The organism is Fusobacterium sp. IOR10 (assembly GCF_010367435.1).
In the GTDB taxonomy this organism is placed as follows: domain Bacteria; phylum Fusobacteriota; class Fusobacteriia; order Fusobacteriales; family Fusobacteriaceae; genus Fusobacterium_B.
Map to the genome: position 1 here is coordinate 57,672 of NZ_WJWY01000001.1, position 44,868 is coordinate 102,539.

Below are 44,868 nucleotides of genomic sequence, written 5' to 3' on the forward strand. Positions count from 1 at the left end.
TCCTCTCTAATAAAATTAGAAGTTTAATCCATTTTCTCTAGCTGATTCTGCAAGAGTGGATACTCTTCCTGTATAATTATATCCTGATCTATCAAATACAATATTTTTTATATCCTTTGATACAGCTCTTTCCGCAATTAACTTCCCTACTGCTTTGGCAGCTTCTATATTACCACCATGAGTAATTGTTTCTTTTATTTCTTTGTCAATAGTTGACGCTGAAACTAAAGTAACTCCGTTAATATCATCAATCAATTGAGCAAACATGTTTGCATTTGATCTATATAGTGAAAGTCTTGGTCTATCTGCTGTACCAGAAATTTTATTTCTGATTGATAAGTGCTTTCTAACTCTAACCGCTTGTCTATCTACTTTCTTAAACAACTCACTTACCTCCTTTTTTGCAATATCCTATGATTTTTTACCTTCTTTTCTTCTAATAACTTCATCTTCATACTTAACTCCTTTTCCTTTATAAGGTTCAGGAGCTCTTTTTGATCTGATATCTGCTGCAACTTGCCCAACCATATCTTTCTCAATTCCTTCAACTACAACTGTAGTATTTTTATCAACTGTAAATTTTATATTATTAACTGGGTCAATAATTACTGGATGAGAATATCCTAAAGATAATTCTAATCCATTTCCTTTTACAGCTGCTCTATATCCAACCCCAACTAATTTTAGAGTTTTCTTGAATCCATCACTTACACCTACAACCATATTGTGGATAAGTGCTCTTGTAGTCCCATGAAGAGCTCTTGTAAATCTCTCTTCATTTGGTCTTTCTACAACTATTTGATTATCTTCTATTTTTATTACCATTTCTTTATTAAATTCTTTTGTTAATGTACCTTTAGAACCTGTTACAGTAACTTCATTATTATCATTAACTGTTACAGTTACTCCAGCAGGTATCACTATAGGTTGTTTACCTATTCTAGACATTAATGGACACCTCCTAGTTTACCATACGAATGCAAGGACTTCTCCACCTACATTTTCTTGTCTTGCTACTTTATCAGTAACAATACCTTTCGAAGTAGATACTATTGCAATTCCTAATCCTGTAAGTACTCTAGGTAATTCATCTACCTGTGCGTATACTCTTCTTCCTGGTTTAGAAATTCTTTTCAATCCTTTGATTACTCTATCTTTTCCGTCATATTTTAAATATATTCTTATATTTTTTTTATTATCATCAGTTATAACTTTATAGTTAGTTACATATCCTTCTTCTTTTAATATTTCAGCTAATTTAAATTTCAAGTTAGAATAAGGAATATCAACTTTCTCATGCATTACTGCATTAGCATTTCTGATTCTTGTCAACATATCTGCGACTGGATCTGTTAAAAACATTTACTCTAATCCTCCTTTCATATTACTAATGGCATCTTTCTACCAAGATGATTTTGTTATTCCAGGAATTAATCCTGCCCCTGCTAGTTGTCTAAATTTGATTCTAGATATTCCAAACTCTCTCATGTATCCTCTTGGTCTTCCATCAATTTGACATCTATTTCTTTTTCTAACTGGTGAAGAATTAGCTGGAAGCTTGTTTAATTCAAACATAGCTTCAGAATCTCCTTCAAGTATTCTTTTTTTCAATTCAGCTCTTTTAGCTGCATATTTATCACAAAGTTCCGCTCTTTTAGCATCTCTAGCGATCATTGACTTTTTAGCCATTCTTTAAACCCTCCTTAACTAATTACTTTTTAAAAGGCATTCCAAAAGCCTTAAGTAAAGCTCTTCCTTCTTCATCAGTCTTAGCAGAAGATACTAATGTAATAGACATTCCTTGTAGTTTATCTACTTTATCGAAATCTATTTCAGGAAATACTAATTGATCTCTTAAACCGATTGAATAATTTCCTCTTCCATCAAATGCTTTTGCAGAAACTCCTTCGAAGTCTCTAACTCTTGGAAGAACTACATTTACTAATCTATCAAGAAAGTCATACATTCTTTCCTTTCTTAAAGTAACTTTTGCTCCGATTGCTTGATTTTCTCTTAATTTAAATCCAGCTTCTGATTTTTTAGCTTTTCTTTCTAGAGGTTTTTGTCCAGTAATAATAGCTAAATCTTTCATTGCTGCGTCCATTAATTTAGTGTTTTGAGTAGCTTCTCCAACTCCCATATTCACTATAATTTTTTCCATAGATGGACATTCCATTATATTTTTTAATTCTAATTCTTTCATTAAATTTTCTCTAATTACTTCATCAAATAATTTATGATATCTAGAAACATATTTAGACACTTATGTTATCCTCCCTTCTTATAGAACTTCACCAGATACTTTAGAGTATCTAACTTTCTTCCCGTCTTCTACTCTGTATCCAACTCTAGTTGCTTTACCAGCTTTTTCATCATAAAGCATTACTTTACATGAAAAAATTGCTGCTGGTTTAGTCACAACTCCACCTTGTGGGTTTGTTTGTGATGGTTTCAAATTTTTAGTAACCATGTTAATTCCTTCTACAACTATTTTCCCTTTTTTAGGAAAAACTTTTACTATTTTACCTGTTTTTCCTTTATCTTTACCAGACACAACACATACTGTATCTCCAGTTTTCACATGTAAAGAATTTGGCACAAATTTTACTTTAGGTTTAGCCACTTCGTCAGCCTCCTCTCTATATTACTTCTGGAGCAAGAGATACTATTTTCATAAAGCTTTTAGCTCTCAATTCTCTTGCAACAGGCCCAAAAATTCTTGTTCCTTTAGGCTCATTATTAGTAGTCATAATTACGCCAGCATTATCATCAAATTTTATATATGATCCGTCTTCTCTTCTTTTTTCTTTTCTAGTTCTAACAATGACAGCTTTAACGATGTCACCTTTTTTAACGTTACCACCAGGTATTGCTTCCTTTACTGAGGCTACAACTATGTCACCAATTCTTCCAAATCTTTTTTTAGTTCCGCCAAGTACTCTGATTACCATAATCTTTTTTGCACCTGAGTTGTCTGCAACATTAAGGACAGTTTGTTGTTGTACCATTACAATATCCTCCTTCCAAATTTTAATATTGGATTTTATTTAGCTCTTTCTAAAACCTCAACCAGTCTCCATCTTTTATCTTTAGATAAAGGTCTTGTTTCCATTATTCTTACTTTATCACCAATTTGAGCTACATTATTTTCATCATGAGCTTTTAATTTAGTAGTTTTTTTAACTCTTTTTTTATAAATTGGATGTAACGCCATAGTAGCTATTGTAACAACTATAGTTTTCTCCATTTTATTAGAAACAACCATTCCTTCTCTTACTTTTCTATCGTTTCTCAAGGTTTGACCTCCTATTCTTAAGAATCTTTTTATCTTAATTTCTATCTTTCGTTTAAAATTGTATTCATTCTTGCAATTTCTCTTCTAACTTCTCTAATTTTAGCAGTGTTAGTTAGTTGTCCTAATGAAAGTTGAAATTTTAGATTGAATAATTCTTCTTTAAGTTCTTTGCACTTAACAACTAAGTCTTCACTAGACATTTCTCTTATATCCTTAGCTTTCATTATTTATCACCGCCATTTTCTCTTTTAACTATTTTACATCTAATTGGCAACTTCATAGCTGCTTTTCTTAATGCTGCTTTTGCTAGTTCTTCAGTTACTTCAGAAACCTCAAACATTATTTTTCCAGGTTTAACAACTGAAACCCAACCGTCTACAGCCCCTTTACCTTTACCCATTCTAACACCAGCAGGTCTAGAAGTGATTGGTTTGTCAGGGAATATTCTTATAAATGTCTTTCCTGATCTTTGGAATGTTCTGTTGATTCCTACTCTACATGCTTCTATTTGTCTATTTGTTATCCAAGAAGGCTCTAAAGCTTGTAACCCGTAATCACCAAATGCTACAGTAGTTCCTCTATTAGCTGAACCTTTCATTCTTCCTCTAAACATTTTTTTATGTTTTGTTCTTTTAGGCATTAACATGATTATTTATCCCCTCCTTCCTTTTTAGTTGGAAGTACTTCACCGTTAAATATCCATACCTTAATTCCTAATGCTCCATAAGTAGTATGTGCTGTTGCTGTTGCATAATCTATATCTGCTCTTAATGTATGTAAAGGCACTTTCCCTTCAACCATCCATTCGCATCTAGCAATTTCAGCTCCGTTTAGTCTTCCAGAAATCATTACTTTGATTCCCTTTGCTCCTGATCTCATAGCTCTCATTATAGCTTGATTTGCAGCTCTTTTGTAAGCTACTCTTCTTTCAATTCCACCAGCTATATTTTCTGCTACTAGTACAGCATTTTTGTTGAAATTTTTAACTTCTAAAACTTTAACTAATGCTTTTTTACCAGTTAAAGCTTCTAATTTAGCCTTTATTGATTCTATTTCAGAACCTTTTCTACCTATTACTATTCCAGCTTTAGCCGCATTGATTATCACTACAACTTGTGAAGGTGATGTTCTTTCTATGCTTATTTTCGCTATCCCAGCATGGTAATAATTTTTCTTAATGAACTCTCTGATTTTTACATCTTCATGGAAGTACTTAATGTATTCCTTTTTGTCTGCATACCAGTTAGAGTCCCAAGTTCTTGTTATACCAAGTCTTAATCCTCTAGGGTCTACTTTTTGTCCCACAGTTTTAACCTCCTACTTTTCAGATACTCCAACTATAATATGAGCTGTTGGTTTTCTTATTATATCAGCTCTTCCCATTGCTCTTGGACTAATTCTTTTAAGAGCTGGTCCATCGTTTATTATCATTGTAGATATAATCAATTTTTCATCATCTAATTTTGCATTGTTTGTTGCATTCGCTATAGCTGATGTTAAAGTTTTCTTTATTATTCCAGCTGCTTTTTTGTTTGTATATTCTAATAAATCAAGTGCCTCTAGTGCTGATTTTCCTCTCACTAAGTCAGCTACTAATCTAGCTTTTCTTGGAGACATTCTCACGAATCTAGTACTTGCTTTTACTTCCACTAGTTTCTCCTCCTTTGTTTTATATTAATTTTGATTTCAACTATTACTTTCCTCCGACTCTTGTGTGTCCGTGGTAAGTTCTAGTAGGTGCAAATTCACCTAATTTATTTCCAACCATTTGTTCAGTTACGAAAACTGGTATATGTTTTTTCCCGTTATATACTCCAAATGTCAATCCTATGAAATTTGGGAATATTGTTGATCTTCTTGACCAAGTTTTTATAACAGTTTTTAAATTTCCATTTGCTTTTACTTCTTCAGCCTTTTTCATTAAGTGATGATCACAAAAAGGCCCTTTTCTAAGCGATCTTGCCATAGCCTATGTCCTCCTCTCTCGAAATTACTTGTCGTTTCTTCCTCTTACGATAAACTTATCAGATTTTTTTCTTCCTCTTGTTTTTGCACCAATTGCTGGTTTACCCCAAGGAGTTAATGGAGATTTTCTACCTACAGTAGCTTTACCTTCTCCTCCACCATGAGGGTGATCACAAGGGTTCATTGCAGATCCTCTTACATGAGGTCTTCTTCCCATAAGTCTATTTCTTCCTGCTTTTCCGATTGTTATTAGGCTGTGTTCAGAATTTCCCACTTCTCCAACAGTTGCCATACATTCACCATGAATTAATCTAAGTTCCCCTGATGGTAACTCTACATGACAATATGTTCCTTCTTTAGCAACTAATCTAGCAGCAGTTCCTGCAGATCTTACTAATTGTCCACCTCTACCAATTTGAAGTTCTATATTGTGAATTTGAGCTCCCACTGGCATGTCTTTCAATTTTAATGCATTTCCTGGTTTTATGTCTGCTTTGATTCCACTTAATACAACGTCCCCAACTTTTAATCCTTTAGGTGCTAATATATAAGCTTTTACTCCGTCAGCATAATGTAATAATGCAATGTTTGCAGTTCTGTTTGGGTCATATTCTATTGACGCAACAGTTGCAGGTACATCTAATTTTGTTCTTTTAAAATCAATTATTCTGTATAATCTTTTATGACCTTTTTGTCTATTTGTTCCTGTTCTGTGACCGTAGTTATCTCTACCATAAGAAGAGTTTAAAGGTACAGTTAAAGACTTTTCAGGTCTTGCTTTACTTAGTCCCTCTACAACAAGTCTTGACATATGTCTTGTTCCAGGACTTGTTGGTTTCATTACTTTTATAGCCATTTTCAATCCTCCGATATCTATTATAGACCTATAACTATCTTTAAATCTGTTATTACATTTCTTTAAAATATGAAATAGTTCCTGAAGTTAATTCCACAATTGCTTTTTTCTTAGCTTGAGTTTTATATAATTTCATACCATGTCTTTTTGTTACAGGTTTCACGTTTAATGTAGAAACATTTGCTACTTTTACATCAAATATTTCTTCCACTGCTTTTTTAATTTCTATTTTATTTGCTTTTTTGTTTACTTCAAAAGTATATTTATTATGCTCTCTTCTAAGAAGCTCAGTTTTTTCAGTAATTAGAGGCTTTCTTATAATTTCATAAGCTGTCATTATCCAAGCACCTCCTCAATTGTTGCTAATGCTTCTTTAGTTATGATTACTTTATTTTGTTTTAGTAACCAGTAAATACCTAATTCGCTTGGTTGAAATACTACTGCATTTTCTAGATTTCTTGCAGATAGGAATAGATTAAAATCATTCTGTTCTGTCAAGTCATCAACTACAAACATTTGTTTTGTTGTAGCTCCTAAAGCTTTTGTTAATTCAATTATTGTTTTTGTTTTTGGAGCTTCTATTGCACCATCTAAAACAACTACGTCACCAGCTGCACATTTAGCTGATAATGCTGATTTAAGTGCTAATACTCTAGCTTTTTTGTTTACTTTCTTTTCGTAGCTTCTAGGTGTTGGTCCAAAAACAACTCCCCCACCAACCATGTGTGGTGCTCTAATTGTTCCTTGTCTAGCTCTACCAGTTCCTTTTTGTTTAAAAGGTTTTCTTCCTCCACCTTTTACAGCGGATCTGTTCTTAGTGTTTGCACTTCCTTGTCTAGCTGCTGCTAATTCTGCTGTAAGAACTTCATGAAGAACTACTTTATTTGGTTCAATACCAAATATAGTATCATCAACTTCAACAGTTCCAGTTTGTGCTCCTGCTAAGTTATATATGCTTAAAACTGCCATTTCTTTCCTCCTTTCACTTCTACTAACCTATTTTTTTATAGCTGGTCTTACTACAACGTATCCATTTTTAGGTCCAGGTACTGCACCTTTTATTAAGATTACGTTATTTTCAACATCTAATTTAACTACTTTTAAGTTTTGAACTGTTACAGTAGTATTTCCATATTGTCCAGCCATTCTTAAACCTTTCAAAACTTTTCCAGGCCAAGAAGATTGTCCTATTGAACCTCCAAGTCTATGGTTTCTAGAAACACCATGAGTTGCTCTATTACCACTGAAGTTATGTCTCTTCATAACACCTGCAGTTCCTTTTCCTTTTGATGTTCCAGTTATGTCTATATATTCAACACCTGCTAAAACATCTGCTTTTATTTCTTGTCCAAGTTCATATCCTTCAACTGATTCAACCTTTAATTCTCTAACGAATCTTAATGGTTTAACACCAGCTTTATTGAATATTCCCATCATTGGTTTAGTAGAATTTTTTTCTTTTTTCTCATCAAAACCTAGTTGTAATGCTACATAACCTTCTGTCTCAACTTCTTTTTTTTGTAAAACATAGTTTGGACCAGCTTCTACTACAGTTACTGGAACAAATTTTCCGTCTTCAAAGATTTGAGTCATTCCAATTTTTTTTCCTAAAATTCCTGACATTTTTTTACCTCCATCAAATAATATATCGGTTGACAACTTGACCTCGTGGTTCCACGAGTTCGCTTTAAAAAAAGCGCCAACTTGTATTATTCTGTAAGGATAATTTGATTCAACCTATATTTACTTTCAAATTACCCGAGAATCAGCCATTATACTTTGCCTCAAATTACGCTTGTTTAATCTCGATTCCAACTCCAGCTGGTAAATTTACAGCTGTTAGTGATGATATAGTTTTTTGTGTAGAATTTTTAATTTCTACCATTCTTCTGTGAACTCTCATCTCAAATTGCTCTCTTGAATCTTTATTTACATGTACTGATCTTAATACAGTGTATTTTTTTATTCTTGTTGGTAGTGGCATTGGACCTGCTATTTCAGCTCCTGACTTTTGTGCTACCTCTGCTATTTTCTTAGCTGATTGATCCAATAACATATGATCATAAGCTTTTAAATAGATTCTTAATTTGTTAGACATCTATACACCTCCTTTAATTTTTTCATTTAAAAGAATTAATATCCTTTGTACACCTGAAAGATTATATCATATATTCTAATAATTTCAAAGTTTTTTTTATAATTTTTTGTGGGAAATTTTTATTATGAAAATTGATGCTAATAAGCATAGTCCTATTAGCATCAATTACTATCCTAAACTTTTAATTTTTTTTGATTTCTTCTTCTTTTTTAGGTGCTGGTTTTTTAGGAGCTGGTTTTTTTCTAACTCCATGACCACTTTCAAATCTTAAATTAACAATTGCATTAGTTGGACATTTTAACTCACACAATCCACAATTTATACATTTTTCAGGATCTATTTTAGCCAAATTGTTTTCAAGTACAATTGCATCTTTAGGACAAGCTTTTACACACATTCCACATCCGATACATGCTACTTTACAATTTTTCCTTGCATCTACACCCTTATCTTTAGATGAACATTTAACTGTTACTAATTTTTTTTGAGGTAACATTTCTATTACACCTTTAGGGCAAGTATTTTTACAAGCTCCACAAGATACACATGTTTCTTCATCTATACTAGCAATACCATCCTTAATTTTAATTGCATTTACAGGACAAACTTTTACACAATCTCCTAATCCTAAACAAGCATAAGAACAAGATTTCTCTCCACTTGCATATATATTAGCTGCTGCACAAGTTTTTATTTCTCCTCTAAAGTTATATTTAGTAGTTGCATTTCCTGTTGTTCCTTGGCAAAGAACCTTTGCTACAATTTTATCCCCTGTTGAAGGTTCTACTTTCATTCCCATTATTTCAGCTACTTCTTCTGATACTGATGGGCCCCCTGGAGCACACAAATTAGGTTTTGCCCCTTTATTTACAACTGCATCTGCATACCCTGCACAACCTGGGAATCCACAACCACCACAGTTTGCTCCTGGTAAACATTCAATTATTTTTGTAACTCTTTCATCAACTTTAACCTCAAACTTTTTAGAGGCAAAAGCTAAGAATAATCCCATTGCAAGTCCTGTAACACCAAGAATTACCATGGCTATTAAAATTTCACTACTCATTTCGACCTCCAAAAATTTATATTTTCATTCCACTAAATCCCATAAATGCAATAGCTAGAAAACTTGCTGCTAAAAATGCTATTGGAACACCTTTAAAAGGTGCTGGGATATCTGAATACTCCATTCTTTCTCTTATTCCTGCAAGTAAAACTAATGCTAGGGTAAATCCTATTGCTGCCCCTGCACCATTTACAACTGTTTCTATAAAATTATATCCTTCTTGTATATTTAATATTGCAACTCCTAGAACACAACAGTTTGTTGTTATTAAAGGTAAGTAAACCCCAAGAGCATTATATAAATTGGGGGATAATTTTTGAATCGCCATTTCTACAAACTGAACTAGTGAAGCTATTATCAATATGAACATTATTGTTTGTAAATATTCAAGATGAAAAGGTACTAGCATATATTGATATACAAGCCAAGTTAATGCAGAAGATAAAGAAATTACAAATACAATTGCCATTCCCATACCTATAGAAGATTCTACTTTTTTAGAAACACCCATGTAAGGGCAAATACCCAATACTCTACCAAAAACATAGTTTTGAATAAATATTGAAGTTATAATGATACTAAATAATTTTCCGAAATCCATTTAACTATGCCTCCTTCTTTAGTTTTAAATAGTTTTGAAATGCAATAACAAAAGCTATAGTCATAAATCCTCCAGGAGGTAATATGAATATTAACGCTGGTTCCCAGCTAGCAGGGAAAAGTGCTACATTAAATAATGACCCATTCCCTAATACTTCTCTTATTGATCCTAGAATTGTTAAAGCTATTGTGAACCCGATTCCTGATCCCAATCCATCTAAAACTGAGTCTAAAACTCCATTCTTAGAAGCAAAACTTTCAGCTCTTCCCAAAACTATACAGTTAACAACTATAAGAGGTATAAATAATCCTAGAATTTTATACATTCCAGGAGTATAAGCTTGCATTACCATTTGAACTACTGTAACCAAAGAAGCTATTACCATAATAAAAGCTGGAATTCTTACCTTATCTGGTATAAATCTCTTTACTAGAGAGATTAATAAATTCGAACATGTTAAAACAGCTGCTGTGGCAATTCCCATAGACATACCGTTAATTGCAGAAGTTGTTGTCCCTAAAGTTGGACATAATCCTAGCAATAAAACAAATACTGGATTTTCTTTTACTAATCCATTTAAAAGAATACTTAATCTATTTTTAGCCATTATTTATTCACCCCCGCATATGCTGATAAAGCTTTTTGGATTCCTGAATAAACACTACTTGGGGAAATTGTTGCTCCTGCAAAAGCATCTACTGTTTTATTAAATGTATAAGCCTTATCTTTTCCTATCCAATGATTTTCCCATTCAAGTCCTGCGATTTTAGCTCCTAATCCAGGAGTTTCTTGGTGATCCATTATTCTTAATCCTGTAATTTTTCCATCTAGATCAACTCCTAAAGAGAAATTAATATTTCCTCCATATCCACCTTGATCTACAACAACTACATAACCTACTTTATTTCCAGAAGCATCTAACCCTGGTATAAATTTCAATCCTTGATTTTCAATTGCTGATGAATCATTAAATTCTACAGCAGCTGGAAGAACATCCTTTCGAGCTGCATTAGCTGTTACTATTTTATTATTTGCAATTACTCCTTTAGTCATAGAGTTTACCCCAGCTAAACATCCTGCAGAGATAGCTGCTATAATTAATAAAACAGATCCAAAATGTACAAATCTATTTTCCACTAGCCTTCACCTCCCCAAATTTCTTAGGTGTTGTATATCTATTTATTAAAGGTGTTACTCCATTCATTATTAATATTGAAAAAGCTGTTCCTTCAGGATAACCACCCTTCATTCTAATTACTGAAATTAAAAATCCTATTCCCAAAGCAAAAACTAATTTTCCCTTTGAAGTTACTGGACTAGTTACCATATCTGTAGCCATAAAGAAAGCTCCTAATAACAATCCACCTGAAAGTATTTGTGCTAATGGATCTTCTGCTCCTAGTAAGTAAGTACATACAAATACTGTTGCAATGATTGTTGCTGGAAGTTTCCAGTCTATTTGTTTTTTATGAATTAAATACAAACCTCCAATTAGTATAGCTAAAGCTGATGTTTCACCTAAACATCCTCCCATCTTCCCTATTAGAGCTTGAGTATATATACTCCCTTTTCCTATAAGTGCGCTATCTAAAGGTAATCCTCTTTTCATTGCATCTAACATTGTTGGACCTGCTAGTCCATCTAAAGAAAATGTTGTTATAGCCACAGGCCAAGAAGCTTGTATAAAAGCTCTTCCTACTAAAGCTGGATTGAAAATATTTTGTCCCAATCCTCCAAATAACATTTTTCCAAAAGCAATTGATACTATTGATCCAATTATTACAAATTGAATTGGCATGTCCACTGGAATAACAAAAGCAAATAAAATTCCAGTTACAATGGCACTTCCATCGTGTAATGAAGAATCTTTATTTCTAATTTTATTAAATACTAATTCTGTTAACATACAAAATATTACAGATACAGCCGTTACTATTATAGCTTTTAATTTAAATACATAAATAGCCATTAAAAGAGCAGGAATTAATGCAATAATTACATCACGCATTACTTTGTCCACTGTTTCTGAAGTTCTTATGTGAGGTGATGGCCCCATATTATATACTTTTAACACTTTTTTCCCTCCTATTTACTAACTATTTTTTCATTGATCTTAGTTTTGATTTTCCTATTTTTATAGCTTCAGTTAATGGTCTATTTGCTGGACATATATATGCACAAGAACCACATTCTATACAATCCATTAAATTATATTGCCCCATATTTTCCCATTCTTCTTTAATTGCCAATCTTCCATACATAAATGGTACCAAACTCATAGGACATACATCTACACATTTTCCACAACTAATACATGCTTGAGGTTTACAGTAATTAGTTTCTTCTTTAGTTAAAGCTAAAAGTCCACCTGTCCCTTTAATAACAGGAACATCTTCTGTAAATTGTGCCATACCCATCATAGGTCCACCCATAACAAGTTTGTCCACTTTCTCCTTGTCAACTCCACATTTTTCTAATAAATCAGAAAAAGGAGTTCCTATTACAACTCTTAAATTTTTAGGTTCTTTTATTGCTTTTCCTGAAACAGTAACTATTTTTTCTATTAAAGGTTGCCCTAAAACTATACCTCTATAAATTGCTGCTGCTGTTCCTGTATTTTGAACAATTACTCCAGCATCTCCTGGAAGTTTCCCTGAAGGAACTTCTCTATTTAATACTGCTTTTATAAGTTGTTTCTCTCCCCCTTGAGGGTATTTTGTGTGAAGAGGCATTACTTCAATCCCTGTTCCTTCACAAGCTTTTTTCATATTAGCTATCGCTTCTGGTTTATTTTCTTCTATTCCAATAATTGCAGAAGTTATTCCTAATATTTTTTTGATAATTTTGATACCTTCCACTATTGCTTGTGGATCTTCTAACATAAGTCTATTATCTGAATTAAGATAAGGCTCACACTCTGCTCCATTTAACAATAATGTATCAACTACACACCCATTAGGTGGATTTAATTTGATATGAGTTGGAAAACTAGCTCCACCTATACCTACAATCCCTTTTTCTCTAATAAGGTTTAACAATGTTTCTCCTGTTGCTTTTTCCCAATTTTCAATTTTTTCAAGTTCGCACCATTCGTCTTTTCCATCATTTTCAATTATGATAGTGTTTGCTTTCCCCATTAAAGGAAAAACACGTCTCTCAATCTTTTTAACTATCCCACTTATTGGTGCATGAATAGTTGTTGATAAAAACGCTTTTGAGTCAGCTATTTTTTGACCTTTTAAAACTCTCTCTCCAACTTTCACAATTGGATCTAATGGAGCCCCTATATGTTGCTGCATCGGCACATATACCATTTTTGGTGATTCCATATCCTCTGTTACTAGTTTTGCTGTTTGAGCCTTATTATCAGGTGGATGAACTCCACCTTTGAATCCAAAGAACTTCATACAAATCTCCTTCCTTAAACTTATATAAAATTTATTAATTAATATAATAAATAATCCCCTTTAGAGTTTACCATACTTGTAATTTTTTAACAATATTTTTTTAAAGGTTTTGAGTGTTATTTAATTACTTTTTGTTGCTTTTCTGTAATACTACATCTTTTTTTTCACCTTTAACTAGTAATAAACTCATTTCTGAAACATTTTCTATTACATTCTCCAATTGATTTTCTTCTTCCTTAGAAAATCTTCCTATTACGTGAGATATGATTTTATCGTCACTAGCAGCTCCACCTATTCCTACTTTTATTCTAGTGAAGTTTTCTCCTAAATGGGATATAATTGATTTTATTCCATTATGTCCACCAGAGCTACCTTTATCTCTTATTCTTAATTTTCCAAAATTCATAGACATATCATCAAAAATTATTATTACATCTTTCTCTATGTTTAATTTATAAAAATTAACAACTTCAACTATAGATTCTCCACTTAAATTCATATATGTTTGTGGTTTTAACAACAATAATTTTTCGTTATTATAATTTCCTTCAATTAATAATCCTTTAAATTTTTCCTTAGAGTTATTAAAATTAAGTTTCTCTATGATTTTGTCAACAACCATAAAGCCTATATTATGTCTAGTTTTTTCATATTGTTTTCCTGGATTTCCTAATCCCACTATTAATTTCATTCTTTCTCCTAACCACTATCTTAGCAATGAGGGCAATAATATTTTGCCAATCCCCCTAAAGATGTCTCTCTATACTCTTTCTTCATATCTTTACCTGTTTCTTTCATTGTGATTACTACCTCATCAAAAGAAACTGAATGAATTCCATCAGTATATATTGAATAATTTGCTGTATCTAAAGCCCTTGCTGCTGCTGAAGCATTTCTCTCTATACATGGAATTTGAACATAACCTCCAACTGGATCACAAGTAAGACCTAAACTATGTTCTAAAGCCATCTCAGAAGCATACTCTATTTGTTCCTTTGTTCCACCCATTATAAAGGTAGCCATTCCCGCTGCCATAGCACATGCAGTTCCAACCTCAGCTTGACATCCTGCTTCAGCTCCTGATATGCTGGCGTTTTCTTTAACTATATTTCCAATTATTCCTGCTGTTGCCAAAGCTTTTATTATTTCATTTTCAGATAGATCGTAAGCTTCAACTAAAGTATATAGAGTTCCTGGTATTATTCCTGCCGCTCCGCAAGTTGGAGCTGTTACAACTTTTCCTCCAGCTGCATTTTCCTCTGAAACAGCTAAAGTGTAGGCAAATAGTTTTCCTCTAAAGGCCCTTACTTTTCCTTCTATTCTAGATTTTTTATAAAAAATAGCTGCTCTTCTTTTTAATCCAATACTTCCTGGAAGAACTCCTTCTTTTATAATTCCTCTTTCTACTGCATCTTCCATTGCCTTCCATATTTCTAGTAAATATTCCTTTATATCCTCTTGTTCGTATTGAAAAACATATTCCCATAATTCTTTTTTATTAGCATCACACCATTTTAATATGTCGTCCATTTTTTTTAAAGGATAGACAGTTGAAGTATTTCTGTCTTCTCCTTCTTCTACAATTGTTCCTCCTCCAACTGAAAAAACTAACCAATTTTTGATTTCACAACCTTCTTTGTCATAAGCAAAAAATCTCATTGCATTTGGATGAAAAGGATGAATATACTCAGGTTTCCAAACTATTGTAGTTTTATCTTTCCCTAAAGTTTTTTCAAGTATCCAATCTGTTAAATGGCCCTTTCCTGTAAGAGCTAATGAACCGTAGAGTTCCACCTTATATTTTTCTGCGTTTATAGTGTCTTTTTTAAACTTTCTTGCTGCTCTTTCTGGTCCCATAGTATGAGAACTAGAAGGCCCATTTCCAATTTTAAATAACTCTTTTAACGAATCCATTGCTCCCTCCTTAATTTAAATTTATTTTCTTATTTCTCCTCTGTACTTCTTTTCAATTAATTCTAGCACTTTTTCTTGTACTTTTAAAATTTCTTCTTCTGATAAAGTTCCTTCTTTATTTCTTAAAATTATTCCTATAGCTACAGATTTTTTACCCTTTGCTATGTGTTCTCCTTTGTATATATCAAACAAATTAACGCTTTCAATGTAATTAGAACTTTTTTCAATAGCCTTTATCATATCTCCAACTAAAATTTCTTCATCTAAGACTATAGCTAAATCTCTACTTACTTCTGGATATTTAACTACTCTCTCATACTTAATTTTATTTCTCATATAATTTTCCAATAGAGATAAATTAATTTCAGCTACATAAGCTCTTTCTTTATCTATTTCTATTTTTTCTGCTATTTTAGGATGAGCTTCCCCAAATGTACCTACAATAACTTTTCCTATTTTTATATCAGCTGCTCTTCCTGGATGAAAATTAGAATTTTCTGTTCTTTCTACTTTGTAATTTTTAATTCCAACTTGAGCCATAAATTCTTCAACATAACCTTTTAGTGTGTAAAAATCATAAGCTTCTGGTTTTGAATCCCAAAGACTTCTTTCTTCTCTTCCTGAAATTCCAATAGCCATATGAACTTCCTCTTTCGCCAATAAATTATCTGTCTTTTCAAAAACTTTAGAAACTTCAAATATTTTTATTGAATTTTGATTTCTATTTAAGTTCTCTTTAATGTTTGTAAGGATACTGTATGATAATATTGGTCTCATCATAGACATTGTTTCCACTATTGGATTTAATATCATTAATTCTTCTTTTTTTATGTGAAATATTTCTCTTACATTTTTAGGAATAAAGCTATAATTTATAACTTCTTGTAACCCTATTTTAGCTAATATTTCTTTAGCTTCATCCATTAGAGAAATTGTTGCATCTTTTTTCCCAGCAGTTATATCTTCAACTGGCATTTTGTTTTCAATATTTTCAAATCCATACATTCTTATAACTTCTTCGTATAAGTCAGCAGGTCTTGATAAATCTTTTCTATATAAAGGAGGAGCAACCACAACAGATCCATCACCTAAAGAATTTTTAACTTCTAATCCTAAATTTGTTAAAATTTTAATTCCATCTTGAGCATCTATTTGTTTTCCTACAAATTTATTTAATTTATTTATATCCAAAGGTATTTCTCTTTTTATTGCTTTTTCTAAATAACAGTCCTTTGCTTTTCCTATTATTTTTGCACCTGAAATTTGTTCTATTAAGTATGTTGCTCTTTCTAGAACTACTTCCACATTATCAATGTCTAAACCTCTTTCAAATCTATATGACGCATCTGTAAATATTCCTAATTTTTTAGAATTTTTTCTAATATTTTCTGGTTCAAAATAAGCAACTTCTAAAAATAAGTCCACTGTTTCACTTTGAATAGAACTATCTAATCCCCCGATAATTCCAGCTAGCCCAATTGGCTTCTTAGCATCAGCAATGACTAATTCTCCATTTAGCTCTATTTCTTCATTATTTAATGTTATTAATTTTTCTCCAACCTTACCGCTTCTTATAACTATATTATTTCCTTCTAACTTGTTTAAGTCATAGGCATGTATTGGTTGATTATATTCAAACATTACAAAATTAGTAATATCCACTATATTATTTACAGGATTTAATCCCATTGAAATAACTCTTTTCTTTAACCATTCTGGAGACTCTTCTATCTTCACTCCTCTAATAACTCTTCCTGAATATCTTTTACATCTTTCTTTATCTTCTATTTCTATTTTTATATTATTTTCAACATCTTCCAATGATTCAAATATTTCGTTGTGAGGATATTTAACTTTTCTTCCATAATAAGCTGCTATCTCCCTAGCTATACCAATATGAGATAAACAGTCTGGTCTATTTGGAGTTATTTCCAATTCAAATATTACATCATTTAAACCTGCATATTCTCTATATCCTTCTCCAATTGGAGCATCTTCAGGTAAAATTATTATTCCTGAAGATTCCTTACCAAGACCTAATTCTGAGCTAGAACAACACATTCCTTGAGATTCTATTCCTCTTATTTTACTTTTCTTTATTTTGAAATTTCCAGGTAAAATTGCTCCTATTTTAGCAACTACAACTTTATCTCCTAATTTATGATTTGGAGCTCCACAAATTATTTGAAGATTTTCCTCTTCCCCAATATCAATCTTTAAAAGTGATAATCTATCTGCTTCTGGATGCTTCCCGTATTCCACTATCTTTCCTATTACAACATTATCTAAATCTGCACCTTGTATATTTATAGCTTCAACTTCTTGTCCTATCATAGTTAAAGCATTTTCTAATTCACCTATATCTTCTTTTATATCTACATATTGTTTAAGCCATTCTAACGAAATTAACATTATTCATCCACTCTCCTACTTAAATTGTTTTAAAAATCTCATATCATTTTCAAAGAATGCTCTTAAATCATCTATTCCATGTCTAAGCATAGTTATTCTTTCTATACCCATTCCAAATGCAAACCCTGAAACCTCTTCTGGATTATATCCAACTCCTTCTAAAACTGAAGGATCTACCATTCCACAACCCATAATTTCTAACCAACCGCTACCTTTACAAACTCTACATCCTTTACCTTTACAAATAACACATTCCACATCCATTTCTGCACTTGGTTCTGTGAATGGGAAAAAATGAGGTCTAAATCTAACTTTTGTTTCTCCAAAAACTTTTTCCACAAATTCAGTTAAAATAGCTTTTAAATTAGCAAAAGAAATATCTTTTCCAACCATTAATCCCTCCATTTGATGGAACATTGGAGTATGAGATACATCGTAATCTGGTCTGTATACTTTTCCAACGCAAACCATTCTAAATGGTGGTTTTTTTTCTAACATATATCTTATTTGAACTGGAGACGTTTGAGTTCTTAATACTACATCCTTTGAAATGTAAAAAGTATCAGTTATGTCTCTAGATGGATGACTTTTAGGAATATTTAATGCATCAAAATTATAAGATACTAATTCAACTTCTGGTCCATCTGAAACATCGAATCCCATTTCCATAGATATTTTCTTTAAAAAATTAGCTGTTTCTGTTAGTGGATGTAAGCTTCCTGCTTGAACCTTTTTCCCAGACAAAGTTATATCAATTACTTCCTCTTTTAATTTCTTTTCTGTTACCAATTCCATAATTTCATTCTTTTTAACTTCAATCAATTTTGTTATTTCTTCTCTAACCTCATTTAATGCTTGCCCTATAACTGGTTTTTCTTCCTTTGTTAAATTTCTCATTTCTTTAGAAATTTCTGTTAATTGTCCTTTTTTACCTAAATATTTAACTCTGAACTCTTCTAATTCTTGAAGCTCCTTCAAAGCAAAAATTTCTTCTTTTGCTTTTTCACTAAGCAAAGATAATTTTTCTTTCATTCTTTCCTCCCGCATAAGATTAACCTAAATTTTTATGTTTAATTTTTATTTCCTTGTTATTTGTTATTTCAATTAATCCGTAGCTTCCTAAAATAAGAGCTCCAGGATTAAATAATGTCCCATCTTCTGTCTCTTTAATATATTGAGCATGAGTATGTCCAAAAAGAACAATATCTGCATTTTTTAATTTAGCAGATATTAATCTATAATTTCTTTTTACTTGATACATATGCCCATGAGTTAAAAATATTTTGAAATTTTCTAACACAATAATTTTTTCATCTTCAGTATTTAAATCATCGTAATCACAATTTCCTCTAACAATGTGAAATTCTATATTAGGAAATACATCTAATATTTCATATGCATCCTTTGTTAAATCTCCTAAAAATAAAACTACTTCAGGAGATTCCTTTTTACATATATGATAAAAATCTTTGAAATTACCATGACTATCTGACACTACTAATATTTTCATAATTATTCTATCCCTTAAGCTATAAATAAAGTTGTTTCTACAGATTCCATAATTTTAATTCCTATCTTTTTAGTTATTTTCTCAAATAGATAAGAACTACTTAAATTTCCCATTATTAATATATCTGATTTATTACATTCTTCCATAAATAAATCAATATCTTCTTTTTTAAATAATTTTGAATTTAATTTTAGATTTTTATTTAGAATAAAAGATTCTAAATAATTTTCTTCCTCTTCAGATGAATCTTCTGTTAATTTTAGTGAATCAATTTCCTTAATGTCATTAAATATATTTGAAAATCTTTGAAAACTTTTATTTACTTTAGTTCCATCATCATTTGCAATAGCTATTTTTTCTAATTTTAACGGTTTATCCCTAACAACTATAATTGGTTTGAAAAATTTCTTCATAAGAATTATTAAATCCTCTGTGAATTTTTCTTCTTTCTCTATAAGTAACATATCTGATTTTTTAAGCTCTTGTATTACTACTTCAGGAGTTATACCATACTTAATTTCCAACTCACTGTTAATTCCACGATCTTTTAATAATTTTTGAATTTTTATTATTTCTTCATCTTCATATTTTGTCCACTCTTTGTTTATATCTGCTATCATAGGTTCTAACATTATTCCATCAATAGCATTTGGTAAAAACTCTTTTTTTCTAACATCTCTTACATGAATAGGCCTTATTTCAAAATTCAAATTATCTCTTAAATATATTGCGCTTTCAATAAGATTTTCTCTATTATATCCATTCCCCAATACCAAAAGAACATTTTTTTTCATAAATTTCCCTCCATATATAGCTTTTATTTAATTAGTTTTCATCTTCTTCATTTTCAAATGTTTTAAATAAATCTTCTTCAACTGGAGTTTCTTTACTTTTTAAAGTTGAATTAGATATTCCCTTATCTTGCATTTCTTCTTCTAATAATTTTTCTTCGTCTTTTTCATTTTTAACCTTTGCAATAGCAACTAATTTTTCATTTTCTGAAGTCCTAATTATCTTCACTCCCATAGCTGTTCTTCCATATATAGAAACTGTTTCAACAGGAGTTCTCAATACAACACCTAAAGATGTTATTGCCATTAACTCTTCTTCTGGTCTAACTGGTTTTACTTCAACTATATTACCTGTTTTTTCATTACATTTTAGATTAATAACCCCTTTTCCAGCTCTCCCTTGAAGAGGATATTCATTAATTCTAGTTCTTTTACCGTATCCATTTTCTGTTACTGTTAAAATATTTTCTTCTTCAGTATCTTTTATTAACAAAGCTGATACAACATTATCATCTTTTCTTAAAGTTATTCCTTTTACTCCTGTTGTATTTCTTTTTAAACTTCTAATTTCTTTTGTAGCCATTCTTATTGCATACCCTTTTTTAGTTGAAATAAATAATTGATCTTCTAAGTCACTTATAACTCCAACATAAATAAGATCATCATCATCTCTTAATTTAATTGCTATTATTCCTGAACTATTAATGTTTTTAAATTCCAATAAATTTGTTTTTTTAACAGTTCCATCTTTAGTAACAAACATAATTTCTTTTTCGTCTGTAAACTCTTTAATTTTTATTGTAAATCTAATTTTTTCATTTTCTTGAAGTTTTATAATGTTTTCTATTAATTTTCCTCTTGATTGCCTAGAAGTTTCTGGGATTTGATAAGCTTTTATATTAAAAACTCTTCCTCTATCTGTAAATAACATCATAGAATCTAAATTTGACATGATATCCATATCTTGGACAAAATCATCTTCCACTGTGTTTTGAGTTGAAACTCCTTTTCCTCCACGTTTTTGAGATCTATATGTATCTAGCCCTATTCTTTTAACATATCCTCTGTTTGTGATAGTTATTAAGACTTTTTCATCCTTTATTAAATCTTCTATATTAATATCTGATTTTTCATCTTGAATGCTTGATCTTCTTTCGTCATTATAATTTTCTTTTAATTCTTTTAATTCTTTTTTCATTATTTCATATACTTCCACTTCATCAGCTAATATTAATTTAAATTCTTTTATCTTCTTTTCTAATTCTGCAAATTCATTTTCAATTTTTTCTCTTTCTAAACCAGTTAACCTTTGAAGTTTCATATCCATAATAGCCTTTGCTTGAACTTCTGAAAAGGCATATTTTTCTATTAAAACTTCTTTAGCGGTGCTTCCATCTGGGGAAGCTCTTATTAATTCTATTATTCTATCAATGTTTTCCAAAGCTATTCTAAATCCTTGTAATACATGATCTCTTTTTTCAGCTTTTTCCAATTCAAATTTAATTCTTCTTGTAATAACTTCAAATCTATGTTTTATATACTCATTTAATACTTCTTTTAAAGTTAGAACTCTAGGAACATTATTTACCAAAGCTAACATTATAACTCCAAAAGTATTTTGAAGTTCTGTATATTTATATAATTTATTTAATATAATTTCTGGTTCTTCATTTTTTTTCAATTCAATAACTACTCTTATTCCGTCTCTATCTGACTCATCTCTTAAATCAGATATACCAATTATTTTTTTCTCTCTAACTAGTCTTGCTATTTTTTCTATAAGATTAGCTTTATTAACTTGAAAAGGAATTTCTTTAATAATTATAGAAGCTTTCCCTGATTTTCCATTTCCTTCTTCTATTTCAACTCTTCCTCTTACTCTTATTTTACCTCTTCCAGTTGTATATGCATCAATAATTCCTCTTCTTCCATTTATTATTGCTCCTGTTGGAAAATCTGGCCCTGGAATATAATCCATCAACTCTAAAGACGTTATTTCTTTATTTTCTATTACAGCTAATATCCCATCAACTAATTCTCCTAAATTATGAGGAGGAATGTTAGTTGCCATTCCAACAGCTATCCCTGTAGCTCCATTTAATAATAAATTTGGTAATTTAGCTGGTAAAACTGTTGGCTCATCCAATGAATCATCAAAGTTTTTTCTGTAATCAATAGTGTTTTTATCAATATCTGCTAATAATTCACTTGTTATTTTAGACATTCTTGCTTCTGTATATCTCATTGCTGCAGCTGAATCTCCATCTATTGATCCAAAATTTCCATGCCCATTTATTAATTCATATCTATAATTAAAATCTTGTGCCATTCTAACCATTGTTCCATAAACTGCAGTATCCCCATGAGGGTGATACTTACCTAGAACTTCCCCAACTATTCTAGCTGATTTTTTATAGGCTTTATCATAGGTCATTCCCATTTCATTCATTGCAAATAGAATTCTTCTATGAACTGGCTTCATCCCGTCTCTTACATCAGGTAAAGCTCTACTAACTATTACACTCATAGAATAATCTAAATAAGATTCCTTCATTTCATCTTCAACATATCTATTTATAATATTAGACATTATATTTTTCTCCTCTCCATATACAATTACTAAATATCCAAATTCTTAACAAACTCTGCATGTTCCTCTATAAATTTTCTTCTTGGTTCTACTTTGTCTCCCATTAATTTATCAAAAATTGCATCTGCTTCAACAGCATCGTCAACTTGAACTTGATAAAAAGTTCTTGAATCTGGATCCATTGTAGTTTCCCATAATTGTTCTGGGTTCATTTCTCCTAATCCTTTGTATCTTTGTAATGTATATCTTTTTCCTTCACTATCTAATTTTGTTTGGGCTTCTTTTAATTGTTTATCACTGTAAACATAAGTAGCTGACTTTCCAACTGAAATCTTATATAATGGTGGTTGAGCTATATAAATATTTCCATTATGTAAAAGTTCTACCATATATCTGTAGAAAAATGTAAGTAATAAAGTTCTTATATGAGCTCCATCAACGTCAGCATCTGTCATTAATACTATTTTTCCATATCTTAATTTCTCTTGATTAAAGTTTTCTCCAAATCCTGCTCCAAAAGCAGTGATCATAGCTCTCACTTCTGTATTTTCTAAGGCTCTATGAAGACCGGCTTTTTCAACATTTAGTATCTTTCCTCTTAAAGGTAAGATTGCTTGAAATCGTCTATCTCTTCCTTGTTTAGCAGATCCTCCAGCAGAATCTCCTTCCACTATATATACTTCACATTCATCTGGATTTTTAGATGAACAATCTGATAATTTTCCTGGTAAAGAACCAACTTCTAAGGCTGATTTTCTTAAAACTAATTCTCTTGCTTTTTGAGCTGCTTCCCTTGCTCTTTTTGAATTTAAAACCTTCTCAACTATTATTTTTGTATCTGAAGGATTATCTTCTAAAAACATTCTCAATTGAGTTCCAACAATGTTTGAAACTATACCTGTTACTTCTGAATTTCCAAGTTTTGTCTTTGTTTGACCTTCAAATTGAGGTTGAGCTATTTTTATAGATATAATTGCTGTTAAACCTTCTCTTATATCTGTTCCTTGTAATTTTCCATCTCTATCTTTTATAAATCCTTGGGATTTTCCTACATCATTTATTACTCTAGTTAAAGCTGTTTTTAATCCACTAACATGAGTTCCACCTTCATGAGTATGTATATTATTGACAAAAGAGTATATTTTTTCCCTTTGATTAGTATTGTATAAAATTGCAGTTTCAACTATTATATTGTCTGCTTCTCCTGACATATAAACAGGTTCCTTTATAAGTTTAACTGAATCTTGTTCTAATTCCTTTATATAATCTATAATACCCCCTTCAAAAATTAAATCTGAAGTTTTAATCGGATCTTTTCTTTTATCATTTAACTCTATAGCTAGTCCTTTATTTAAATATGCTAATTCTTTAAATCTAACTTCTAATATTTCATAATTATAAATTAACGTTTCAAAGATTTCTGAATCTGCTTTAAAAGTAACCTTAGTTCCTGTTTCATTAGTTTCTCCTATTTGCTTTACATCTTCTTCTGGAACACCTCTATCATATTTTTGATACCAGATTTTTCCTTCTCTTTTTACTTCAACTTCTAACCATTCTGAAAGAGCATTAACTACTGAAACTCCAACTCCATGAAGTCCTCCAGAAACTTTATAATTATCATTTTCAAATTTCCCACCAGCATGTAAAACAGTTAAAACTATTTCCATTGCTGATTTACCGTATTTAGGGTGAATTCCTGTTGGAATACCCCTTCCGTTATCAATAACCTCTATAATGTTGTTAGGAAGAATACTTATTTTAATTTTGTCACAAAATCCTGCTAAAGCCTCATCAATTGAATTGTCAATAATCTCCCAAACTAAATGATGAAGTCCTCTCTCTGAAGTTGCTCCTATATACATTCCAGGTCTTTTTCTTACTGCTTCTAACCCTTCTAGAACTGTAATGTCCTCTGCCTGATAATTACTCATTTTCTATCTTCCTCCATTTAATATTTATTCACAACTGTTCTATCTTTTATTCCCCTACATTTCGGGCATCGAAGATTCTTTCCTAAGAACAAATTTCCACATTGTACACATTTTTTATATCCATTTTCCAATAAAAAAAGTTCTCTTTCTTTGGATACTATAGATAATCTCTCTATCCTTTCTTCCAAGGAATAGTCGCTAAAATCCACACTGTCTATTTCATCTATTTTGAAACATCCCTTTGGTTTCTCAACTTCATTTAAAATTTTGTTATTTAAATTTATTTTCCCTAGTTTATAAACTATCTCTTGGATGTACTTGCCATTTAATAACTTTTCAATATTTTTTAAATATATTCCTTTCTTCATTGTCATAAAATGTAAATTAGCAGAACCTTCAACCTTAACAAATAATTTTTGATCTTTTATTTTTATTACTTCTGATTTTTTATCTAGATTTCCAACAATATCTTTCCAATAGGCTTTTACAAAGGCTTCTCTTAGGGATTCACTTTTTTTTATCCCATCATTTATCATGTCTCCAACGCTAATTATTTTCACAATAAATCTCTCCTTCACATACATTGAAATCTTTTGAATTTATTTTAAACTTCTCTGTGGAAGTGATCATAACTTGTATATTTCTTTTAATTAAAAAATCTATTATATTTTTCTTTCTTGTTTTATCAAAGTAAGATGATAAATCATCTATTATAAAAATTGGATTTTCTCTTTTTTCCTTTAAAACCATATCTAATTCTGCCAACTTTAAAGAAAAAACTATTGATTTTTTTTCCCCTTGAGAAGAATAGGATTTAGCTTCTTTTTCATTCAAAAAAAATATAAAATCATCTTTTTGAGGTCCTGCTAAAGAGTATCCATATTTTAGTTCTCTAATATTATTTTTTGCTATATAATTTCTAAATTTTTCTTGTATCTCATTTAAACTAAGCTTTTTAATGTCACCTAAAAATGAAGAATATGACAAATATAATTCTTTTTTATTATCAAAGAGTTTTCTGTAATTTAAATTTAATAAAATTGATATGTTTTTAACATATTCCGTTCTTTTTTGAAGAATTAATGATCCATATTTTATAAATTCCTCTTGATATATAAGGAACATCTCGTTTTTAGTGTCCTTAGCTTTTAAATACTTGTTTCTTATTTTTAATAATTTATTATATTTCCTTATATTATAAAAATATGTTTCATTACTCTGAGATATTTCTCCATTAAAAAACCTTCTTCTAACAGAAGGAGATCCCATTATGAGTTCTATATCTTCAGGAATAAATGAAACAACATTAACTTTTCCATAATATTCCTCATAAGAAACATTTTTTTTATTGAATACATATTCTTTTTTATCCAAATTAAATTTTATAGATAGACTTTTGTTGCTTAATTTATCAACATACTCCATGTAACAGCCTGATTTTTTTTTATTATATTTTATTAATTCACTATATTTAGAAGTTCTGAAACTTTTCCCTGTAGCACTAAAATATATAGCCTCTACTATTGAAGTTTTCCCTTGTCCATTTTTCCCTATAAATAAATTTATTTCTGGTGATAGCTTTATGCTTTTATCTTTTAAATTTCTAAAATTAATATAATTTATTTCCAAAATTTTCAAAACTTCACCTCTACAAATTTCTATTCCACAACATACTCTTTTCCAAAAACTAAAACAATATTTCCTGGATATAATTTCTTTCCTCTTCTTTTTTCTAATTCACCATCTACTAATACTTCACCATCTAAAATTATATCTTTAGCCATTACTCCATTTTCTGCAATTCCAGTCCATTTTAAAAATTGATCTAATTTTATAAACTCTGTATTTATTTTTATTTTTCCCATGTTTTTCTCCTCTTTTTTAAACAACAAACGCATATCATACTTTATATTTTAACATATTTTAAGCTGTCTGTCACTTTTCTTTAAAACAAAAAAAATGCTCAATAATCAATGTTTTTCTCTTTTTAATTTATAACAAATTCCTTTAAAGTTTAAATTAAAAGAAAGAATTATCCCCTAAACTAATAATTCTTTCTTTTAATTTTTAAAATCCTTTAATGTGAATTTCTCCTATGGAAAAACTTCTTCTTTCACCTTTAATTTCAACTAAAAATTCACCTTTTTTAGAAATACTCTGTCCTATTCCTTCTTCTTTTTTATTTCTTAAATCTATAACTATGCTCTTTCCAAACAAATAATTTTTTGAATTTAAATAATTTAATATCTCATACCAACTTCCACTAAAGTAATAATTTAAATTATTTTTAAAATCTTCTATAACGTTAAAAATAAGTTCTTCTTTATTATAATCTTTATTGGTTATCTCTTTTAATGAAATTCCTTTTTTCCTAAATTCTTCAGTTATAGAATTATTTAAATTTATTCCTATACCAATTATGTAAAAGTCTTCTCTTTTTTCTACTAATATCCCACTTAATTTCTTATCTAACACATAAATGTCATTTGTCCATTTAAATTTAAAATCCAGCCCTTCTAATTTTTCAAATGTCTTTAGAAGGGAATAACCTACTACTAAAGGTAATCTTGAATACTCTTCTCTAGAAATATTAGGATTTTCTTTCAACAGGAAACTAAAATATGCTCCTCCAATTTCAGAAGACCATTTATTACCACTTCTTCCTCTTCCTAGTGTCTGCTTATCAGCTATTGCCACATCATAATTGTTTTTTGTTTCTAAATTTTTTAAAAAAGTATTAGTTGAGTCTAGCTCTTCAAATCTATATATTTTCATATTTTCTCCCAAATTAATATCTGATTAATAAATAAATAGTAGCTACAACTAATGTTTGTAAAGATATTGATGCCCCAAATTTAAAGAACTTTACAAAATCTATTTTACAACTTGCTTTTTTAGCCGCTCCAACAGCAACCACATTAGTAGCTGAACCTAAAATAGTTAAATTTCCACCTAAACAAGATCCAAAAGACAAAGCCCACCAAAGAGCTTTTACATGAACTTCATTTTGAAAAGCTGGTTCCATAACTGCTATTATTTTAGACACAGTTGCTGCGTTGGCTACATTTCCTATAATTGAAGTAAATCCAGCTGAAACCCAAGTTATTAAAATTAAAGCTAAATTAAACTTTCCTTCAGTGACTCTAACTATTTTATTTCCTATAAAGCTAATTACATTTAAATGCTCTATACCTGTTACCATCATAAATAAACCTATGAAAAAGAATAATGTTTCCCATTCCACATTAACTAAAACTTCCTTTGGTTCTTTTTTTGTTGCAACAACTAGTATTATAGCTCCAGATAATGAGATAATAGCTAATCCTTTATTCACAAAATTATTTAAAATAAAGCCTGTTATAATAAGTAAAAATATAACTAATGCTATTCTTAGAACTCTTTTATCTTTCAAAGAACGACTAGGATCTAATTCCATTATTCTTGCCTTTAATTCTCTTGAAACTTCCATTTTTTTACAGTAAAAAAAGTAAACGTTCAAAAGTAAGATAACCATAGCTATAACTGCCATAGGTGAAGTATTAACTATAAACTCATTAAATCCTATTTTCCCTTCATGACCTATAATTAGTTGAGTTGGATCACCTATTAAAGTTGCTACTCCTCCTATATTTGCTGCCATTATTTCAGTCATAACAAATGGAAAAGGATCTAATCTTAACTCGTTTGCTAAAAGAATTGATACAGGAGCCATTAATAGTATAGTGGTAACATTATCTAAAAATGCTGAACAAATAGCTGTAACAATAGATAACATTAATATCAATTTGAATGGCTCTCCCTTTGCCATTTGGGCTACTTTTATTGCAAACCACTGGAAAACACCCGTCTCTGAAATAATGTGTACTACTATCATCATTCCTATTAACAAAAATAGTATTTCTAACCTTTCTGCTATTGATTCTAAAGCTTCTTCTTCATTCATTATACCAATTAAAGACATTAGCAATCCACCTAGCATTGTTGCCCAAGCTGATGGTATTTTTTCAGTTATTATAAAATAAAATGTTCCTACAAAAATAATTAATCCAGCTACTAAATAAAACATTGTTCCTCCTAAAATTTCTTCTAAATTATATATGTAAAATTTTCTTTATTATGTCGTATCTTCTAATTACCCCACAATATTTTCCGTCTTCAACTACATAAATTCTTGTAATTCCTTTATTTATCATAATAAAACAAATTTCCATAATTGGAGCTTTTCTATCAATAATACATACTGATTCTTTTTTTCTATAGATATTTTCTATTAAAGCTGTTTTTTCATTAACTAAGTATTCTTCAAAAGGTTCCCCAATAGTTAAAAAATTTAAGTCTGACATAACAGAATAATATTTAGGCATTCCAAATTCAATTAATTCTTTTTCTGTTATTTCTCCTAGAAAATTTCTATTTTTATCCACAACAGGTATTCCTGCAATTTTTTCTACAATCAATCTTTTTGCCACAAATTCCAATGTCATGTCTGGTGTTACTGGTACTATATTTGGACTTAAAACATCATCAGCTATAATTTTTTTTCCAATTTCAAGTTGAACACTGTCAATTAAGTTGAAAATTTCTTCTGAATCCTTAGAATTTTTTATTTTTTCCATAATTTCTGGATATTTCACCACTAATTTAGTTATAGCACTCATTACTTTTAATATATTTTTATTTTTTAATATATCACAGACTATTAAAAAAACTACCTTTACTTCATCTTCTTCATTTAAGCCCTCTATTTGAACTTTTATAGGATTTTCTATTATCCCTATAGCTACAACAAAATCATTAAATTTTGACATTCTTGCATGGGGTATTGCTATTCCTTTTCCAATTGCAGTTGAAATTTCTTTTTCTCTTTTAAAAACAGCTTCCTTAATTTCTTTTTCTTTTTCTGCTATTTTAGGATCTTTTTTAGACATCTCTCTAAGCATATTCTCTATAATTTCTTCCTGAGTATTTCCCTTTAGACCGTTAAAAATTAAATTTTTATCTAAATAACTTGAAAATTTCATATTATCCCTCTCCTTAGTATCTAAATATATTTACAAATTAAATTTATGATGATTCTTGGAAACTATTATAATTTTAGAAGCTTTTACTATATACGTCTTCTAAAAGATAGAAGGACTCAAATTGAGTCCTTCGTTACCTTATCTTATCCATAATCCCCATTCCATAAACTGCTCCAACATGGGAACCAATTACTGCTCCAATTTCAACTCTACCTCTATAATCAACCTTCTTATATTTTTCAGCCATATTTTTAATAGTGTCTGCGTTGGATAATTGAGTTCTTTCTCCTCCCCAACCAGTATATAAAATTATTGATGTTTTGCTAGATTTTATTAATTTCTCCATATGGAGCATTGCTCCCTTTTCTCCTATAGCTTTTGTTTCAATTATAATTTCTCCATTTTCCATTTTTAGAATTGGTTTAATCTTTAAAATTCCACCTATTGTTGCAGATGTTTTTCCTACTCTTCCACCTTTTTGTAATAATGCTAAATCTTTAACTACAAAATAAACCTTCATTGCTTCTTTGCTTTCTTCTATCCACTTTATAATTTGAGATAATGATTTTCCTTTTTGGGCCATCTTAGCTGCTTCTGTAACTAAAAATCCTAAAGCAAATGTAACTGTTTTTGAGTCTATTATTATTACATCTTTATCTCTTTTTAACATACTTCTTCCAACCCTAGCAGCTTGTTGAGTTCCACTAAGTTTTCCTGAAATATGAAGTGAAATAATTTTTTTGTATCCCCTATTTAATAATTTTTCATATAAATTTTTAAATTCTGCTGGGGAAGGTTGAGATGTTTTAGGTAGTTGTCCTTCTGCAATTAGTTTTTTCCAAAATTCTTCCTTTGAAATATCTACTCCATCTCTATAATAGTTATTTCCATCTAATTTAACTTTTAATGGAATTATTTCAATATTTTTCAAATCTTTAATCATATCTTTACTTAAGTCAGATGTAGAATCTGTTACTAAAGCTATTTCTGGAAGATTTGGATCCCTATTTACTATATATATATAATAAAAATAATTTTCTTGTAATCCTTCTATTTTTTCATATTTTATATATTCATCTAAATTTTCCATATTTTCTATATCTTTATTTGAACCTTCTTTCCCAATAGAAATAAGGACTTTCAATGTCTCTTTTGAAATATAATTTTCTTTTATTTTGTTTAGTAATTCTTTCAAATTTTCAGATTTTTCTTTTATTTTTCCATTAACTAGAGCAATAAAATCCCCTTCTTTTATTTCTAATAAATCTACCCTAGTATCTCTCACTGCTTTTGTTATTTCTATAGAATTATTATAAACAATCTGCTCTGTAATTTTTTCTAATCCTAAATCTTTATTTTCTATAATATAATGTCCTTCTAACATAGTTTTTGTTTCCACAACAACTACTTCTTTATTTGATCTTTCTGCAACTATCTTAGCAGCTGAAATTATATTTTTATTATTTGGTAACAAATATACAGTCTCTGCTTCAATTTTATTTAAAACTTTTTCAATATCTGCTACACTTGGATTTTTAGTTTGACCACCAATTAAAACTGCTGTAGCTCCAACTTTTATAAATTCTTCACCTAATTCTTTATTATCTACAATTGCAAAAAATGCTACTGGTTTGCTATTTTTATTTTGCATTAAATAATCTTTATTATTATTAAATCCATCATAATTTTCAAATAAATTATTTTTGTGTTGCTGTAATGCCATATTATCTATTTTCATATGAGATAAGTCCCCTAATTTACAAGCAACTTCAAAAACTAAACCTGGATTATTTGTGTGAATATGAGTTTTTGTTTTTTTAGAAGATTGAGCACAAACCATTGAGTTCCCATATATACCTATTTTTTCTTTGTAACTATCTAAATCAAAATCACCATTTTCAATAATAAATTCAGTACAGTATTTATATTCTATATCTTCTAAAATAGACACATTTGCATCTAAAATTTCTTTTCTTTTTGACTGAGATTGTATTATTCTCTCTAAATCCTCTAACATTTGTGGATCAGTTACAGATTTTTCAAATCCTTCTAATATATAATAAATTCCCTTTCCACCTGCATCTACTACTCCTGCCTCTTTTAACTTATTTAATAAATTAGGAGTCTCTTCAACTGCATCAGCAGCTACATTTTTTAAGTAAGTTAAAAATGGAATAAAATCATTTTTATTTCCATCATAAACTTTAGCTGCCTCAGAAACCATTCTTATTACTGTAAGCATTGTTCCTTCCACAGGATCATTTACTGCTTTATAGGCTTTTTCCTTCGCCTTATCAAAAGCTATTATTACATCATCTACACTTACTTCTTCCTTTCCTTTTAATCCATCCAAAAATCCTTGAATTATTTGAGATAATATTGTTCCTGAATTTCCTCTTGCTCCCAAAAGAATTGTCTCAGATACTATTTCACACAATTCATTCATTTCTGGCTCGTAACTAAGTCTAACTAAATCATTTTCTACAGCCTGAAGTGTCATAGACATATTTGTTCCAGTATCTCCATCTGGAACAGGGTAAACATTTAAATCATTTAATATATCTGCATGCCTTGAGAGCCATCTACTTGCTGCTATTAGCAATTTCGTTAATCTCATTGCATTTAAATATTTTACTTCTATTTTCATTTTTTCCTCCATACGTTTTAAAATGTTGGTGGTGTTACTACCCATAAAGCTTTAGTTAGTTTTTTCCCATTATTTTTAAATCTATGATTTAAAGTAGATTTAAAATAAAAACTATCTCCTTCATTCAATGTTGTTGCGTGATCTTCTATATATATATCTAAAGTACCCTCAACTATATATATAAATTCTTCTCCATTATGATTAAAAAGACCTCTACCGCTTTCTCCACCTGGTTTTATTTCATACATTATTGGTTCCATATCTTTTTCTATTTTAGAAGATGTTAGTAATGAAATTGACGTTTTAGAATCTATACTTTCCACATACCTTCTTTCTTTTTTCTTTAAATGATATGAGGCTATTTTTTCATCTTCATCTTCTATTAAATAACTTACTCTAACTTCCAAACAATTTGCTATTTTTTTTAAATTCTCAATGGATGGAGACGCTTTCCCCTGTTCAATTTGAGATAAAAAACTAGCAGATAAATCAACTTTGCTAGCTAGCTCTCTTAATGAAAACCCTTTTTCGTTCCTTTGCTTTTTAATTCTTTCCCCTATAGTCATATTAATTACTTCCTTTATCTAATAATTTATTTAAATAAAATAAACTACACAATACAGTTTTTTCTCTTATTTCTTCCCTTGATCCTTTAAAAATTTTTTTCATCACTTCTATATTTTCATTTACTTTTAAACCTATATATACTAACCCAACTGGTTTTTCCAAAGTTCCACCATTGGGTCCAGCAATTCCTGTAACAGATATTCCAACAGCTGTTTTTAATCCTTCAACCATTTCTTTTGCAGTTTCAAAACTTACTGCTCCATAGCTTTTAAGAGTTTCCTCTTTTACTCCTAGTCTTTCAACTTTAGAAGAATTGCTATAGGTTACTAAACCTTCTTTATAAACTTCAGATGCCCCTGAAACTCCAACTATTTTAGAAGATATCATTCCTCCAGTACAAGACTCTGCAACTGAAAATAATAAGTTTCTTTCCTTTAGTTTATTTAATATTACTTCTTCTAATTTTATATTTCCTTCACTAAAAATTTTGTTACCTATCTCATTATATATCTTTTTAATTATTTTTTCTACTAAGTTTTTATTACTTTCTTTGTATTGTAATCTTATTATAGTTCCATAATCTTTTATTAAAAATTCATAATCTATTCCTGTCTCAACAAAATATGGAATTAATTTCTTATTCAAAAGAGATTCAGCTATTCCATAGGTTAATAAATCTCTTATATAAATTTTATCTATATTTAGCTTCATTTTAGTTGAATACCATTTTAAAAATTTTGGAAATAAATTGTATAATTCTCTTGGAACACCAGGGAAACAAGCTATTCCATCCACATACATACCTGGAGCCATTCCCACTTCATTATTAAAAAAAGTTGCACCTTCTACTTTTTCTACTTCTTTTTTATTTTCTTCTAAAAAATCAATATTTCTTTCTTTTAATTTGATTTTTAACCTGTCTAAATCATCTTTGTCTATTGTTAATTTTTTCCCTAAATAATTTGCAACTGCTACCTTTGTTAAATCATCTATTGTAGGCCCTAATCCACCTGATAGAATAACTAAATCACTACTTTTTTTAGCTATTTCTATAGCCTCTTTTATTTCATTAATATCGTCCTTTACAACTATTTTATATTTTATGGAAATTCCATAAGAATTTAATTTTTCAGACATGTAAATGCTATTTGTATCGATCATTCCCCCATTTAATAATTCTGTCCCAACCAATATAAGTGTTGCTTTCATTTTTCCAGTTCCCCTTCCTTAAAATAATAAAGACCATATACAAACCAACAAGAAATTTCCTATTATTCCTGCTAAAAAGTCATCTATTACTACTCCTACTCCTTCTCCTAAATTTTGAGATTTATTAATAGGACCTATTTTTGTAATATCAAAGAATCTAAATATTACAAAAGCTAATGAAATAGCTACAAAACTCTCTTTTATTCCAACAGGATTTATCAAAAATAATGTTGTTAAGTACCCTAAAACTTCATCAATAACAACATTTTGAGGATCTTTCTCATGATAAATTTCTTTTTCACAAATGTTAGCAACATAAACAGCAACAATAAAAAAGGTCATTAAAAACATAAAATAAAATGAATTATATACTAAATCATTTGGAAAAATTTTTCTAACAAAATTTAATCCTATATAGACAGGTATCCCCCCTAAAGTTCCAAATGTTCCTGGAGCTTTTGGTAAATCTCCTAATCCAAACCATGTTCCTAAATTTTTTATTATCTTTCTTTTCATTAAAGTACTCCCCTTTCATAATTATAAGGACTATACAAGTTTTCTTTTCTATTTATATTATTTATAATATACTTTATCTCCTCTGGTGTTTCGTCTAATAATTCAATTATAACTTCATCAATACCTATTTTCCCTAATCTTTTAACTTGACTAAGAACATTTAAACTTTTGCTAAAATATATTTCAGTATTCCCTAATTCATTTATTCTTGAAATGAATTTATCTCTTTGTGGACTTTCTATAATTTCATTATTCTCAAATAATCCTCTTTCTATATACATTCCTAATAATTTACTATATCCTAACATTGCCTTTCTAACAGGAACTTTCCCTATATTTTCCAATTCTTCAAAGCTTAATTCAGGAGATAAAACAACTGTTTTTACATTGTTTAATTTACTTAGTTCCATAATAGAATATATATTTGTTATGTTTAAGTTCCAATTAACAGTAATCTCTTCAGATTTATTTTTTAATACTTGATATAAGTTACTGGCCAAATTAGAATTTAGATCTATAAAATTCAAATTAACTTCCTTTGCCACTTGATATCCTTTTTTATATATCTTCTTTATCCCCAATTCTTTTAGAAGTCTTTCTTGCTCATCGTTACAAACAACTGCTGATATTTGTGAGTGTTTTGGTACATCTTGAGAAATCTCTATTTCAAATTTTTTCACTGTATCATCTAATTTTCTTCTATAACTTTCTACTAATTTACTTGTTAACATACTTAAAACTTCTCTTCTTAGTTGTTTTAGAAGGGATACTGGTAAAAATATTTCTTTATCAATAGTTATGTTACATTTCCCTATTTGGAAAGATGTTCCTCCTGTTTCTTTTAACTTTTTAGAAACCTCTTCAACTGTAGCTGCTTTTTTAGAAGCTTTTTCTAAAGGTTTCTCTCCTGAAAATTTTGCACTTATTTTTTCTCCGAAATTGTTAAAACAACTAACTTCTATAGATGGTTTTTCATTTAATTTCCCAATAAATTTTGCTTCTATTTCCAAATATTTATTTGAATTTTTTAAATTAGACTCTATTTCTGAATTTATTTTTTTATCATAATTTTTAAATATATATTTTGTTCCACTTGGAATTTTTAATAGAATTATTTTATCCCCTGGAGAAGCTTCTTTAAACTTTTCTTTTTTGCTTTTCTTCTCTATTCTATTTATATAATCTCCACCTAAATTTTCAAAATCCTTAGAATAGTAAGTTATACCATCCCCTAACATAATATTTTCTTCTAATTTTACTTCTTTACCACTTGCTATTCCAATCCTTTTACCAACATTAAATGAATATTGTTCATTTATTAAACTACTACTATTCCCTAAATATCCTTTAGAATATCCTCTATTGAATATAGTATCTATATTGTTTTTATTTTCTTCTCCTTTTAGCAACCCTTTAAAATAAGTAACTGCTTCATATATGTAGTTGCTTTGTTTCATTCTTCCTTCTATTTTTATAGAATCAATTCCTATCTCTTTTAACTTATTTATTTCTTCCAATTTCATTAATTGGTCCTTAGGACTTAACAAATATCCTTTTCTTGTGGAAGTTGTATACTCTTTTCTGCAAGGTTGTGCACACATTCCTCTGTTTCCACTTCTTCCACCTATAAAACTGCTCATATAACAATTTCCAGAATAACTTACACATAAAGCCCCTGATACAAATACCTCTAACTCTATATCTGTTTTTTCTTTTATTTTTTTTATTTCCTCAAAAGACATTTCTCTTGGCAATACAATTCTTTTAAAACCTATTTTTTTTAAATAATTAGCTTCAACATGATTTGCCACTGTCATTTGAGTACTTCCATGATAATCTATATTTGGAAAATTTTCTTTTAAAAATCTAAAATATCCTAAATCTTGTATAATTACAGCATCTAACCCATGTTCATAAAGTTTTTTAAAATTAGTATATAAAAATTCTATCTCCACATTTTTCATTAATGTATTTAAAGTTAAAAAGACTCTACTCCCTCTTTCATGAGCATAATCTATAGCTTCTTTAATTTCTTCAACTGTAAAATTTTCTGCATTTCTTCTAGCTCCAAATCCCTTTAATCCCATGTATATTTCATCTGCACCTGATTTAATTGCTGCATAAAATCTCTCTATGTCCCCTGCTGGGGCTACTATTTTCATCTTCTATTTTCTCCTTATAATATCTTCTATTATCATTTTTGTTTTTCTGGTTAACTCATCTAATGTTCCATCATTATATAAAATAATATCCGCTTTTTTCATTTTTTCTTCTTGAGGCATTTGGTTCTTTATAATCATTTTAGCTAAGTCACTATCTATACCATCCCTTTTCATTAACCTATCAATTTGAATTTCTTCATCTATACAGACTAAAATGATCTTATCACATTCTTTATCTATATCTGTTTCAAATAGTAAAGGAACATCGAATATTATTATATCATCTTTATTATGATTTTCCTTTATTTTTTTAAATTCATCTTTTATTCTAGGGTGATATATACTATTTAAAATTTTTAATTTTTCTTTATTTTTAAAAACTATTTCTCTTAATTTTCTGCGCTCTATTTCTTTTTGAGAATTTAATATCTCTTCTCCAAATTTTAAAAGAATTTCCTTTTTTATTTCTGCTTTTTCTGAAATTTTTTTTGCAATTATATCTGCATCTATAATTTTAATTTCTAACTCTTTTAAAATATTACTTACTGTGGATTTTCCCGAAGCTATTCCCCCTGTTAAACCTACTATCATTTCCCCTCCATATTTCTCATTTTCCTTTTAGAACTTGATTTAATACCTAAATTTTCTCTATATTTAGAAACTGTTCTTCTTGCTATTTTTATTCCCAAATTATTCAATTTATTTGTTATTTCTTGATCTGATACAGGTGTTTCTCTGTTTTCCTTTAAGATTATATCCTGTATCAAGTTTTCTATATTTTCTTTTTGTCCATCTAATATGAAAAAATCTCTTATCCTTTCAATTCCCCGTTCAGTTTTTATATACTTGTTTTTTATAGCTCTCGATACAGTTGATTCGTGTAAATTTAATTTTTTAGCTACAATTTTCATAGGCAAAGCCTTTTTAACAGACTTCATTGAAAAATAGTCATATTGTTCTTCTAAAATTAATTCTAGTATTTTTTTTAAAGTTTCATTTCTTTTTTCTATACATTTTATTAAATTATTTGCTGAAGTAAAATAATCATTTGTTTTACTTGTTTCTACCTTTGAATTGTTTTTTATTTTGATTTTAGGAGTATTTTCTTCATTCATAATAAGTATATATTTATTCTCATACTTTATTATTTCAGCTTCTGGTATAATATATCTTATTGCTTCCCCCATATAAAAACCTCTAGAAGGAATGGGATTTAAAGTTCTTATTATTTTTAATTTATCTAAAATTTCCTCTTTAGTTAACTCAACCTTTTCACCAATTTCTTCCAGCTTTCCAAGAGCCACTTCATTTAATAAATTTTTTATTATATATTCTAGTTTAATATCGTTTATATTTTTTTTGTGCAATTGAATAATTAAACACTCTTCTAAATTTGAAGCACAAATTCCTATTGGTTCAAATTTTTTAATGTTTTTTAGTGCTTCTTTTATTTCTTTAATTGAAAATTTTGTTAAACTTTTTATTTCATTTACACTTAAATTTAAATATCCTTTACTATTTAAATTATTAACAATGAAAGTATATAAAAATCTTTGGTTAGTACTTAAGTTTAAATATCCTATTTGTTCTTCTAAAAAATCAATTAAATTTTTCTCTTGATGCGCAAAATCAAGGGGAGAAACGTCAGATGAACTTTTATTTTTTTTAGAATGGCTAATATATTGAACTTCTACAAATGGATTTTTTTTACTCTCATCTAATATATATTTTTCCAAATCAAAAGATGACATCTCTAAAATATTAAGGGACATTTTCATACTTTGAGTTAATATTAATTTTAATTCTTGTTTCATATTTAAAGAAAAATCCATATCTATATCCTTTTTTTATTTATTTTTTCTATTATAGCTTTTATATTTTTGTCTTCTTCAATATTTAATAACTTATTATTTTTATTATATACAGATAAATTTTCATTGGAGATTGGTATATTGTATTCCCTACCAATTTCAATTGTTCTCCCATCTGTAATTTCAGGATTAGCTTTTATAAGCTCTTCTAATTTTATATTATTATTTTTTGCTAAAGAGTATAGTGTATCTCCCTTTTTAACTTTGTACTTTCTATTTTCTTTAGGTCTATAAATATCTTCAGTTTTTATTAACTTATAATTTAAATTTTCATTTTTTAATCTTGAATCTAGATCTACTTGGACAATTCCAACTGATCTTAATTGCTCTTTTGAAGAAATGATTAATGTTTTTTTTATTTGAAAACTTGTTACTTTATTTTTTCCACTGTCTATAATTAAATCTATTCCATTTACTGATTTTGCTAATTCTCCACTTGTCCATTCTTTATTTGTTCTTTCATCATTTCCTAAAGATGATAAGGCTATAATAAAGTCAACCTTTTCTTTTTTCAACTCCTTTACTATTAATGAAGCTGATACAATCGGATCTTCAATTGATATTTTTTCAATATCTTCTCCATTTAAATCTTTATAAAACTCTGGAGAAATTAATCCAATTATTCCAATTTTTTTATCTCCAATTTCTTCTATTAAATAATGAGTTAAAAATGAGCTTTTATCATTTTCCCTAATATTAGTTCCTATTATTTTAAAATTAGATTTTTCTTGTAAATTTGTAAGCCCTTTTAAACCATACTTGAAGTCTCCCTCCCCTACAGTGGTAGCCTTTAATCCAACTCCATTTAATACTGCCACACTTGAAGATCCTTTTGTTCTATTAGCAATAGTTGTTCCTGAAAAATTTCCACCTGAATCTAAATATAAAACATTATTTTCTCCGTACATTCCCTTGGCTCTTTTTATTATTGTATAAATCCGAGGATAACCTACACCTTCTTCTAAACTTCCCTTTCCATTCCCTGTGCTTATAATTGCTAAATCATAGGCATTATTTTCATCGTTATTTTTTTCAGATTTAAAACTAGTTATTTGAGAACATCCTAGCAAAAATATTGTTAATAATATGTATATAAATTTCTTCAAAACAATCCTCCCCTTTATTTCTTATTGTTTATATTATACTATAAATTTTCAAAGCTTTCTTTTTTTTCTTAGATATTTCATATTAAATATATTTTATATTTATAAAATATGGTATAATATTTTTCGAATAAATATAATTAGGAGAATAACTATGGCTATATTAAATGTAAATAATTTATACAAAAGCTTTTCTGGAGAGACTATATTTAAAGATTTATCTTTTTCTATAGATTCTAAAGATAAAATAGGTTTAATTGGTATGAATGGAGTTGGGAAAACAACTCTTATTAAAATAATTCTAGGACAAGAAATCAATGATGTTAATCCTGAAACTAATCAAAGGGGAAACATTTCAAAAAAAAACAATTTAAAAATAGGATATCTTTCTCAAAATATAGATATAAATAATAACAATAGTGTTTTTGATGAATTAATGCTTGTTTTTAAAAAAATTCTAGATGATTATAACAAGATAACCTCTTTAAATTTAAAAATCTCTCAAGAACCTGATAATTTTGATGAGATTATGGAAGAACTATCCACTGTAATTTCTCGATATGAGCATAATGAAGGTTATGCAATTGAATATAAAGTAAAACAAATATTACATGGTCTTGGTTTACCAGAAGAATTATGGACTCAAAAAATTGAAACTCTTTCTGGTGGTCAGAAATCTAGAGTGGCTCTAAGTAAAATTCTTTTGGAAGAGCCTGAACTTTTGATACTAGATGAGCCTACTAACCATTTAGACTTAATAGCCATTGAATGGCTTGAAAAATTTTTAAAAGATTATAATAACTCAGTTATAGTTATTTCCCATGATAGATATTTTTTAAACAATGTAGTTTCTAAAATATTTGAAATTGAAAATCATTATTTAAAAACATACAGAGGTAATTATGATGACTTTATTATCCAAAAAGAACTTTATTTAAGTGGTGCTCTAAAAGCCTTTAATAAAGAACAAGATAAAATTAAAAAAACTGAAGAATATATTCAAAGATATAAAGCTGGAATAAAGTCAAAACAAGCTAGAGGTCGTCAAAGCTTACTCAATCGTATGGAAAAAATGGAAAATCCTTCTATTGCTCCACGTAAAATGAAACTTAAATTTGAAGTCGAAAAACCAAGTGCAGATAGGGTCTTAAATATTCGAAATCTTTCAAAATCTTTTGAAGACAACACTCTTTTTTCAGGTGTAAACTTAGATATATTTAAAGGAGAGAGAATAGGCCTTATTGGTAAAAATGGAGTAGGGAAATCAACCTTATTAAAAATAATCACTGGGGATATTCCACAAGATTCTGGAGAGATAAAAATTGGAGAAAGAGTCTCTATTGGTTATTACGATCAAAATCATAAAAACCTTGATTTAAAAGCTAGTATTCTTAATGAATTTATGTTTAACTATCCAATGGGGGAAGAAGATGTTCGTAAATTAGCTGGAGGTTTTCTTTTTCCTGAAGATGATGTATTTAAAATAATCGGTTCTCTTAGTGGTGGGGAAAGAGCCCGTGTTTCTCTAATGAAACTAATCTTAAAAAAATCTAACTTTTTAATATTAGATGAACCAACTAACCATTTGGATATATATTCTAGAGAAATTTTAGAAGAGGCTTTGGAAGAATTTTCTGGAACCCTTTTAATAGTATCCCATGATAGATATTTTCTTGAAAATGTAACTAACACAATCTATGAAATAAATAATCAAGAAGCTGTTAAATTTTCTGGAAATTATAGTGAATACTGCAACTTTAAATTAAAAACCTCTCCTAAAAAAAATGTTGAAAAAAATAGTAATTATGAAGAACAAAAAAAAAAAAAAAATAAAATAGCTTCTCTAGAAAAAAAATCTTCAGACATTGAAAAGAATATTGAATTACTAGATGACAAAAAAAATAACTTAGAGGCTCTTTATGAATCAGCTGGTAAAAAAAATAATCTAGAAGAATTATTAGAGATTCAAAATAATTTAGATATTCTAGAAAATGATATGCTGTTATCTATGGAGGAATGGGAAAATATAGAAACTGAATTAAAAAATTTAAAAAAAACTTTATAAATATAATAAAGTATGATAGAATAATCTCTGCTATATAGACTAAGATAATTGACTTTTATTTATATAAAAGCTATAATATTTAAGTTGTATAATTTAATTATAAAATAAAAAATCGGAAGGAGGGTCAAATGCCTACTCTAAATCAATTAGTAAAAAAAGGAAGACAAACTTTAGAAGAAACAAGTAAGTCACCAGCATTACAAGGAAACCCACAAAGAAGAGGAGTTTGTGTAAGAGTTTATACTACTACACCTAAAAAACCAAACTCAGCTTTAAGAAAAGTTGCCAGAGTTAAATTAACAAATGGAATCGAGGTTACTTGTTACATACCAGGTGAAGGACACAATTTACAAGAACATTCAATTGCACTTATAAGAGGTGGAAGAACAAAAGATTTACCAGGAGTTAGATACAAAATTATTAGAGGAGCTCTAGATACAGCAGGAGTTAATAATAGAAAACAATCAAGATCTAAATATGGTGTAAAAAAAGCATAATAATTTATAAAAATTAAGGAGGTGAACAGTTTAATATGTCAAGAAGAAGAGCAGCAGTAAAAAGAGATGTATTACCTGATTCTAGATATAACGATAAGGTAGTAACTAAAACTATAAATGCATTAATGGTAGATGGTAAAAAATCTTTATCTGAATCTATATTTTATTCAGCAATGGATTTAATTAAAGAAAAAACTGGTAAAGAGGGGTACGACGTTTTCAAACAAGCAATGGAAAACATTAAACCTCAAGTTGAAGTAAGATCTAGAAGAATTGGTGGAGCAACTTATCAAGTTCCTACTGAAGTTAGATTGGAAAGACAACAAACTTTAGCATTAAGATGGTTAAAAGCTTTTACTAGAGCTAGAAAAGAATATGGTATGGTAGAAAAATTAGCAGCTGAATTAACTGCAGCAGCAAATAATGAAGGCGCAACTATGAAGAAAAAAGAAGATACTTATAGAATGGCTGAAGCTAACAGAGCTTTCGCACACTATAAATATTAATTTAGCGTAATTTTATATCAAGGAGGATTACTAAATGGCTAGACAAGTTTCATTAGACATGACTAGAAACATTGGTATAATGGCTCACATTGATGCTGGTAAAACTACTACTACAGAAAGAATTCTTTTCTATACAGGAGTTAACCATAACATCGGAGAAGTTCATGATGGAGCAGCAACTATGGACTGGATGGAGCAAGAGCAGGAAAGAGGTATTACTATAACTTCTGCTGCTACAACATGTTTCTGGAAAAAACACAGAATAAATATAATAGACACACCAGGACACGTGGACTTTACTGTTGAGGTTGAAAGATCTTTAAGAGTTCTTGATGGTGCTGTTGCAGTTTTCTCTGCAGTTGATGGTGTTCAACCACAATCTGAAACTGTTTGGAGACAAGCTGACAAATATGAAGTACCAAGAGTGGCTTTCTTTAATAAAATGGATAGAGTTGGAGCAGATTTTAAAATGTGCGTAAACGATATCAGAGAAAAATTAGGAGCTAACCCTGTTCCTCTTCAACTACCTATTGGTGCTGAAGAAAATTTTGAAGGAATTGTAGATTTGATCAAAATGAAAGAAATTGTTTATCTTGATGAAATCGGAGCTAATATTGAAGAAAGAGAAATTAGAGCTGAACTACTAGATGAAGCTACTCAAATGAGAGAAGAATTAGTAGAAGCTGTTGCTGAATGTGACGATGCTCTAATGGAAAAATACTTAGCTGAAGAAGAAATTTCAGTTGATGAAATTAAAGTTGCTTTAAGAGCAGGAACTATTGGAAACATTATCATTCCTGTACTTTGTGGAACTGCATTTAAAAATAAAGGAATTCAACCATTACTAGATGTAATAATTGATTTTATGCCTGCACCTACTCAAAAAGGTTGCATTGTTGGACATAATCCTAAAAACTTAGAAGAAGTTGTTAAATTGGAAATATCTGATGAAGCACCTTTCTCTGCTTTAGCTTTTAAAGTTATGACAGATCCTTTTGTAGGAAGATTAACTTTCTTTAGAGTTTACTCTGGAATAGCTAACAAAGGATCATATGTATTAAACTCTACTAAGGGTAAAAAAGAAAGAATGGGTAGACTTCTTCAAATGCACGCTAATAAAAGAGCAGAAGAAGATGTAGTTTATTGTGGAGATATAGCTGCAGTTGTAGGATTAAAAGATACAACTACTGGAGATACTTTATGTAGTGCTGAATCTCCTATAATTCTTGAAAAAATGGAATTCCCTGAACCAGTTATTTCTGTTGCAGTTGAACCAAAAACTAAAGCTGACCAAGAAAAAATGGGAATTGCTTTAGCTAAACTTGCAGAAGAAGATCCTACATTTAGAGTTAAATCTGATGAAGAAACAGGACAAACTATTATTTCTGGAATGGGTGAACTTCACTTAGATATAATTGTTGATAGAATGAGAAGAGAATTTAATGTTGAATCAACTGTTGGAAAACCTCAAGTTGCTTATAGAGAAACTATCACTGCTTCTACTGAAAAAGAAGTTAAATATGCTAAGCAATCAGGTGGTAAAGGACAATATGGACACGTTAAAATCAAAATCGAACCTATTGAAGACAAAGATTTCGAATTTGTTAACGCTATTTCAGGAGGATCTATTCCTAGAGAATATATTCCTGCTGTTGAAAAAGGATGTAGAGAAGCACTTGAAAATGGTGTTGTTGCAGGATATCCTTTAGTTGGTGTTAAAGTTACATTATATGATGGATCTTACCATGAAGTGGATTCATCTGAAATGGCATTTAAAATAGCTGGTTCAATGGCTATGAAACAAGGTGCTGCTTTATGTAAACCTGCTATATTAGAACCTTTATTCAAAGTGGAAGTTACTACTCCAGAAGAATATATGGGAGATATTATAGGAGATATCAACTCTAGAAGAGGTATGATAGGTGGAATGACTGATAGAAACGGTGCTAAAATAATTGACGCTAAAATCCCTCTATCAGAAATGTTTGGTTATGCAACTGACTTAAGATCTAAATCTCAAGGAAGAGCTAACTACGCAATGGAATTTGAAAAATATATTCAAGTACCTAGAACTATTCAAGAAGCTATAAAAGAAGAAAGAGGAAGATAAGCTCTTCTTTAATAAAATTTAAAATAAGAAAAATTTAGGAGGACAAAATGGCAAAAGCAAAATTTGACAGAAGTAAAACCCATGTAAATATTGGTACAATAGGACATGTCGATCACGGTAAAACAACTACAACAGCAGCAATCTCAAAGGTACTA

General features: G+C 29.3%; 51 protein-coding genes. 5 read left to right on the forward strand and 46 right to left on the reverse strand.

The annotated features are described in order from the left end of the window. Positions 1–15: 15 nt before the first annotated feature. From rplR to GIL12_RS00520, 46 genes are all read right to left on the reverse strand, one after another. Positions 16–384, reverse strand: a complete 369-nt coding sequence (gene rplR, locus GIL12_RS00295) for a 50S ribosomal protein L18 (RefSeq protein ID WP_163467947.1) — start codon at positions 382–384, stop codon at positions 16–18. A 27-nt stretch (positions 385–411) separates the two neighbouring features. Continuing rightward, complete coding sequence (gene rplF / locus GIL12_RS00300; protein WP_163467949.1) at positions 412–948, reverse strand: 50S ribosomal protein L6; 537 nt, start codon at positions 946–948, stop codon at positions 412–414. Positions 949–966: 18 nt separating this feature from the next. Further along, a complete protein-coding gene (gene rpsH, locus GIL12_RS00305) occupies positions 967–1,362 on the reverse strand; it encodes a 30S ribosomal protein S8 (RefSeq protein ID WP_163467951.1) in 396 nt (131 codons plus the stop codon). A gap of 39 nt (positions 1,363–1,401) precedes the next feature. Then, positions 1,402–1,689 (reverse strand): 30S ribosomal protein S14, encoded by a 288-nt coding sequence (gene rpsN, locus GIL12_RS00310; protein ID WP_163467953.1) that lies wholly within the window; start codon positions 1,687–1,689, stop codon positions 1,402–1,404. Between the two features lie 22 nt (positions 1,690–1,711). Continuing rightward, a complete protein-coding gene (rplE, locus tag GIL12_RS00315; RefSeq protein WP_163467955.1) occupies positions 1,712–2,263 on the reverse strand; it encodes a 50S ribosomal protein L5 in 552 nt (183 codons plus the stop codon). A gap of 18 nt (positions 2,264–2,281) precedes the next feature. Next, on the reverse strand, positions 2,282–2,623 hold the full coding sequence (gene rplX / locus GIL12_RS00320) for a 50S ribosomal protein L24 (RefSeq protein WP_163467957.1): 342 nt from the start codon (positions 2,621–2,623) through the stop codon (positions 2,282–2,284). 16 nt (positions 2,624–2,639) lie between these two features. Continuing rightward, the gene (rplN, locus tag GIL12_RS00325) at positions 2,640–3,008 is read right to left on the reverse strand and encodes a 50S ribosomal protein L14 (protein WP_163467959.1); all 369 of its coding nucleotides are present in this window, start codon (positions 3,006–3,008) and stop codon (positions 2,640–2,642) included. A 35-nt stretch (positions 3,009–3,043) separates the two neighbouring features. After that, positions 3,044–3,295 (reverse strand): 30S ribosomal protein S17, encoded by a 252-nt coding sequence (rpsQ, locus tag GIL12_RS00330; RefSeq protein WP_163467961.1) that lies wholly within the window; start codon positions 3,293–3,295, stop codon positions 3,044–3,046. Positions 3,296–3,336: 41 nt separating this feature from the next. After that, positions 3,337–3,519, reverse strand: coding sequence for a 50S ribosomal protein L29 (gene rpmC, locus GIL12_RS00335; protein ID WP_163467963.1), 183 nt, complete (start codon positions 3,517–3,519; stop codon positions 3,337–3,339). Next, positions 3,519–3,941, reverse strand: coding sequence for a 50S ribosomal protein L16 (gene rplP, locus GIL12_RS00340; RefSeq protein WP_163467965.1), 423 nt, complete (start codon positions 3,939–3,941; stop codon positions 3,519–3,521). The genes rpmC and rplP overlap by 1 nt, the downstream gene beginning before the upstream one ends. 2 nt (positions 3,942–3,943) lie before the next feature. Continuing rightward, a complete protein-coding gene (gene rpsC / locus GIL12_RS00345) occupies positions 3,944–4,600 on the reverse strand; it encodes a 30S ribosomal protein S3 (RefSeq protein ID WP_163467967.1) in 657 nt (218 codons plus the stop codon). 12 nt (positions 4,601–4,612) lie between these two features. After that, the gene (gene rplV, locus GIL12_RS00350; RefSeq protein WP_163467969.1) at positions 4,613–4,945 is read right to left on the reverse strand and encodes a 50S ribosomal protein L22; all 333 of its coding nucleotides are present in this window, start codon (positions 4,943–4,945) and stop codon (positions 4,613–4,615) included. Between the two features lie 43 nt (positions 4,946–4,988). Further along, positions 4,989–5,261 carry a 30S ribosomal protein S19 gene (rpsS, locus tag GIL12_RS00355; protein ID WP_163467971.1) on the reverse strand — a complete coding sequence of 91 codons (273 nt, stop codon included), beginning with the start codon at positions 5,259–5,261 and terminating at the stop codon, positions 4,989–4,991. 24 nt (positions 5,262–5,285) lie between these two features. Next, positions 5,286–6,116, reverse strand: a complete 831-nt coding sequence (rplB, locus tag GIL12_RS00360) for a 50S ribosomal protein L2 (protein ID WP_163467974.1) — start codon at positions 6,114–6,116, stop codon at positions 5,286–5,288. A 52-nt stretch (positions 6,117–6,168) separates the two neighbouring features. Further along, positions 6,169–6,453 (reverse strand): 50S ribosomal protein L23, encoded by a 285-nt coding sequence (rplW, locus tag GIL12_RS00365; RefSeq protein ID WP_163467976.1) that lies wholly within the window; start codon positions 6,451–6,453, stop codon positions 6,169–6,171. Then, positions 6,453–7,085 carry a 50S ribosomal protein L4 gene (gene rplD / locus GIL12_RS00370; RefSeq protein ID WP_163467978.1) on the reverse strand — a complete coding sequence of 211 codons (633 nt, stop codon included), beginning with the start codon at positions 7,083–7,085 and terminating at the stop codon, positions 6,453–6,455. The genes rplW and rplD overlap by 1 nt, the downstream gene beginning before the upstream one ends. A 27-nt stretch (positions 7,086–7,112) precedes the next feature. After that, on the reverse strand, positions 7,113–7,739 hold the full coding sequence (gene rplC / locus GIL12_RS00375) for a 50S ribosomal protein L3 (protein WP_163467980.1): 627 nt from the start codon (positions 7,737–7,739) through the stop codon (positions 7,113–7,115). Positions 7,740–7,905: 166 nt separating this feature from the next. Continuing rightward, the gene (rpsJ, locus tag GIL12_RS00380) at positions 7,906–8,214 is read right to left on the reverse strand and encodes a 30S ribosomal protein S10 (RefSeq protein WP_163467981.1); all 309 of its coding nucleotides are present in this window, start codon (positions 8,212–8,214) and stop codon (positions 7,906–7,908) included. 181 nt (positions 8,215–8,395) lie between these two features. After that, positions 8,396–9,280 carry an RnfABCDGE type electron transport complex subunit B gene (gene rnfB, locus GIL12_RS00385; protein ID WP_163467983.1) on the reverse strand — a complete coding sequence of 295 codons (885 nt, stop codon included), beginning with the start codon at positions 9,278–9,280 and terminating at the stop codon, positions 8,396–8,398. A gap of 16 nt (positions 9,281–9,296) precedes the next feature. Next, entirely contained in the window at positions 9,297–9,881 is a 585-nt protein-coding gene (gene rsxA, locus GIL12_RS00390; RefSeq protein ID WP_163467985.1) for an electron transport complex subunit RsxA, read from the reverse strand. A 4-nt stretch (positions 9,882–9,885) separates the two neighbouring features. After that, on the reverse strand, positions 9,886–10,488 hold the full coding sequence (locus tag GIL12_RS00395) for an RnfABCDGE type electron transport complex subunit E (RefSeq protein ID WP_163467987.1): 603 nt from the start codon (positions 10,486–10,488) through the stop codon (positions 9,886–9,888). After that, positions 10,488–11,018 (reverse strand): RnfABCDGE type electron transport complex subunit G, encoded by a 531-nt coding sequence (locus GIL12_RS00400; RefSeq protein WP_163467989.1) that lies wholly within the window; start codon positions 11,016–11,018, stop codon positions 10,488–10,490. Before GIL12_RS00400 ends, GIL12_RS00395 begins: the two co-directional genes overlap by 1 nt. Continuing rightward, on the reverse strand, positions 11,008–11,955 hold the full coding sequence (locus tag GIL12_RS00405) for an RnfABCDGE type electron transport complex subunit D (protein WP_370456688.1): 948 nt from the start codon (positions 11,953–11,955) through the stop codon (positions 11,008–11,010). Before GIL12_RS00405 ends, GIL12_RS00400 begins: the two co-directional genes overlap by 11 nt. Before the next feature lie 22 nt (positions 11,956–11,977). Next, the gene (gene rsxC / locus GIL12_RS00410) at positions 11,978–13,288 is read right to left on the reverse strand and encodes an electron transport complex subunit RsxC (RefSeq protein ID WP_163467991.1); all 1,311 of its coding nucleotides are present in this window, start codon (positions 13,286–13,288) and stop codon (positions 11,978–11,980) included. A 124-nt stretch (positions 13,289–13,412) separates the two neighbouring features. Beyond that, complete coding sequence (gene pth, locus GIL12_RS00415; RefSeq protein WP_163467996.1) at positions 13,413–13,979, reverse strand: aminoacyl-tRNA hydrolase; 567 nt, start codon at positions 13,977–13,979, stop codon at positions 13,413–13,415. 20 nt (positions 13,980–13,999) lie between these two features. After that, entirely contained in the window at positions 14,000–15,202 is a 1,203-nt protein-coding gene (locus GIL12_RS00420; RefSeq protein WP_163467998.1) for an L-serine ammonia-lyase, read from the reverse strand. A 21-nt stretch (positions 15,203–15,223) separates the two neighbouring features. Beyond that, positions 15,224–17,614: a phenylalanine--tRNA ligase subunit beta gene (gene pheT, locus GIL12_RS00425; RefSeq protein WP_163468000.1), complete on the reverse strand. Its 2,391-nt coding sequence runs from the start codon at positions 17,612–17,614 to the stop codon at positions 15,224–15,226. 15 nt (positions 17,615–17,629) lie between these two features. Then, entirely contained in the window at positions 17,630–18,646 is a 1,017-nt protein-coding gene (gene pheS, locus GIL12_RS00430) for a phenylalanine--tRNA ligase subunit alpha (protein ID WP_163468002.1), read from the reverse strand. Positions 18,647–18,665: 19 nt separating this feature from the next. After that, on the reverse strand, positions 18,666–19,124 hold the full coding sequence (locus GIL12_RS00435) for a metallophosphoesterase (protein ID WP_163468004.1): 459 nt from the start codon (positions 19,122–19,124) through the stop codon (positions 18,666–18,668). A gap of 14 nt (positions 19,125–19,138) precedes the next feature. Beyond that, entirely contained in the window at positions 19,139–19,918 is a 780-nt protein-coding gene (locus GIL12_RS00440) for a hypothetical protein (RefSeq protein ID WP_163468006.1), read from the reverse strand. A 31-nt stretch (positions 19,919–19,949) separates the two neighbouring features. Further along, positions 19,950–22,505 carry a DNA gyrase subunit A gene (gene gyrA / locus GIL12_RS00445; protein WP_163468008.1) on the reverse strand — a complete coding sequence of 852 codons (2,556 nt, stop codon included), beginning with the start codon at positions 22,503–22,505 and terminating at the stop codon, positions 19,950–19,952. Positions 22,506–22,534: 29 nt separating this feature from the next. Then, on the reverse strand, positions 22,535–24,439 hold the full coding sequence (gene gyrB, locus GIL12_RS00450) for a DNA topoisomerase (ATP-hydrolyzing) subunit B (RefSeq protein WP_163468010.1): 1,905 nt from the start codon (positions 24,437–24,439) through the stop codon (positions 22,535–22,537). A 17-nt stretch (positions 24,440–24,456) separates the two neighbouring features. Then, complete coding sequence (locus tag GIL12_RS00455) at positions 24,457–24,999, reverse strand: DciA family protein (protein WP_163468012.1); 543 nt, start codon at positions 24,997–24,999, stop codon at positions 24,457–24,459. After that, positions 24,986–26,077 carry a DNA replication/repair protein RecF gene (locus tag GIL12_RS00460; protein WP_163468014.1) on the reverse strand — a complete coding sequence of 364 codons (1,092 nt, stop codon included), beginning with the start codon at positions 26,075–26,077 and terminating at the stop codon, positions 24,986–24,988. The genes GIL12_RS00455 and GIL12_RS00460 overlap by 14 nt, the downstream gene beginning before the upstream one ends. Before the next feature lie 20 nt (positions 26,078–26,097). After that, positions 26,098–26,304, reverse strand: a complete 207-nt coding sequence (locus GIL12_RS00465) for an RNA-binding S4 domain-containing protein (RefSeq protein WP_163468016.1) — start codon at positions 26,302–26,304, stop codon at positions 26,098–26,100. A 202-nt stretch (positions 26,305–26,506) separates the two neighbouring features. After that, a complete protein-coding gene (locus GIL12_RS00470) occupies positions 26,507–27,214 on the reverse strand; it encodes a biotin--[acetyl-CoA-carboxylase] ligase (RefSeq protein ID WP_163468018.1) in 708 nt (235 codons plus the stop codon). A gap of 13 nt (positions 27,215–27,227) precedes the next feature. After that, positions 27,228–28,505, reverse strand: a complete 1,278-nt coding sequence (locus GIL12_RS00475) for an ArsB/NhaD family transporter (protein ID WP_163468020.1) — start codon at positions 28,503–28,505, stop codon at positions 27,228–27,230. 25 nt (positions 28,506–28,530) lie between these two features. Then, positions 28,531–29,460 carry a PTS sugar transporter subunit IIA gene (locus GIL12_RS00480; protein WP_163468022.1) on the reverse strand — a complete coding sequence of 310 codons (930 nt, stop codon included), beginning with the start codon at positions 29,458–29,460 and terminating at the stop codon, positions 28,531–28,533. Positions 29,461–29,593: 133 nt separating this feature from the next. After that, complete coding sequence (locus GIL12_RS00485; protein WP_163468024.1) at positions 29,594–32,107, reverse strand: DegV family EDD domain-containing protein; 2,514 nt, start codon at positions 32,105–32,107, stop codon at positions 29,594–29,596. Positions 32,108–32,124: 17 nt separating this feature from the next. Beyond that, positions 32,125–32,673 carry a helix-turn-helix domain-containing protein gene (locus tag GIL12_RS00490; RefSeq protein WP_163468026.1) on the reverse strand — a complete coding sequence of 183 codons (549 nt, stop codon included), beginning with the start codon at positions 32,671–32,673 and terminating at the stop codon, positions 32,125–32,127. Between the two features lies 1 nt (position 32,674). Then, positions 32,675–33,883 carry a CinA family nicotinamide mononucleotide deamidase-related protein gene (locus GIL12_RS00495; RefSeq protein WP_163468028.1) on the reverse strand — a complete coding sequence of 403 codons (1,209 nt, stop codon included), beginning with the start codon at positions 33,881–33,883 and terminating at the stop codon, positions 32,675–32,677. A gap of 18 nt (positions 33,884–33,901) precedes the next feature. Then, positions 33,902–34,399 carry a phosphatidylglycerophosphatase A gene (locus GIL12_RS00500; RefSeq protein WP_163468030.1) on the reverse strand — a complete coding sequence of 166 codons (498 nt, stop codon included), beginning with the start codon at positions 34,397–34,399 and terminating at the stop codon, positions 33,902–33,904. Continuing rightward, complete coding sequence (locus tag GIL12_RS00505; protein ID WP_163468032.1) at positions 34,399–36,561, reverse strand: U32 family peptidase; 2,163 nt, start codon at positions 36,559–36,561, stop codon at positions 34,399–34,401. Before GIL12_RS00505 ends, GIL12_RS00500 begins: the two co-directional genes overlap by 1 nt. A gap of 3 nt (positions 36,562–36,564) precedes the next feature. Then, positions 36,565–37,152 (reverse strand): dephospho-CoA kinase, encoded by a 588-nt coding sequence (gene coaE, locus GIL12_RS00510; protein ID WP_163468034.1) that lies wholly within the window; start codon positions 37,150–37,152, stop codon positions 36,565–36,567. Continuing rightward, positions 37,149–38,393 carry an RNA polymerase factor sigma-54 gene (rpoN, locus tag GIL12_RS00515; protein ID WP_163468036.1) on the reverse strand — a complete coding sequence of 415 codons (1,245 nt, stop codon included), beginning with the start codon at positions 38,391–38,393 and terminating at the stop codon, positions 37,149–37,151. Before rpoN ends, coaE begins: the two co-directional genes overlap by 4 nt. Positions 38,394–38,395: 2 nt before the next feature. Then, positions 38,396–39,538, reverse strand: a complete 1,143-nt coding sequence (locus tag GIL12_RS00520) for a LysM peptidoglycan-binding domain-containing protein (RefSeq protein ID WP_163468038.1) — start codon at positions 39,536–39,538, stop codon at positions 38,396–38,398. Between the two features lie 151 nt (positions 39,539–39,689). Between GIL12_RS00520 and GIL12_RS00525 the strand changes: the two genes are divergently transcribed. The 5 genes from GIL12_RS00525 to GIL12_RS00545 all read left to right on the forward strand — a co-directional run. Further along, entirely contained in the window at positions 39,690–41,600 is a 1,911-nt protein-coding gene (locus GIL12_RS00525) for an ABC-F family ATP-binding cassette domain-containing protein (RefSeq protein WP_163468040.1), read from the forward strand. A gap of 128 nt (positions 41,601–41,728) precedes the next feature. Continuing rightward, entirely contained in the window at positions 41,729–42,097 is a 369-nt protein-coding gene (gene rpsL / locus GIL12_RS00530) for a 30S ribosomal protein S12 (RefSeq protein WP_163468042.1), read from the forward strand. A gap of 35 nt (positions 42,098–42,132) precedes the next feature. Continuing rightward, positions 42,133–42,603 (forward strand): 30S ribosomal protein S7, encoded by a 471-nt coding sequence (gene rpsG, locus GIL12_RS00535; protein ID WP_163468044.1) that lies wholly within the window; start codon positions 42,133–42,135, stop codon positions 42,601–42,603. 34 nt (positions 42,604–42,637) lie between these two features. Next, on the forward strand, positions 42,638–44,713 hold the full coding sequence (gene fusA / locus GIL12_RS00540) for an elongation factor G (protein WP_163468046.1): 2,076 nt from the start codon (positions 42,638–42,640) through the stop codon (positions 44,711–44,713). A 47-nt stretch (positions 44,714–44,760) separates the two neighbouring features. Beyond that, on the forward strand, positions 44,761–44,868 hold a 108-nt coding region (locus GIL12_RS00545), incomplete at its 3' end, for a GTP-binding protein (RefSeq protein WP_163468048.1).

What these genes read in the sequence shown, in the direction of transcription:
- rplF (WP_163467949.1), bottom strand. Translation starts at nt 948, where the DNA reads ATGTCTAGAATAGGTAAACAACCTATAGTGATACCTGCTGGAGTAACT.
- rpsH (WP_163467951.1), bottom strand. Translation starts at nt 1,362, where the DNA reads ATGTTTTTAACAGATCCAGTCGCAGATATGTTGACAAGAATCAGAAAT.
- rpsN (WP_163467953.1), bottom strand. Translation starts at nt 1,689, where the DNA reads ATGGCTAAAAAGTCAATGATCGCTAGAGATGCTAAAAGAGCGGAACTT.
- rplN (WP_163467959.1), bottom strand. Translation starts at nt 3,008, where the DNA reads ATGGTACAACAACAAACTGTCCTTAATGTTGCAGACAACTCAGGTGCA.
- rpmC (WP_163467963.1), bottom strand. Translation starts at nt 3,519, where the DNA reads ATGAAAGCTAAGGATATAAGAGAAATGTCTAGTGAAGACTTAGTTGTT.
- rplP (WP_163467965.1), bottom strand. Translation starts at nt 3,941, where the DNA reads ATGTTAATGCCTAAAAGAACAAAACATAAAAAAATGTTTAGAGGAAGA.
- rpsS (WP_163467971.1), bottom strand. Translation starts at nt 5,261, where the DNA reads ATGGCAAGATCGCTTAGAAAAGGGCCTTTTTGTGATCATCACTTAATG.
- rplB (WP_163467974.1), bottom strand. Translation starts at nt 6,116, where the DNA reads ATGGCTATAAAAGTAATGAAACCAACAAGTCCTGGAACAAGACATATG.
- rplW (WP_163467976.1), bottom strand. Translation starts at nt 6,453, where the DNA reads ATGACAGCTTATGAAATTATAAGAAAGCCTCTAATTACTGAAAAAACT.
- rplD (WP_163467978.1), bottom strand. Translation starts at nt 7,085, where the DNA reads ATGGCAGTTTTAAGCATATATAACTTAGCAGGAGCACAAACTGGAACT.
- rplC (WP_163467980.1), bottom strand. Translation starts at nt 7,739, where the DNA reads ATGTCAGGAATTTTAGGAAAAAAAATTGGAATGACTCAAATCTTTGAA.
- rpsJ (WP_163467981.1), bottom strand. Translation starts at nt 8,214, where the DNA reads ATGTCTAACAAATTAAGAATCTATTTAAAAGCTTATGATCATATGTTA.
- rnfB (WP_163467983.1), bottom strand. Translation starts at nt 9,280, where the DNA reads ATGAGTAGTGAAATTTTAATAGCCATGGTAATTCTTGGTGTTACAGGA.
- rsxA (WP_163467985.1), bottom strand. Translation starts at nt 9,881, where the DNA reads ATGGATTTCGGAAAATTATTTAGTATCATTATAACTTCAATATTTATT.
- GIL12_RS00395 (WP_163467987.1), bottom strand. Translation starts at nt 10,488, where the DNA reads ATGGCTAAAAATAGATTAAGTATTCTTTTAAATGGATTAGTAAAAGAA.
- rsxC (WP_163467991.1), bottom strand. Translation starts at nt 13,288, where the DNA reads ATGAAGTTCTTTGGATTCAAAGGTGGAGTTCATCCACCTGATAATAAG.
- pth (WP_163467996.1), bottom strand. Translation starts at nt 13,979, where the DNA reads ATGAAATTAATAGTGGGATTAGGAAATCCAGGAAAACAATATGAAAAA.
- GIL12_RS00420 (WP_163467998.1), bottom strand. Translation starts at nt 15,202, where the DNA reads ATGGATTCGTTAAAAGAGTTATTTAAAATTGGAAATGGGCCTTCTAGT.
- pheT (WP_163468000.1), bottom strand. Translation starts at nt 17,614, where the DNA reads ATGTTAATTTCGTTAGAATGGCTTAAACAATATGTAGATATAAAAGAA.
- pheS (WP_163468002.1), bottom strand. Translation starts at nt 18,646, where the DNA reads ATGAAAGAAAAATTATCTTTGCTTAGTGAAAAAGCAAAAGAAGAAATT.
- GIL12_RS00435 (WP_163468004.1), bottom strand. Translation starts at nt 19,124, where the DNA reads ATGAAAATATTAGTAGTGTCAGATAGTCATGGTAATTTCAAAGATTTT.
- GIL12_RS00440 (WP_163468006.1), bottom strand. Translation starts at nt 19,918, where the DNA reads ATGAAAAAAAATGTTCTTTTGGTATTGGGGAATGGATATAATAGAGAA.
- gyrA (WP_163468008.1), bottom strand. Translation starts at nt 22,505, where the DNA reads ATGTCTAATATTATAAATAGATATGTTGAAGATGAAATGAAGGAATCT.
- gyrB (WP_163468010.1), bottom strand. Translation starts at nt 24,439, where the DNA reads ATGAGTAATTATCAGGCAGAGGACATTACAGTTCTAGAAGGGTTAGAA.
- GIL12_RS00465 (WP_163468016.1), bottom strand. Translation starts at nt 26,304, where the DNA reads ATGGGAAAAATAAAAATAAATACAGAGTTTATAAAATTAGATCAATTT.
- GIL12_RS00470 (WP_163468018.1), bottom strand. Translation starts at nt 27,214, where the DNA reads ATGAAAATATATAGATTTGAAGAGCTAGACTCAACTAATACTTTTTTA.
- GIL12_RS00475 (WP_163468020.1), bottom strand. Translation starts at nt 28,505, where the DNA reads ATGTTTTATTTAGTAGCTGGATTAATTATTTTTGTAGGAACATTTTAT.
- GIL12_RS00480 (WP_163468022.1), bottom strand. Translation starts at nt 29,460, where the DNA reads ATGAAATTTTCAAGTTATTTAGATAAAAATTTAATTTTTAACGGTCTA.
- GIL12_RS00485 (WP_163468024.1), bottom strand. Translation starts at nt 32,107, where the DNA reads ATGAAAATAGAAGTAAAATATTTAAATGCAATGAGATTAACGAAATTG.
- GIL12_RS00490 (WP_163468026.1), bottom strand. Translation starts at nt 32,673, where the DNA reads ATGACTATAGGGGAAAGAATTAAAAAGCAAAGGAACGAAAAAGGGTTT.
- GIL12_RS00495 (WP_163468028.1), bottom strand. Translation starts at nt 33,883, where the DNA reads ATGAAAGCAACACTTATATTGGTTGGGACAGAATTATTAAATGGGGGA.
- GIL12_RS00500 (WP_163468030.1), bottom strand. Translation starts at nt 34,399, where the DNA reads ATGAAAAGAAAGATAATAAAAAATTTAGGAACATGGTTTGGATTAGGA.
- GIL12_RS00505 (WP_163468032.1), bottom strand. Translation starts at nt 36,561, where the DNA reads ATGAAAATAGTAGCCCCAGCAGGGGACATAGAGAGATTTTATGCAGCA.
- coaE (WP_163468034.1), bottom strand. Translation starts at nt 37,152, where the DNA reads ATGATAGTAGGTTTAACAGGGGGAATAGCTTCGGGAAAATCCACAGTA.
- rpoN (WP_163468036.1), bottom strand. Translation starts at nt 38,393, where the DNA reads ATGGATTTTTCTTTAAATATGAAACAAGAATTAAAATTAATATTAACT.
- GIL12_RS00525 (WP_163468040.1), top strand. Translation starts at nt 39,690, where the DNA reads ATGGCTATATTAAATGTAAATAATTTATACAAAAGCTTTTCTGGAGAG.
- rpsL (WP_163468042.1), top strand. Translation starts at nt 41,729, where the DNA reads ATGCCTACTCTAAATCAATTAGTAAAAAAAGGAAGACAAACTTTAGAA.
- rpsG (WP_163468044.1), top strand. Translation starts at nt 42,133, where the DNA reads ATGTCAAGAAGAAGAGCAGCAGTAAAAAGAGATGTATTACCTGATTCT.
- fusA (WP_163468046.1), top strand. Translation starts at nt 42,638, where the DNA reads ATGGCTAGACAAGTTTCATTAGACATGACTAGAAACATTGGTATAATG.